The 57,671-nt window shown below is 35.9% G+C and carries 54 protein-coding genes and 3 pseudogenes (1 of these 57 cut by a window edge); 21 read left to right on the top strand and 36 right to left on the bottom strand.

What is annotated here, in order from left to right:
• Nucleotides 1-424 precede the first annotated feature (424 nt).
• The 3 genes from cobT to V4P56_RS05540 form a co-directional block, all read right to left on the bottom strand.
• On the bottom strand, nucleotides 425-2,269 hold the full coding sequence (gene cobT / locus V4P56_RS05550; protein ID WP_455482671.1) for a cobaltochelatase subunit CobT: 1,845 nt from the start codon (nucleotides 2,267-2,269) through the stop codon (nucleotides 425-427).
• A 50-nt stretch (nucleotides 2,270-2,319) separates the two neighbouring features.
• Nucleotides 2,320-3,306 carry a cobaltochelatase subunit CobS gene (cobS, locus tag V4P56_RS05545; RefSeq protein ID WP_455481912.1) on the bottom strand — a complete coding sequence of 329 codons (987 nt, stop codon included), beginning with the start codon at nucleotides 3,304-3,306 and terminating at the stop codon, nucleotides 2,320-2,322.
• 192 nt (nucleotides 3,307-3,498) lie between these two features.
• Nucleotides 3,499-4,116: a DnaJ domain-containing protein gene (locus tag V4P56_RS05540; RefSeq protein WP_455481911.1), complete on the bottom strand. Its 618-nt coding sequence runs from the start codon at nucleotides 4,114-4,116 to the stop codon at nucleotides 3,499-3,501.
• A 121-nt stretch (nucleotides 4,117-4,237) separates the two neighbouring features.
• On the opposite strand from V4P56_RS05540, the gene V4P56_RS05535 reads away from it, so the two are divergent.
• On the top strand, nucleotides 4,238-4,516 hold the full coding sequence (locus tag V4P56_RS05535) for a BolA family protein (protein WP_455481910.1): 279 nt from the start codon (nucleotides 4,238-4,240) through the stop codon (nucleotides 4,514-4,516).
• A gap of 16 nt (nucleotides 4,517-4,532) precedes the next feature.
• Here V4P56_RS05535 and V4P56_RS05530 read toward each other — a convergent pair whose 3' ends face one another.
• Nucleotides 4,533-5,501 carry a tyrosine recombinase XerC gene (locus tag V4P56_RS05530; RefSeq protein WP_455481909.1) on the bottom strand — a complete coding sequence of 323 codons (969 nt, stop codon included), beginning with the start codon at nucleotides 5,499-5,501 and terminating at the stop codon, nucleotides 4,533-4,535.
• 2 nt (nucleotides 5,502-5,503) lie between these two features.
• A complete protein-coding gene (locus V4P56_RS05525; RefSeq protein WP_455481908.1) occupies nucleotides 5,504-6,304 on the bottom strand; it encodes a SapC family protein in 801 nt (266 codons plus the stop codon).
• Nucleotides 6,305-6,447: 143 nt separating this feature from the next.
• On the opposite strand from V4P56_RS05525, the gene rimM reads away from it, so the two are divergent.
• From rimM to V4P56_RS05490, 7 genes are all read left to right on the top strand, one after another.
• Nucleotides 6,448-7,029 carry a ribosome maturation factor RimM gene (rimM, locus tag V4P56_RS05520; protein WP_455481907.1) on the top strand — a complete coding sequence of 194 codons (582 nt, stop codon included), beginning with the start codon at nucleotides 6,448-6,450 and terminating at the stop codon, nucleotides 7,027-7,029.
• 18 nt (nucleotides 7,030-7,047) lie between these two features.
• A complete protein-coding gene (gene trmD / locus V4P56_RS05515; protein ID WP_455481906.1) occupies nucleotides 7,048-7,746 on the top strand; it encodes a tRNA (guanosine(37)-N1)-methyltransferase TrmD in 699 nt (232 codons plus the stop codon).
• Nucleotides 7,747-7,961: 215 nt separating this feature from the next.
• A complete protein-coding gene (gene rplS, locus V4P56_RS05510) occupies nucleotides 7,962-8,402 on the top strand; it encodes a 50S ribosomal protein L19 (RefSeq protein WP_455481905.1) in 441 nt (146 codons plus the stop codon).
• 493 nt (nucleotides 8,403-8,895) lie between these two features.
• A complete protein-coding gene (sdhC, locus tag V4P56_RS05505; RefSeq protein ID WP_455482670.1) occupies nucleotides 8,896-9,297 on the top strand; it encodes a succinate dehydrogenase, cytochrome b556 subunit in 402 nt (133 codons plus the stop codon).
• A gap of 18 nt (nucleotides 9,298-9,315) precedes the next feature.
• Nucleotides 9,316-9,702: a succinate dehydrogenase, hydrophobic membrane anchor protein gene (gene sdhD / locus V4P56_RS05500; protein WP_455481904.1), complete on the top strand. Its 387-nt coding sequence runs from the start codon at nucleotides 9,316-9,318 to the stop codon at nucleotides 9,700-9,702.
• A 5-nt stretch (nucleotides 9,703-9,707) separates the two neighbouring features.
• Nucleotides 9,708-11,552 carry a succinate dehydrogenase flavoprotein subunit gene (gene sdhA / locus V4P56_RS05495; RefSeq protein WP_455481903.1) on the top strand — a complete coding sequence of 615 codons (1,845 nt, stop codon included), beginning with the start codon at nucleotides 9,708-9,710 and terminating at the stop codon, nucleotides 11,550-11,552.
• 14 nt (nucleotides 11,553-11,566) lie between these two features.
• Entirely contained in the window at nucleotides 11,567-12,346 is a 780-nt protein-coding gene (locus V4P56_RS05490; protein ID WP_455481902.1) for a succinate dehydrogenase iron-sulfur subunit, read from the top strand.
• Between the two features lie 1,308 nt (nucleotides 12,347-13,654).
• Here the strand turns inward: V4P56_RS05490 and virB11 are convergent.
• From virB11 to V4P56_RS05365, 25 genes and pseudogenes are all read right to left on the bottom strand, one after another.
• On the bottom strand, nucleotides 13,655-14,716 hold the full coding sequence (gene virB11 / locus V4P56_RS05485) for a P-type DNA transfer ATPase VirB11 (RefSeq protein WP_455481901.1): 1,062 nt from the start codon (nucleotides 14,714-14,716) through the stop codon (nucleotides 13,655-13,657).
• Nucleotides 14,691-15,881, bottom strand: a complete 1,191-nt coding sequence (gene virB10 / locus V4P56_RS05480) for a type IV secretion system protein VirB10 (RefSeq protein ID WP_455481900.1) — start codon at nucleotides 15,879-15,881, stop codon at nucleotides 14,691-14,693. The genes virB11 and virB10 overlap by 26 nt, the downstream gene beginning before the upstream one ends.
• The gene (gene virB9 / locus V4P56_RS05475) at nucleotides 15,881-16,678 is read right to left on the bottom strand and encodes a P-type conjugative transfer protein VirB9 (RefSeq protein ID WP_455481899.1); all 798 of its coding nucleotides are present in this window, start codon (nucleotides 16,676-16,678) and stop codon (nucleotides 15,881-15,883) included. Before virB9 ends, virB10 begins: the two co-directional genes overlap by 1 nt.
• 13 nt (nucleotides 16,679-16,691) lie before the next feature.
• Nucleotides 16,692-17,390: a virB8 family protein gene (locus V4P56_RS05470; RefSeq protein ID WP_455481898.1), complete on the bottom strand. Its 699-nt coding sequence runs from the start codon at nucleotides 17,388-17,390 to the stop codon at nucleotides 16,692-16,694.
• A complete protein-coding gene (locus V4P56_RS05465; RefSeq protein WP_455481897.1) occupies nucleotides 17,387-17,530 on the bottom strand; it encodes a TrwH protein in 144 nt (47 codons plus the stop codon). The genes V4P56_RS05470 and V4P56_RS05465 overlap by 4 nt, the downstream gene beginning before the upstream one ends.
• A 124-nt stretch (nucleotides 17,531-17,654) precedes the next feature.
• Entirely contained in the window at nucleotides 17,655-18,560 is a 906-nt protein-coding gene (locus V4P56_RS05460) for a type IV secretion system protein (protein WP_455481894.1), read from the bottom strand.
• 269 nt (nucleotides 18,561-18,829) lie between these two features.
• The gene (locus V4P56_RS05455) at nucleotides 18,830-19,855 is read right to left on the bottom strand and encodes a type IV secretion system protein (RefSeq protein ID WP_455481896.1); all 1,026 of its coding nucleotides are present in this window, start codon (nucleotides 19,853-19,855) and stop codon (nucleotides 18,830-18,832) included.
• Between the two features lie 78 nt (nucleotides 19,856-19,933).
• Nucleotides 19,934-20,023: pseudogene (locus V4P56_RS05450) on the bottom strand (TrwG protein); the annotation flags it as partial.
• Entirely contained in the window at nucleotides 20,020-20,163 is a 144-nt protein-coding gene (locus V4P56_RS05445) for a TrwH protein (RefSeq protein ID WP_455481895.1), read from the bottom strand. The gene V4P56_RS05445 and the pseudogene V4P56_RS05450, both read right to left, overlap by 4 nt.
• A gap of 124 nt (nucleotides 20,164-20,287) precedes the next feature.
• Nucleotides 20,288-21,193: a type IV secretion system protein gene (locus V4P56_RS05440; protein ID WP_455481894.1), complete on the bottom strand. Its 906-nt coding sequence runs from the start codon at nucleotides 21,191-21,193 to the stop codon at nucleotides 20,288-20,290.
• Between the two features lie 269 nt (nucleotides 21,194-21,462).
• Nucleotides 21,463-22,392: a type IV secretion system protein gene (locus V4P56_RS05435; protein WP_455481893.1), complete on the bottom strand. Its 930-nt coding sequence runs from the start codon at nucleotides 22,390-22,392 to the stop codon at nucleotides 21,463-21,465.
• A gap of 75 nt (nucleotides 22,393-22,467) precedes the next feature.
• Nucleotides 22,468-22,560: pseudogene (locus V4P56_RS05430) on the bottom strand (TrwG protein); the annotation flags it as partial.
• Complete coding sequence (locus V4P56_RS05425; protein WP_455481892.1) at nucleotides 22,557-22,700, bottom strand: TrwH protein; 144 nt, start codon at nucleotides 22,698-22,700, stop codon at nucleotides 22,557-22,559. The gene V4P56_RS05425 and the pseudogene V4P56_RS05430, both read right to left, overlap by 4 nt.
• 413 nt (nucleotides 22,701-23,113) lie before the next feature.
• Entirely contained in the window at nucleotides 23,114-23,884 is a 771-nt protein-coding gene (locus V4P56_RS05420) for a type IV secretion system protein (RefSeq protein WP_455481891.1), read from the bottom strand.
• Entirely contained in the window at nucleotides 23,881-26,352 is a 2,472-nt protein-coding gene (locus V4P56_RS05415; protein ID WP_455481890.1) for a VirB4 family type IV secretion/conjugal transfer ATPase, read from the bottom strand. The genes V4P56_RS05420 and V4P56_RS05415 overlap by 4 nt, the downstream gene beginning before the upstream one ends.
• 2 nt (nucleotides 26,353-26,354) lie before the next feature.
• Nucleotides 26,355-26,663, bottom strand: coding sequence for a type IV secretion system protein VirB3 (locus V4P56_RS05410; protein WP_455481889.1), 309 nt, complete (start codon nucleotides 26,661-26,663; stop codon nucleotides 26,355-26,357).
• A 12-nt stretch (nucleotides 26,664-26,675) separates the two neighbouring features.
• Complete coding sequence (locus V4P56_RS05405) at nucleotides 26,676-26,987, bottom strand: conjugal transfer protein (protein ID WP_455481888.1); 312 nt, start codon at nucleotides 26,985-26,987, stop codon at nucleotides 26,676-26,678.
• Nucleotides 26,988-27,140: 153 nt separating this feature from the next.
• Nucleotides 27,141-27,452: a VirB2 family type IV secretion system major pilin TrwL gene (gene trwL / locus V4P56_RS05400; protein WP_455481887.1), complete on the bottom strand. Its 312-nt coding sequence runs from the start codon at nucleotides 27,450-27,452 to the stop codon at nucleotides 27,141-27,143.
• 124 nt (nucleotides 27,453-27,576) lie between these two features.
• Complete coding sequence (trwL, locus tag V4P56_RS05395) at nucleotides 27,577-27,891, bottom strand: VirB2 family type IV secretion system major pilin TrwL (RefSeq protein ID WP_455481886.1); 315 nt, start codon at nucleotides 27,889-27,891, stop codon at nucleotides 27,577-27,579.
• 121 nt (nucleotides 27,892-28,012) lie between these two features.
• Nucleotides 28,013-28,324 (bottom strand): VirB2 family type IV secretion system major pilin TrwL, encoded by a 312-nt coding sequence (gene trwL, locus V4P56_RS05390; RefSeq protein WP_455481885.1) that lies wholly within the window; start codon nucleotides 28,322-28,324, stop codon nucleotides 28,013-28,015.
• Nucleotides 28,325-28,448: 124 nt separating this feature from the next.
• Nucleotides 28,449-28,763 (bottom strand): VirB2 family type IV secretion system major pilin TrwL, encoded by a 315-nt coding sequence (trwL, locus tag V4P56_RS05385; protein ID WP_455481884.1) that lies wholly within the window; start codon nucleotides 28,761-28,763, stop codon nucleotides 28,449-28,451.
• A 122-nt stretch (nucleotides 28,764-28,885) separates the two neighbouring features.
• Nucleotides 28,886-29,200 carry a VirB2 family type IV secretion system major pilin TrwL gene (gene trwL, locus V4P56_RS05380; protein WP_455481883.1) on the bottom strand — a complete coding sequence of 105 codons (315 nt, stop codon included), beginning with the start codon at nucleotides 29,198-29,200 and terminating at the stop codon, nucleotides 28,886-28,888.
• Between the two features lie 122 nt (nucleotides 29,201-29,322).
• Nucleotides 29,323-29,634, bottom strand: a complete 312-nt coding sequence (gene trwL / locus V4P56_RS05375; RefSeq protein ID WP_455481882.1) for a VirB2 family type IV secretion system major pilin TrwL — start codon at nucleotides 29,632-29,634, stop codon at nucleotides 29,323-29,325.
• Nucleotides 29,600-29,896 carry a KorA family transcriptional regulator gene (korA, locus tag V4P56_RS05370; RefSeq protein ID WP_455481881.1) on the bottom strand — a complete coding sequence of 99 codons (297 nt, stop codon included), beginning with the start codon at nucleotides 29,894-29,896 and terminating at the stop codon, nucleotides 29,600-29,602. The genes trwL (V4P56_RS05375) and korA overlap by 35 nt, the downstream gene beginning before the upstream one ends.
• Before the next feature lie 130 nt (nucleotides 29,897-30,026).
• Complete coding sequence (locus V4P56_RS05365; protein ID WP_455481880.1) at nucleotides 30,027-30,686, bottom strand: lytic transglycosylase domain-containing protein; 660 nt, start codon at nucleotides 30,684-30,686, stop codon at nucleotides 30,027-30,029.
• Between the two features lie 769 nt (nucleotides 30,687-31,455).
• On the opposite strand from V4P56_RS05365, the gene V4P56_RS05360 reads away from it, so the two are divergent.
• Entirely contained in the window at nucleotides 31,456-31,743 is a 288-nt protein-coding gene (locus V4P56_RS05360; protein ID WP_455481879.1) for an H-NS histone family protein, read from the top strand.
• Nucleotides 31,744-33,668: 1,925 nt separating this feature from the next.
• Here the strand turns inward: V4P56_RS05360 and V4P56_RS05355 are convergent.
• Nucleotides 33,669-34,931 (bottom strand): ubiquinone biosynthesis hydroxylase, encoded by a 1,263-nt coding sequence (locus V4P56_RS05355; protein ID WP_455482669.1) that lies wholly within the window; start codon nucleotides 34,929-34,931, stop codon nucleotides 33,669-33,671.
• Nucleotides 34,932-35,125: 194 nt separating this feature from the next.
• Here V4P56_RS05355 and V4P56_RS05350 point away from each other — a divergent pair, with 194 nt between their 5' ends.
• From V4P56_RS05350 to V4P56_RS05325, 6 genes are all read left to right on the top strand, one after another.
• The gene (locus V4P56_RS05350; RefSeq protein ID WP_455481878.1) at nucleotides 35,126-37,564 is read left to right on the top strand and encodes a DNA translocase FtsK 4TM domain-containing protein; all 2,439 of its coding nucleotides are present in this window, start codon (nucleotides 35,126-35,128) and stop codon (nucleotides 37,562-37,564) included.
• Nucleotides 37,565-37,807: 243 nt separating this feature from the next.
• The gene (locus tag V4P56_RS05345; RefSeq protein WP_455481877.1) at nucleotides 37,808-38,473 is read left to right on the top strand and encodes a LolA family protein; all 666 of its coding nucleotides are present in this window, start codon (nucleotides 37,808-37,810) and stop codon (nucleotides 38,471-38,473) included.
• 5 nt (nucleotides 38,474-38,478) lie between these two features.
• A complete protein-coding gene (locus V4P56_RS05340; RefSeq protein WP_455481876.1) occupies nucleotides 38,479-39,288 on the top strand; it encodes an exodeoxyribonuclease III in 810 nt (269 codons plus the stop codon).
• Nucleotides 39,289-39,354: 66 nt separating this feature from the next.
• Complete coding sequence (locus V4P56_RS05335) at nucleotides 39,355-40,836, top strand: efflux transporter outer membrane subunit (RefSeq protein WP_455481875.1); 1,482 nt, start codon at nucleotides 39,355-39,357, stop codon at nucleotides 40,834-40,836.
• The gene (locus V4P56_RS05330) at nucleotides 40,833-42,059 is read left to right on the top strand and encodes an efflux RND transporter periplasmic adaptor subunit (protein ID WP_455481874.1); all 1,227 of its coding nucleotides are present in this window, start codon (nucleotides 40,833-40,835) and stop codon (nucleotides 42,057-42,059) included. Before V4P56_RS05335 ends, V4P56_RS05330 begins: the two co-directional genes overlap by 4 nt.
• 3 nt (nucleotides 42,060-42,062) lie before the next feature.
• Entirely contained in the window at nucleotides 42,063-44,045 is a 1,983-nt protein-coding gene (locus V4P56_RS05325) for a MacB family efflux pump subunit (RefSeq protein WP_455481873.1), read from the top strand.
• Between the two features lie 533 nt (nucleotides 44,046-44,578).
• Here the strand turns inward: V4P56_RS05325 and V4P56_RS05320 are convergent.
• From V4P56_RS05320 to ftsE, 3 genes are read right to left on the bottom strand one after another with little or no spacing between them, the layout of a single operon-like run.
• Nucleotides 44,579-45,244, bottom strand: a complete 666-nt coding sequence (locus V4P56_RS05320) for a YdcF family protein (RefSeq protein ID WP_455481872.1) — start codon at nucleotides 45,242-45,244, stop codon at nucleotides 44,579-44,581.
• A 4-nt stretch (nucleotides 45,245-45,248) separates the two neighbouring features.
• Nucleotides 45,249-46,202 carry a cell division protein FtsX gene (locus V4P56_RS05315; RefSeq protein ID WP_455481871.1) on the bottom strand — a complete coding sequence of 318 codons (954 nt, stop codon included), beginning with the start codon at nucleotides 46,200-46,202 and terminating at the stop codon, nucleotides 45,249-45,251.
• Nucleotides 46,195-46,854: a cell division ATP-binding protein FtsE gene (gene ftsE, locus V4P56_RS05310; RefSeq protein ID WP_455481870.1), complete on the bottom strand. Its 660-nt coding sequence runs from the start codon at nucleotides 46,852-46,854 to the stop codon at nucleotides 46,195-46,197. Before ftsE ends, V4P56_RS05315 begins: the two co-directional genes overlap by 8 nt.
• Before the next feature lie 1,782 nt (nucleotides 46,855-48,636).
• On the opposite strand from ftsE, the gene V4P56_RS05305 reads away from it, so the two are divergent.
• A complete protein-coding gene (locus V4P56_RS05305) occupies nucleotides 48,637-49,242 on the top strand; it encodes an ABC transporter transmembrane domain-containing protein (protein ID WP_455481869.1) in 606 nt (201 codons plus the stop codon).
• On the opposite strand, the gene V4P56_RS05300 is transcribed toward V4P56_RS05305, so the two are convergent.
• Nucleotides 49,219-49,911 carry a YggS family pyridoxal phosphate-dependent enzyme gene (locus tag V4P56_RS05300; RefSeq protein WP_455481868.1) on the bottom strand — a complete coding sequence of 231 codons (693 nt, stop codon included), beginning with the start codon at nucleotides 49,909-49,911 and terminating at the stop codon, nucleotides 49,219-49,221. The two genes, V4P56_RS05305 and V4P56_RS05300, sit on opposite strands and share 24 nt — an antisense overlap.
• Nucleotides 49,912-50,067: 156 nt before the next feature.
• Between V4P56_RS05300 and leuS the strand changes: the two genes are divergently transcribed.
• Together leuS and V4P56_RS05290 are read left to right on the top strand one after the other, a co-directional pair.
• Complete coding sequence (gene leuS / locus V4P56_RS05295) at nucleotides 50,068-52,698, top strand: leucine--tRNA ligase (protein ID WP_455481867.1); 2,631 nt, start codon at nucleotides 50,068-50,070, stop codon at nucleotides 52,696-52,698.
• Between the two features lie 46 nt (nucleotides 52,699-52,744).
• Nucleotides 52,745-53,344: a hypothetical protein gene (locus V4P56_RS05290; protein ID WP_455481866.1), complete on the top strand. Its 600-nt coding sequence runs from the start codon at nucleotides 52,745-52,747 to the stop codon at nucleotides 53,342-53,344.
• 7 nt (nucleotides 53,345-53,351) lie between these two features.
• Here V4P56_RS05290 and fsa read toward each other — a convergent pair whose 3' ends face one another.
• Nucleotides 53,352-54,005, bottom strand: coding sequence for a fructose-6-phosphate aldolase (fsa, locus tag V4P56_RS05285; RefSeq protein WP_455481865.1), 654 nt, complete (start codon nucleotides 54,003-54,005; stop codon nucleotides 53,352-53,354).
• A 386-nt stretch (nucleotides 54,006-54,391) separates the two neighbouring features.
• On the opposite strand from fsa, the pseudogene V4P56_RS05280 reads away from it, so the two are divergent.
• The 3 genes and pseudogenes from V4P56_RS05280 to V4P56_RS05270 form a co-directional block, all read left to right on the top strand.
• Nucleotides 54,392-54,571: pseudogene (locus tag V4P56_RS05280) on the top strand (primosomal protein N' family DNA-binding protein); the annotation flags it as partial.
• Nucleotides 54,572-54,632: 61 nt separating this feature from the next.
• Nucleotides 54,633-56,846, top strand: a complete 2,214-nt coding sequence (locus tag V4P56_RS05275; RefSeq protein WP_455481864.1) for a primosomal protein N' — start codon at nucleotides 54,633-54,635, stop codon at nucleotides 56,844-56,846.
• Between the two features lie 691 nt (nucleotides 56,847-57,537).
• Nucleotides 57,538-57,671: the 5' end (the start) of a F0F1 ATP synthase subunit delta gene (locus tag V4P56_RS05270; protein ID WP_455481863.1), read on the top strand. 451 nt of this gene lie beyond the right edge of the window; the window shows 134 of its 585 coding nt (coding positions 1-134); its start codon is at nucleotides 57,538-57,540; its stop codon lies off the right edge, out of view.

The raw sequence follows: 57,671 nt of genomic DNA, 5'->3' as shown, positions 1-57,671 counted from the left end.
ACTGTTTTTTTATTCTTAAATGTTGATCACATTATGTTTTGTGATTACTTCTAGTTCAGCATTTTATTTTGATAACTTCTTGATATGATCATCTTTATTTAGTTGCGATGTAAAGTATGATAGAGGGCATATTAAATAGTAGCATTGGTCATTTTATTTTTGAATACGACTTTGTTTTTTGTTCCTGCTTTTCTGATTCTTTTACCTTTATCTGGTTATATTCATAGTTCACTTATAGGGAGTATTATTTTCCTTTCGGATTTTTTTGAAAAAGAAATATTTTATATCTAAGGATGTATTTGTGTGTAGCAATATTTTAGAGCCTTTGTTTGTGTGCAAGTGTTGTGAGGGCACAAACATGTTGGTATTAATATGCTTAAGCTTACTGATTTGAGTATTTATATTTTTAAATTCTATGTTTAAGCTAGGCTCTTTTATCACTAAAAAGTGTTGCCAATTGTTCTGTTATGGCGTTAGCTAATTCTTCAGCATTCATAATTGTTACAGCACGTTGATAATAACGTGTGACATCATGACCAATTCCAATGGCAATGAGTTCTATAGGTGAATGTGTTTGGATTTCTTGGATTACGGTACGTAAATGTTTTTCAAGATAATTGCTGCAATTTACGGATAGTGTTGAGTCGTCAACAGGTGCGCCATCAGAAATGACCATGAGAATGCGACGTTGTTCACGCCGTAATAAAAGGCGTTGATGAGCCCAAATAAGTGCTTCACCATCGATATTTTCTTTCAGCAGTCCTTCCTGCATCATTAAACCTAAATTGCGCCGAGCACGACGCCATGGTGTATCAGCATTTTTATAGATAATATGGCACAAATCGTTGAGGCGTCCTGGGTGATGTGGTTTGTTGTGATTTATCCATTCTTCGCGTGCTTTTCCACCTTTCCAAGCTTTGGTAGTAAAGCCTAAAATTTCAACTTTAATTCCACAACGTTCAAGCGTTTGTGCTAAAATATCTGCGCAGCTTGCTGCAACAGTAATTGGCCGCCCTCTCATTGATCCTGAATTATCAATAAGTAATGAAACAATTGTATCACGAAATTGGGTATTGCTTTCCATTTTAAAAGAGAGAGGTTGCATTGGATCAATAATAAGACGTGACAGTCGTGTTGTATCCAGATATCCTTCCTCAAGATCAAAATTCCAAGCACGATTTTGTTGTGCCATGAGGCGGCGTTGTAGGCGATTTGCTAAACGCCCAACAATGCTTTGAAGATGGTTAAGCTGTTGGTCAAGGTTACGACGTAAATGATCTAATTCACTTTCAGTGCAAAAATCGGTTGCTTCTAGAATTTCATCAAATTGACGGGTAAAAATTTTATAATCGCCCAATTCTTCTATTGAGCTTGAAATAGTAAGAAAGCGTTTGGATCTGCTTGGTTTTTCTTGGCAAGGTTTTTTTTGCTTTTTTTCGGTTTTTGCATCATCATTTAATTGAGCAGCTTGCGCTTTTTCTTTTTCTTGCGCATCATTTTTTTGTTCTATGGCTTTTTGTTTTTCACTTTGGGTATGTTTTTTATTTTTGCTTTTTTCTTCTTTTTTATTTTGTACTTTACTTTCATTTACCAATTTTTTTTTATTTATATTGTCGGTATTTTCCTCCAATTTAACTGCCATTTTGAGTGCAAAAAGTATTTGGCGGGTGATACGTGCAAAAGCATATTGGTTGTGAATATGGTGTGTGAGCTGATTAAGTTCTGCTGCAGCTTTTTGCTCGATTGAGTGACGCCATAATTCTAATATAGGTTTAGCTTCTTTTGGAGTGGGACGTTTTGTTATCTTTTCACGCAATAAAAGTGCAATCGCTTCTTGTATGGGGGCTTCACTTTGTGTGCTAATTTTTTGATAATGAGTTTTTTGATATTTATCAGCGAGCATTATATCAAGATTTTGTGCAATTCCTTCCATGGCTAAAATACCGATTGCTTCAACACGTGTTTGTTCAAGAGCATCAAAGACGGCGAGTGCTTCTGATTCTACTGGAGCAAAGTGCTTGTGGATACGATGATCATGCCATGCTTTGTGTAATGCTATAGAATCACCTAATCCACGGATAACAGCTATATCTTTATTCGTTGTGGGTTGTGGTAGTTCTGGTAAACGCACTGAATTTCCATTTAGTGATAGTCTGTTGTGACTAAAGGAGATTTCAAGGTCGTGTGTGCCAGCAATAGCGCGCATACAGGTAGAAATGGCTTTTTTAAAAGATTTAGTATCAAAGGTATTGGTAAGAGAGTTATCCATCAGATTTGGGTTGTTATCGCTGGCTTCTGTAGCTATGATTGACGTATCCTTCAAGGTAAAACACCATGAATGAGCGATTCGGGAAGCTCTTCTCCAAAAACACGTTGATAAAATTCTGTAACAATGGAGCGTTCAAGTTCATCACATTTATTAAGAAAAGTTAGTCGAAAGGCAAAGCCAACATTTTGAAAAATTGTGGTATTTTCTGCCCAAGTAATGACAGTACGTGGGCTCATGACAGTTGAAAGATCTCCATTAGTAAATGATTTGCGTATCATATTAGCAACATGCACCATTTTTGAAATTGTTTTTTTACCTTCAGTTGTTTGAAAGGGTTTGACCTTTGAACAAATGATGTCAACTTCTTTATCATGAGGTAAATAATTTAGTATTGTCACAATAGACCAGCGATCCATTTGAGCTTGGTTGATTTGTTGTGTACCATGATAGAGTCCTGTTGTATCGCCAAGTCCGATAGTATTAGCGGTTGCAAAAAGACGAAATGCTGGATGGGGGGTGATAACACGGCTTTGATCAAGCAAGCTGAGTTGCCCAGAGGCTTCAAGAACGCGTTGAATAACAAACATGACATCAGGTCGACCTGCATCATATTCATCAAAAACAAGGGCAATATTATTTTGATAAGCCCATGGCAAAATTCCCTCTTTAAATTCGGTAATTTGTAGCCCATCTTTCAAAACAATAGCATCTTTTCCAATTAAGTCGATACGGCTGACATGGCTGTCAAGATTAATTCGAATGCAAGGCCAGTTTAGGCGTGCAGCAATTTGTTCAATATGTGTTGATTTACCTGTACCGTGATAACCGGAAACCATAACACGGCGGTTAAATGTGAAGCCTGCTAAAATTGCTAAAGTTGTTTGCTGATCAAAAAGATAATTAGGATCTAAATCAGGAACATGAGGGGTTTTTATACTAAAAGCAGGTACTTTTATGTCTGTATCAATATTAAATAGATCACATGCGCAAAGTGTAATATCGGGTGTATTTTTGGTTATGAGTTTTGTTTTTGCCATTGTTATTCTGGAAGGAAGTGCGCTGTTTATTTTTATTCGTTGAAAAACGATACAAGAGTTAGAGTATTTATGCAATGATATATAAAAAAAGAGTCTTTAGTCTGACAGTGGTACTTTACCACATAATTTCATAGTATTTTACAAAAACGATTATAGTTTAAATAAGAACATTTCGTATAGAATGCACTTCCCTTAGCATAGGCCAGATTTTTTTAGTAAATTATAAGCATACAAAACATCGCGAAAGCGCTCTTCTGAAGATCGGTTACCACCATTGGAATCAGGATGATGTTTTTTGACCAGCTCTTTATATTTCATTTTGATATCTTTAGCAGAAGCATTTGCTTGTAATCCCAATGTATCAAAAGCTTTAGCTTCTAAAGGTTTTAATTTTCGTGAGAAAGTATTTTTTGAACGTTCGGTAAATAAAGTGAATGGTTCACGTATACGGTTTTGATAAGCAGCTGTTCCAGAGCGGATTTTAGCATAGTTTGTAGCTGTTTTTTTCGATATGCTATTACTAAGGTCGGTTGGCCATGTTGGGCGATGTCCCGTAAGGGCATCTTTTTGGAACTTTGCGATATCTTTGTCGCTAAGACCAGAGAAGTAATTAAAATTTTTATTATAAGTACGCACATGATCGATACAAAAATATAGATATTTTCCTTCATGATTTCGGCCTGCTGGTGCTTTATGTGTGCCTGCTTTTTCACAATCTTGCCATTGGCATTGCTGTGTTTGTGATTCGGCTCGTGCTTTTTTACCAGAGCTAATTCGGATTGAGTCAAATAATTTAGATGTTGTTGCCATATCTCTGGTTTATGCAAAATCAATCGATTTGACAAGAATTGACTTTTGAAAAATTTATTTTCATACTCATTTTGCCACAAAAAAGATTTGTTGCACTGTTTATTTTAAGAGGGAATAAAAAATGTCTACTTCTATTCAAACAATGATCAAGACGAGGCTCCAAGAAGCTTTTTGTCCACAAAAGCTTGAAGTAATTAATGAAAGCCACCTTCATGAAGGACATCCTCTTGATGAGCATGCTTTTAATGATAGAGGAGAAACACATTTTCGGGTAAAAATTCTATCTTCTTCCTTTTCAGGTATGACGCGAGTAGAGAGCCATCGGGCAATTTATAAAGCGTTACAGAAAGAGCTAGCAACATGTGTTCATGCTTTAATGCTTGAAGTTGAATCTCTTTAACATATTCTAAAGTTCTTTAGGTACGGGGATGTGCTTTTTGATAGATTGCTAATAAACGGTCTGTATCAACATGGGTGTAAGCTTGTGTAGTAGATAAACAGGCGTGTCCGAGAAGTTCTTGGATAGTGCGTAAATCTCCTCCACGTGATAGAAGATGAGTAGCAAAAGAATGGCGTAATGTATGAGGAGTGGTGGTTTCTGGCAAACCAAGATTAGCACGTAAATTTCGGATAGTGCGTTGAATAATGGCTGGTTGCAAAGTACCACCTCGAGCGCCACGAAACATTGGTTGATTATTTGCTAAGGAATGTGGGCAGCATTTGATATAATTTTGTACTGCTTCATAAACGACTTTGATAAGAGGGATAAGGCGTGTTTTTTTACCTTTTCCAGTTATAAATAAGCTTGTTTTTCCAGGATCAGAAAATTGTTCTGGTGTAAGTGCTAGAGCTTCAGATATCCGCATTCCACAGCCATAAAGGAGCGCTAAGACAGCAGCATCACGGGCAATAATCCAAGCTGCATTTTCCTGTTGGTTTTCTTGTTTGACTATATTAAGTGCTGATTTTACAGTCAAAGGTTTTGGTAGTGATTTTGGATGTTTTGGAGTTCTAACAAGTTTAGCAGCAGGAACATGGACGATTTCTTCACGGGATAAATAATTGAAAAAAGATCGTAAACCTGCCATTCCCCTACTTAAAGAGCGAGTACTTATATTGTTTGTGCGGCGATAAGATAGATAAGCACGAAAGTCAGTCACACGCAAATTGGCAAGATCATCGAAGGTTGGTTTATGTCCGAGATGTGTACAGAGAAAAAATAAAAACTGCCGTGTATCACGTTCATAAGCTTGTGTTGTTTTTATAGCCATGCGACGTGTTCGTATAAGATTATCCAGCCAATTTTTTCTTGCAGTTAAGACAGTGTAGTCTGCTGGAATAAGAAAGATATTTTTATCTTTTCTACTATCATCTTTTTTGGACATTTTTAATTTATGGTCTCTTTCTTTTGAGGTTGCTTTTCATCATTGATTATTTGATCATTAGTTATTTGCTTCTCACTTTTCAAAGAGAGTATTTTTGAAAGATTGTTTATTGACATAAGATGTGCAAAAACCCATCCTAAAAAGCCATTTTTATGCAATTTAGCGAGTTGGTGAGCGGATAGTTTATTTAGTTTTTCTTCATCAACGAGCCAGAAATGTTCTAATTGTGCCGAGAGACCTTTGTCATTTTTGACATTAATTGACTTTTGGCTTAAAAGATCCATATCCACAAGGGCATCAATAAATTCGGCAGTTTTCTCCATAGCAATTTTAAAGCCTTCAAGAAAATGAATACGTTCTTCTGTAAAAGGTGAAATAGATCCATCTGAATTGAAGAGTTCTATTCCTGCAACCTCATTAAACATACCTGATTGCTGATCAAAGCACACAGAAAGTTCTTTCTCATTATGAAGTTGTGCAAAAACAAAAGGATAGCGACGGACAAAAGCAGGAATATAAGTATTCCGTTTCCAATTTTTATCAGAGGTGATGTAATCATTTTCATCGTTAGAAAGACCTACAAGAGCAACAGATGTATAGTGCTTTTTCTTTTGTTCGTCTTCTGCACACATAAATAAAATTGGATAGTCTAGAGCGGCTTGAAAATATTCGCTGCTTGCTAAAGGAACCCAGTGGGTGTCTTTGGCAAAAGACATATCACTTGGAGGAGAGAATTTTAGGTTTTTATGAGTCACTTTGTTAATTGGGGTAATGTCTTTATAAAAGAGCATAATATTTGCCATAGGGCTTCTCCTTTTTTATTAATTTATTTTTTACCAAAAAAATCTTTTCGAAAAATTTATGATATGGCAACAAGATTTAATAGGAAATTATGAGACTTAAGGTTTTTTTTCAAGGGTTTGTTTTTAAAAGGTGATATCTCTACATGGAACATAATAGAAAAAATCTTAAAAATAAAGTCTATCTTGCTATTATTAGTTCAGCTCATGGCATAAAGGGGGATGTTGTGGTTAAGGTTTTAAGTGCCAAACCACAACGTTTAAAGGTTTATGGTATCCTTTATGATGACATGGGGCGTTCTTATGAGATCGTAACTCTTCGTGTGCAAAAGAGTAATGCGATTGTGCATTTTAAAGGGGTTGAAGAGCGCAGTGTTGCAGAGACCTTAAAGGGAACTCGTCTTTATATTACACGTGATCAATTAGTTAATGATTTGGCTGAAGGTGAGTTTTATCAAATAGATTTAATTGGGCTGCGTGTCCAAGATTATGGAGGTAAAATCTTAGGTGAGGTAAGTGGTTTTTTTAATTTTGGTGCTGGTGATTTGCTTGAAATACGTTTAAGCACAAGCAAAACTGCACTCATTCCGTTTAGTAAAGCAGCAGTACCAGAAATTTATGTTACTTCTGGTTTTCTTGTTGTTGATCCCTTGGCAGCAGGTTTAAATCATACGTGCAATGAGGAAAAGAGTGATAAAAGGAGAGAAGAACCTAAACTTAAAAAATGAAAATGAAGGAATGCAAGAATGAGATTTCAAGCACGTGTGTTAACACTTTATCCTGAAATTTTTCCTGGATTTTTGGGATATTCCTTAGCAGGGCAAGCTTTAGAGCGGGGGATATGGTCTTTGGATACAGTACAGATTAGAGATTTCGCTTTAGATAAACATCACAGTGTTGATGATACACCGGCTGGTGGGGGTGCTGGTATGGTAATGCGGGCAGATGTGTTAGCGGCTGCGCTTGATAATTTTCCACATGACTTACCAAGGTTGTTGATGAGCCCGCGAGGGCGACCTTTTAATCAAGCTTATGCACGTTCTTTGGCGTCTGGTTCAGGAGTGACACTGGTTTGTGGGCGTTTTGAAGGGATAGATGAACGGGTAATAGAAGCACGAGAACTAGAAGAAGTATCTATTGGAGATTATATTCTTTCAGGTGGAGAAGCGGCTGCGTTGGTTCTTTTAGATGCTGTTGTGCGTCTTTTACCAGGGGTTATGGGCAATAAGGTTTCTGGGGAGTGTGAAAGTTTTGAGAATAATTTGCTTGAGTATCCTCAGTATACACGTCCTTCTGTTTTTGAGGGGCGTAGTATTCCATCAGTGTTAACATCAGGGCATCACAAAGCTATTGCTGATTGGCGTCAACAGCAAGCTGAATTATTAACACGTCAACGTCGTCCTGATCTTTATGCCCTTTATAATAAAAATCATCGGAAAACTTGATTCATTTAACGAGATGGTGTATCGCATAACACACTTTATTAGAAAATTATTCCTAATATATGAGCTTTCTGTGGATCCAAAATTAAGGAATGGTATATTCGCTCCTGTGTTAAAGCATGGCTTGAAGAACTTCTTTTTTTCTATGTGTGAAAAAGCTTTTTTCGGCAAGAGTTGAGCGCTCTGACTATTTAATAAAAACATAAAGGATAAAAGAAATGAATATTATCGCGCAGCTTGAAGCTGAACAATGCGCAAAAATTGAAGAAAAACGTAAATTACCTGCATTTCAAGCAGGAGATACAGTACGTGTCATGGTACGCGTAACGGAAGGTACACGGACACGTATTCAGGCTTATGAAGGAATTTGTATTGCGCGTTCAGGGGGCAGCGTGAATGAAACTTTTACAGTTCGCAAAATTTCTTATGGTGAAGGTGTTGAACGTGTGTTTCCAGTTTATTCTCCTTTGATCGAAGGTGTTGAGCTTGTACGCCGAGGTAAAGTTCGTCGTGCGAAGCTCTATTATCTTCGTGGTTTAAGGGGTAAAGCTGCACGTATCGCTGAAAAGAGAGATCATCGAAAAAAAGGTGTAAAGATTGCTGAAGGAGTAAAGGTAGCCGCTGTTACAGTAGATGCTGAAGAACAAACCACTGAATGAGTGTTATCGTAGTGAGAGTTTATGAAAAAGCGGCTTTTATGCCGTTTTTTTATGCTGTTAGTGATTCGTATTTGTGGCTAAAGAAGTAATTTTAATATTAAAAAATGTTGAAGTTATTAAGGATGATAGAAACGAATGCGTACTATTTTTTTCGCGATAACTGGCGTGAAAGATATCATGGGGTATGTTGTTGATGTTTGGAAATAGAGCTGAATGTGCTTGAAAAAATGCGTATTTATATTGTAGGAAATGTTGTTAGACCTTTGACGTGAAGATAAAATTGTACTAAATTAGGGCAGATTTTATGACTTATGTCTGTAAAAACAATCGGTTTTTTTTATGCGCGACCTTTAATCCGTTATTTGAGACAACCGACCTGTAATATTAGTATTTTTAAATGCTAGATAAGTAGAAACGGTGATATATTTTGTCGTTTTTTGCGAGTCTTTTTGTTCATAATGCGGTTGCAGTGAAAATCAGGTCAGGATATTTTATGACAGAGACAACTAGGATAAAGGAGCGCCCTCGTTCCCCCCATGTGAGTATTTATCGTTGGTCGATTACTATGGCGATGTCAATCGCACATCGCATTACCGGTATAGCGCTTTATTTCGGAATGGTTTTCTTCGCGATTTGGTTAATTTCAGTTGCTAGTGGAGCTGAGGCATTTAGAACAGTTAATGAGATTTATAGTTCCGTGGTTGGGCTTTGTATTTTGTTTCTTTATACACTTGCTGGGGTTCATCACATGGTTGGTGGTATTCGCCACATTGTTTGGGATATGAAGCCTTGTCTTTTGGCTAAAGAAAAAGCAACATTAACTGCTTGGGCAACAGTTTTTATTTCTCTTACTGTAACTCTTACGATTTGGATTATTGGATATAGCATTGTCTAGCTAAGGGTGGAGAAGACTATGAAAAAAGATTTTCGAACAGAGCTTGGGAAAGTACGTGGGCTTGGATCTGCGCATGAAGGAACAGAGCATTTTTGGTTACAACGTCTGACAGGCTTTATTAATCTGCCACTTTTGGTATTTTTTATCGTTCTTATGCTTTCGCTTGTTGGAAAGGATTATAGTATTGTGCGGGCACGGCTTTCACATCCTGTCGTTACTGTTTTGATGGGATTGCTGATGGTTTCGGTTGTTTATCATATGAAGCTTGGAATGCAGGTTGTTATTGAAGATTATATTCATCATGAGGGAATGCGGATATTGTTTTTAGCATTGAATATTTTGTTTTGCTTTGTTTTGGGTGGTGTAATCATTTTTGCTCTTTTAAAAATTGCATTAGGGGTTTGAATGATATGGTGAGTACAGAATTATCTCTGGGCGCTCGAGTAGGCAACGTACCTTATCGCTATGTAGATCACAAATTTGATGTTGTTGTTGTTGGAGCAGGTGGTGCTGGTTTGCGTGCAACACTTGGTATGGCTGAGCAAGGATTAAGAACAGCGTGTGTTACAAAAGTTTTTCCAACTCGGTCACACACGGTTGCAGCACAAGGTGGTATTGCAGCGTCGCTTTCAAATATGGGACCTGATAATTGGCAGTGGCATTTGTACGATACAGTAAAGGGATCTGATTGGTTGGGTGATACCGATGCAATGGAATATTTAGTGCGTAACGCACCTGCTGCGGTATACGAATTAGAACATTATGGGGTTCCTTTTTCGCGTACACAGGAAGGAAAAATTTATCAACGGCCTTTTGGGGGGCATACAACAGAGTTTGGAGAAGGACCACCAGTTCAACGTACTTGCGCAGCAGCAGATCGTACTGGGCATGCAATTTTGCATACGCTTTATGGACAGAGTTTAAAGCATAATGCACAGTTTTTTATTGAATATTTTGCACTTGATTTGATTATGACTGATGGCGTGTGTACGGGTGTTGTGGCGTGGAATCTAGATGATGGGACGATACACCGTTTTGCTGCCAAGATGGTTGTTCTTGCAACTGGTGGGTATGGACGTGCTTATTTTTCTGCAACATCTGCTCATACATGTACAGGTGATGGTGGTGGAATGATCGGGCGTGTTGGATTACCGCTTCAAGATATGGAATTTGTTCAATTTCATCCTACAGGTATTTATGGTTCTGGTTGCTTAATCACAGAAGGAGCACGTGGTGAAGGAGGTTATTTGGTTAATTCTGAAGGGGAACGCTTTATGGAGCGTTATGCTCCTTCCTTTAAAGATTTGGCTTCGCGTGATCTAGTTTCTCGTTGTATAACGCTTGAAATTCGTGAAGGACGCGGTGTTGGTCCGAGGAAAGATCACATTCATTTGGTTCTCAACCATATTGATCCTGCTATATTGCATGAGCGTTTGCCGGGAATTTCTGAATCAGCAAAGATTTTTGCAGGTGTTGATGTGACAAAAGAACCTATCCCTATCCTACCAACGGTTCATTACAATATGGGTGGTATTCCTACCAATTACTATGGGGAAGTTTTAAATCCAACAGCTGATTCACCTGATCGCGTTCAGCCAGGATTAATGGCAGTAGGTGAGGCAGGATGTGCTTCTGTTCATGGTGCTAATCGTTTGGGTTCAAATTCATTGATTGATCTCGTTGTATTTGGGCGTGCAGCTGCAATTCGGGCAGGCGAAGTGGTTGATCGCGATGCAGAAATTCCATCTATTAATGAGGCAGCTGTTGACGAAATTATGGCACGTTTTGATCGTTTGCGTTTTGCTAAAGGGGAGGTGCCAACGGCTGTATTGCGTGAAAAAATGCAACGTACTATGCAGGAAGATGCTGCTGTATTTCGTACAGCAGATTCTTTACAACAAGGATGTCAGCGGATGAGCAAAATTTGGGGTGAACTTTCTGATCTCAAGGTTACAGATCGTTCGTTGATATGGAATTCTGATTTAGTTGAAACATTAGAGCTTGAAAATTTGATGATTAATGCAGTCATGACTGTTTATTCTGCAGAAGCACGTTTAGAAAGTCGTGGAGCTCATGCACGTGAAGATTATCCAGAACGTGATGATAAAAATTGGCGTCGTCATACGCTTTCATATTTATCAAAAGATGGTAAAGTAACGCTATCGTATAGACCTGTTCATGTCGATCCATTAACGTCTGAAGCAGAAGGTGGTATTGACTTAAAGCGTATTGCACCTAAAAAACGTGTTTATTAAGGGGAGAATGGATTATGGTACAAATTAGGCTTCCCAAAAATTCTCAAGTTAAAGCCGGAAAAATTTGGCCTAAGCCTGAAGGTGCTACACAGCTGACAGAATTTCATATTTATCGTTGGTCACCTGATGATGAAAAAAATCCTCATCTTGATACTTATTATGTAGATCGTTTAGCTTGTGGTCCGATGATTCTTGATGGGCTTTTATTTATCAAGAATCATATTGATCCAACTTTAACATTTCGTAGATCATGCCGTGAAGGTATTTGTGGTTCATGTGCAATGAATATTGATGGAACCAATACGCTGGCTTGTACCAAGGGTATGGATGAGGTGGATCATCCAATTAAAGTGTATCCTCTTCCTTCTATGCCGGTTGTAAAAGATTTAGTTCCTGATTTAAAACACTTTTATGCACAGCATCGTGTAATTGAACCTTGGTTACAAACCGTTTCACCTGAGCCTGCAAAAGAGTGGTTACAAAGTTATTCTGACCGTAAGAAAATTGATGGGCTTTATGAGTGTATTTTGTGTGCATGTTGTCAAACATCATGTCCGAGTTATTGGTGGAATGGTGATCGTTATTTGGGACCGGCTATTTTACTTCAGGCTTATCGTTGGATTGCTGATTCACGCGATGAAATGTGTGGTGAGCGGCTTGATAATTTAGAGGATCCTTTTCGGCTTTATCGGTGCCATACGATTATGAATTGTGCGCAAACTTGTCCAAAGGGTTTAAATCCAGCTAAGGCAATTGCTGAAATTAAGAAACTTATGGTTGAACGCCGCCTTTAAAAATTCATTGGTTAAACAAGGATAAAGTAAGGGGAGTATAAGCTATGTGTGCGTGTTTTCAGGGGCGATTAATGAAAGCCTATTGATTTCCTATAAAGATTTAAAAATTGCTGTTATCGTGAAAAAAAGGTTTTATTATAGGGGAGAAGATAAAAAAGGAAATGGAAATTATAGAACAGTTAGAGTAACCAACATAGATAAATAGAAGAACCTGCATAAATCATTTCATTGTTTTAAAATAAACTATTTTAAGTACAAATGAGTGAGAGAATATGTCTTGAGTATAGATAAGACGTTGCAACGGAATGGTTTTATCTGAAAGATAAACATATACTCTTGATGAAATTTTGTGAATCCTAATTCTTATTTTTTGTGAATAAAAAAATAAGAATTTCTGCTGTGATTGGTTGTAGTTTTAGTTATTTTATTAAGTTTATCTGCTGATAATCTTTATTCAAGGCGGTATGGTTTGCTTATGATTTTCTGATCAAGAGCTTACGTAAGAAATTGTTCCTATGGTTTGAAAATGATCTGAAACTATGTAAGGTTATACTGAAAAAAAACGATAAAATAGGATAACTATGCAAAGGAGTAATAAATAGGTTTTAAAATATCCTTGCAAGCGGGTTTTATGGTTTACTATGACGCTACAGTATAAAAGAAGGTTTCAATAATAATCATTTTATACGCTTGCTAAGTATGAATTAACACAGTAGCTAGATATATCGTACTCCTGTACTGTCAATTATCAGGTTGGAATTGATCTCTTTGTGTGAAGTAAAATTTATTGTGCATTAAGCTATCCATATTAGTGGACTGCATAAAGGTTATTTTATCAAAGATCATAAGATGATCGTTAATAAATTGAACGTGGATTTTTGATCGACAAGCTATTGCTTTTAGAGTGATTATTTGATTGCTAGGTGACTGTTATCTTGATTTATGTGCGAGGCGAGAAATACTTCTGTTACTAGAAATATTTATTTTTAGCAATTTTTCACTTCCAGTATAAAATACATATTTTCTTTCAAAAAAGTGCTCTAAGAAATTACTGTCAGTGATCGAGATACAAGAGAAATAGGAGATTTACATATTAATTTGATTTTCCCGAAGGCTAGTGTATCGTCTACCTTTTTACTTTTTCATCTTTTTTGTGTTGTAAATTTATATTGTAAAATACTAAAGGCCTATTAGAGAGGAAAGTGGGATAGGGTGATTGTTTCTAAAAGGTTGTATTAAATGAAAAAGCCGTAATAAATTGTTACGGCTTTTGTTAATTTTGCGATATTGTTGAAAGAAAAATTTGGCTTAAACCATCTTCGATTTAGAAAAGATTGGATCGTAAAAAATTTCAGAAAGTTTTCTATCCTTGAAGAATAACACAACATCGACTGTAGTGTAGAGTACCATTTTTATTACTTGCAGGTCAAGTTGACGACCAATCTCTGATCTCTTGATAAGTGTAGCACATCGCTCGAATGTCTGTAAAGCACTGTTAGCGTGTGTTGTCGTAATTGATCCAGGATGGCCAGTGTTTAACGAGTTGAGATATTCCCACGCCTCATTGCCACGTAGCTCAGCAAGGAAGATACGATCAGGTGATTGACGCATACATGCATCTAGACATTCATCAGCTGAAACACGACCTGCACTATCACCATAAAGCATATGTACGTGATTAGGATGATTCGGTAGAAAAAGTTCATGAACATCTTCAATTGTAATAATACGTTCTTCTGTGGGCACTTTTTCGATCAAAGAGCGGGCAAATGTAGTTTTACCTGATCCTGTTTTACCTGCGATAATAATGTTTCGTTTATGAAGTACGCATTTTTCTAAAAATTCAATAATTAATCTATCACGTTTGAATTCCAGCAATTGAATTTCAAAAGGCTCTAATCGTGTGAAATCCTGCTTTAATAATAAATCGTTTGCTTCTTTTTCTGAAGGTTTATTAAAGCTTACATCAGTGAAGTCATTGAATACACCTTCATCATTGAGCTCTTCTAGCGTTTTAACCATAAGAGAATGTTTGCGAATCATAAAAGAGATTGCACCATCAATAATAGCCGGTGCTTGTATAATTGTACCGCGTTGCCCTCCTGGTAATAGCACATAATTGATGCTTTTAGGCGCCATACCATTATAAACAATAATAGCTGTAATAAGCGTTTGTAAAAAAGAGGGTGTTAACTCTGGTATACTATGCACCTGCCAACCCTCAAAGCTTTTTGTCCACACTTCATGGGGGCGGCAAATTGACAATTCAGTGATTTTGGGATCTTCTAAGAAATGATCAAGTGGTTGCAGCAGTTGTGCAACTGCTTGATCTTTCTGTATCCGATTAGCGTGCAACGAGGCTGTAGACATTGCTAAAATCCAGATCGCGAGCAACAAAGATATTTACCCGTTCGCCTTGGTTTTTGTAAAGTGTTGGTACAATGTTGATTGAATTTTGGAGGGTTTCCATAACTATTGATTCGGCATTTTGTGCATTTGAAGGTTGTGGACTATCTTTGGCTGTATTGATCATTTTACTCTTTAACCATTCTCCAAAATCACTAACTATACTAATCATGATTGCACCACTAAAGCGTTCCCAAAAATGTCTATCAACCCAACCACCGATACCGGCTTCTCCAAGTGAACCAGTGCTAGGTGAGTCAAGATTGATAATAACACCAGAAGGTGTTTCAACACGTGACCATTGGACAAAAACACGTGCTTGTCCTTGTTGTAAACCGCTTTGATAAAAACCAACAACTTTAGAGCCACGATCTAATAAAACAACTCGGCCGCTTGTAGAATAAACATCACGTGTTAAATGACATGTCGTCATTCCTGGTTGTGTTGTGATAATCTTTGTTTCTAATGTACAATCTATTTGCGTTCCTTGCGTGATCAATAGATCACGATTACGAAGTTGAGTTGCATACGATTGACCTAATCGTACAGGCTGCAGTTTATTGAATAATATACCACTATTTGTATCATCGCTAGATACGTCATTTCTGGGATAATTTTCGGAACTTTCGCTGCTACCACTATGGTTAAAGCCTGAGTTTAACATACGTTTACGAGCCAGTTCTTCAGAATCTTTGACCAAGTGTGAAGGAATCGTTGTTTGAAGAAGTTCAGTCCAAGATGGTGGAGTATCTTGTATTTGTTCTTCTGCTTGGGGTGGTTGTTTTACTTCCTCTAAAACTTTCGGTTCTTCATAAATTTTAGGGGTATAGCTGGGTATAACTTGCTGCACTATCTGTTGAGGTTTTTCTTCGTTAACGTCTACAGTATTGCGCATTTTTAAAGCTTTCCAAGAAAGTGCAACCGGTATTGCTACTATGGCAACGAGTCCTACAATTAATAATGCACGCGCACCGGGAATTGTTTGCCGGCGTTCTGAGCCTAATTCAGAGATACCATAAGCATTTTCAATATGTTGTTCTTCAGCGCAATCACCGTCAATATATTGTTTTTCAGCATAGTCCAATTTTACGCCTGTATCGATTTCATCTCCTTTCTTATTGTCAAACATTATTTGCCTCCTTTATTAATACGATGAACCACTGAGGATACTGTTTTGGTTGTGTTTGGTATACCATTAGGGTCATAGGCTTCATTGAAGATAGCTAAAGCACGTTTGCCTAGCCGTACGAGCCACTTGGGGTTAACCTTATGAACAGCAATAATATCATTAGAATCACCCACAACAGTACGAGGTATTAAGCTTTCGTTACCTTCTGCATCCACTACGTAAATTGATGGCATATCCATATTAGCAGAAAACTTGAAGTAAGTAATACGCCCGTTATCCCAAGCATTTATTGGAGCAATATCTTGGTTACCACTCATGGTATACTTGAGGTTATAACCGCTCACTCCTTGATGAAAACCATGTTCAATAGCAGCGTGTTGATTAGCTTCTTGTAATTTTTGAGTTTCTGTATCAGGATAATCAAAAGCTAATTCATAGGTAGCGCCGGCTCGATCATTACGAAACTGTAGTCGAAATTTATAGCTACGCTTATCGGTAATAACAATAAGGTTGGTATTGGCAAGATCTGCTTTGGGTTTAATAAAGATATGCCGTCCTTTATGAGCAAAGGCATAAGCATCAGAATCACCAAAAGCATGGGTGACATACTGCTCACCTTCTTCAAGGATTATATGTGTTGCTACACCGAGAACAGTTTCAATCTGAACTACATCAGCTACATTATAGGTTACGTAACGAATACGATGATCATACTCTGAACTAGATGGAGTTCTGAGTGCTTGCGCAGGAATCGTATAAAGTGAGGAAAGTAAGGCAATGAATGCAAGTTTCTTCATAATCATCAATTCCTCAATTATTCAATAGTATTTCTGGGTCAGCACGATAGCTTGTAACCTGGAAACCGAGAGGGTTAAGTAATCGATCAGATGATTTCATTGGCACACTAACATAGGTGTATCCAATCGTTGCAATCTGATGTTGTTTTGGTTCAATTGTGCCATTGCTGTTGTGTTGTTGTGTTGTGAAACGTACAGTTGCGCTACCCAATCCATTTGGTTGAATTGAGCGTACTTTGACTACGATTCGTGCTCTGTTGGAAAGTATTTGATCACGAGCATTCTCACCTTCATAGATCTTATAAAATTCCTGTTGAACTGTTGGTGCACTTAAAAGTGCGGCAGTATCATAGTTTAACTGAATAGTGTCATAGTCATAGGTTTCGCGGTTGAGTACGTATTGATTAAGCCAGTATTTATCTACAACTTCGCCATAGCTGGTTTCATGTTCACGCATTACTGAAACAACATCGACCGCCCCAGTCGTGTTATCAACGCGCAATACCAAAGGAGCAGGAATTGGTTGGGAAAATCCAACTACCCCACACATTATACCAAGAAACCCTAAAACACCGACGGCGCCTGCTACCCGCCATGCTGTCCTGCGTGATTTTATAAATTCGTTAATGAGTTCACGTTCTAAGCCTCTACTTTCTTCGTAATAACTATTGAGTCGTTCGGCATTCACTGGTTTAGCTTCTTTTTTTCTCATATTGCTCCTCGCTGAATTTCGGCAGGGATTGTTTTGTTAATAGGCACTCGGTTCCAATTGTTTGGTTGTTTTAACTTTGGGTCTGACACACAAGCTGATAAAAGACCTGTAATTAAAATTGCGAAAATCATAGATTTCATTTTGTCATTTCTCTATTTTTATTATTAAATTCAAGTCTAGCACTTTTTTATCACTATTTCAATTTTGATTAGAAAATATATGGACCTCAATTGTCTTTATTTTCTTTATTTAATTTTATGGTTGCTATGATCGTCCACTACGGGAGGAATGACTTCCTACAGCACCTGTTTTCCATAGATGCCCAAATGTAACGCCTTTTGCTAAGGCATGTGCGACGCTTGATAGTTTTAACAGGAATATAATAGAGATAATGGCCAGGATAAGAGAACCACCAAGCGCATAACTAACATTATGTTCGCCATCAAAAATCTGCATCATATCGCTCATGTAATTTGCAAAGATATTCATCATAAGACTAAATACGATGGAGACGAGTAAAATGAGAATTATATAACTCAAGAGTTGAGCTATCCATTGCTCGAAGAAGCGATAAGTTGGTTGCCAGAGTAAAGCGACAATGAAGAATGGTCCGATTCCGACAAGAAGCACAAGTATGATTTTTGCCAATAGAATGAATGCACCACCAATAGCTACTAAGAAACTTGTTGCAAGCAAGATAAGGATACCAAATAATCCATAAAGGAGTCCTTCAGAATTTAAGAAGGCAGCTTCTTCAAAAGCTAAACTTGCACATCCGAATCCTTTTTCAGCTACTTTATCAATTAAATTATGCAACTTAACACCTGTTTGTGAATTGCTTGTCAGTGCTTGTGATTGTCCTGTTAATGCACTTAGCAAATCATCAGGTATTGACATTATCAAATTTGTAATTTCTGTCTGATAAAGGCCCGTAGTCATTGCCATTGAAGTAATGATACTCATTCGCAGACAGCGATTTATGAATCCAGACATTGGCATATCTATTGCGCCACGAATGATGAGCCACGCATAAATGATTAAAGCGATGGTTAGACCGGTTGATACAATAGGTGTAATTGCAGTGATCAAATTTGATGAAATATCCGTGACATATGTCTTTGTTATCCTATCAATTTCATTAAAAAGTTGTGTGAATACTTCGAAATTCATAGCATTCCTCTCTAACGCATTTTTACTTTTCTGTCATTTGGGATGACATTGGTGCATGTTGTGCACTTATTTGCACAGATGTAATTTTTTAGATGTTTTTACGTCGAATATTTTCATCAAGAATATTTTTATTGGCATTGTTTTGAGGCAGATTAAAATTTTGTGCGTCCCTTCAAATTGTTGGGACGACACAGGATATTATAATATTGCTTCTATTTTTATGAGTAGAGAGAACAAATAGAATCAATAAATTACCAAGAAACATTTCATTATGATATTGTATACCGTATATCTGGTATTTTCAGTTTTCCTTTTTTGGATGGGTCGTTATTGTTAGATCTAAAAATGAGCTTACTGCGTTGACGTTGTAGCCGGTCGATAAGTTCCTGTTCTGCATTACGTAGATGTGCGATTGTTTGTAATTTTATGGTTTCATTTTGAATCATGGCTAATTGAGCTTGAATACGTGCTTGTATTTCAACAATATCTTTCAGATCTGATGCTTGATTGATTTCGTTTAATAGCTCTGAAAGTTTGTTAGAATGATCTCCTGCTTCTTTCAAAATAGACAAGCTTACGGCTTTATCGATAGTTGCTGCATATTGGCGGCGTTGATCAATAGCTTGGCGTAAAAAGGATGCAGATTTTCCACTAAATTTCTCTTCACTGAGTTTAGCTTTTTTAAAAAAATCAGGAACTGATTCTGCAATTTCTGCTTGTTTATCTTGATAATTTGTAGGTGCACCATCATTGTTGATATCATAATCATAGATGGATTGTGGAGTTTTGATAAAAAAACCCTTTTGTGGTGCCTTTGGTGCTTTTGATGCCTTTCCAGATGGTTGCTTACCTGCTATAGATTTATATATTTCTTCGATTTGTTTTTCCATTTTCGAAGTAATAAGATCACTTTGTGTTTGGCCTTGTGCGTTCTGTTTTGCTAATGTTCGCGAAGGTAAGATATTTGAATCTATGCTGTTTGAGGAACTTATACTGTTTGAGGAACTTATACTGTTTGAGGAACTTATACTGTTTGAACTGTCTGAGACTGGTCGTATGCTGGTGCCTGTGTATGGATTTCTCAGGTGCGAGAATGGGCTTCTGTAGTCTTGAGAGCTAGATTTGCCACTGTATCTGTCTGTTAGTGCACCACTTGCCCATGCTGATGATCGCATAAGTTGCTTAGTATCCACACTAGGCCTTGATTTTAGATGATTGCCAGATGAATTTGCCAGAGCTAAATTTGGTATTCCTAAAACTGCAATTATTACTGCTGTACTAATAAACTTTCTCATAATATTCTCCTGTTGGTTTTCATATATGCAGAAGGATTGATAATTATACTGCTGAATTATGATCGATTTTACTCATCTGTTAATGAGTTCACGTTCTAAGCCTCTACTTTCTTCGTAATAACTATTGAGTCGTTCGGCATTCACTGGTTTAGCTTCTTTTTTTCTCATATTGTTCCTCGCCGAATTTCGGCAGGGATTGTTTTGTTAATAGGCACTCGGTTCCAATTGTTTGGTTGTTTTAACTTTGGGTCTGACACACAAGCTGATAAAAGACCTGTAATTAAAATTGCGAAAATCATAGATTTCATTTTGTCATTTCTCTATTTTTATTATTAAATTCAAGTCTAGCACTTTTTTATCACTATTTCAATTTTGATTAGAAAATATATGGACCTCAATTGTCTTTATTTTCTTTATTTAATTTTATGGTTGCTATGATCGTCCACTACGGGAGGAATGACTTCCTACAGCACCTGTTTTCCATAGATGCCCAAATGTAACGCCTTTTGCTAAGGCATGTGCGACGCTTGATAGTTTTAACAGGAATATAATAGAGATAATGGCCAGGATAAGAGAACCACCAAGCGCATAACTAACATTATGTTCGCCATCAAAAATCTGCATCATATCGCTCATGTAATTTGCAAAGATATTCATCATAAGACTAAATACGATGGAGACGAGTAAAATGAGAATTATATAACTCAAGAGTTGAGCTATCCATTGCTCGAAGAAGCGATAAGTTGGTTGCCAGAGTAAAGCGACAATGAAGAATGGTCCGATTCCGACAAGAAGCACAAGTATGATTTTTGCCAATAGAATGAATGCACCACCAATAGCTACTAAGAAACTTGTTGCAAGCAAGATAAGGATACCAAATAATCCATAAAGGAGTCCTTCAGAATTTAAGAAGGCAGCTTCTTCAAAAGCTAAACTTGCACATCCGAATCCTTTTTCAGCTACTTTATCAATTAAATTATGCAACTTAACACCTGTTTGTGAATTGCTTGTCAGTGCTTGTGATTGTCCTGTTAATGCACTTAGCAAATCATCAGGTATTGACATTATCAAATTTGTAATTTCTGTCTGATAAAGGCCCGTAGTCATTGCCATTGAAGTAATGATACTCATTCGCAGACAGCGATTTATGAATCCAGACATTGGCATATCTATTGCGCCACGAATGATGAGCCACGCATAAATGATTAAAGCGATGGTTAGACCGGTTGATACAATAGGTGTAATTGCAGTGATCAAATTTGATGAAATATCCGTGACATATGTCTTTGTTATCCTATCAATTTCATTAAAAAGTTGTGTGAATACTTCGAAATTCATAGCATTCCTCTCTAACGCATTTTTACTTTTCTGTCATTTGGGATGACATTGGTGCATGTTGTGCACTTATTTGCACAGATGTAATTTTTTAGATGTTTTTACGTCGAATATTTTCATCAAGAATATTTTTATTGGCATTGTTTTGAGGCAGATTAAAATTTTGTGCGTCCCTTCAAATTGTTGGGACGACACAGGATATTATAATATTGCTTCTATTTTTATGAGTAGAGAGAACAAATAGAATCAATAAATTACCAAGAAACATTTCATTATGATATTGTATACCGTATATCTGGTATTTTCAGTTTTCCTTTTTTGGATGGGTCGTTATTGTTAGATCTAAAAATGAGCTTACTGCGTTGACGTTGTAGCCGGTCGATAAGTTCCTGTTCTGCATTACGTAGATGTGCGATTGTTTGTAATTTTATGGTTTCATTTTGAATCATGGCTAATTGAGCTTGAATACGTGCTTGTATTTCAACAATATCTTTCAGATCTGATGCTTGATTGATTTCGTTTAATAGCTCTGAAAGTTTGTTAGAATGATCTCCTGCTTCTTTCAAAACAGACAAGCTTACGGCTTTATCGATAGTTGCTGCATATTGGCGGCGTTGATCAATAGCTTGGCGTAAAAAGGATGCAGATTTTCCACTAAATTTCTCTTCACTGAGTTTAGCTTTTTTAAAAAAATCAGGAACTGATTCTGCAATTTCTGCTTGTTTATCTTGATAATTTGTAGGTGCACCATCATTGTTGATATCATAATCATAGATGGATTGTGGAGTTTTGATAAAAAAAACCTTTTGTAGTGCCTTTGGTGCCTTTGGTGCCTTTGGTGCTTTTGATGCCTTTCCAGATGGTTGCTTACCTGCTATAGATTTATATATTTCTTCGATTTGTTTTTCCATTTTCGAAGTAATAAGATCACTTTGTGTTTGGCCTTGTGCGTTCTGTTTTGCTAATGTTTGCGAAGGTAAGATATTTGAATCTATGCTGTTTGAGACTGGCGACCTTCTGAAGTATTGAGGACCGCTACCATATCTGTGTGATAGTAAATCCATTCCCCATTGTGGTTGCTTAGGTTTCCTAAAATTCGTCTTATACTTTGATTTTAGATGATTGTCAGATAAATTTGCCAAAGCTAAATTTGGTATTCCTAAAACTGCAATTATTACTGCTGTACTAATAAACTTTCTCATAATATTCTCCTATTGGTTTTCATATATGCAGAAGGATTAGTAATTATATTGCTGAATTATGATTGATTTTACTCATTCGTTAATGAGTTCACGTTCTAAGCCTCTACTTTCTTCGTAATAACTATTGAGTCGTTCGGCATTCACTGGTTTAGCTTCTTTTTTTCTCATATTGTTCCTCGCTGAATTTCGGCAGGGATTGTTTTGTTAATAGGCACTCGGTTCCAATTGTTTGGTTGTTTTAACTTTGGGTCCGACACACAAGCTGATAAAAGACCTGTAATTAAAATTGCGAAAATCATAGATTTCATTTTGTCATTTCTCTATTTTTATTATTAAATTCAAGTCTAGCACTTTTTTATCACTATTTCAATTTTGATTAGAAAATATATGGACCTCAATTGTCTTTGTTATCCTATCAATTTCATTAAAAAGTTGTGTGAATACTTCGAAATTCATAGCATTCCTCTCTAACGCATTTTTACTTTTCTGTCATTTGGGATGACATTGGTGCATGTTGTGCACTTATTTGCACAGATGTAATTTTTTAGATGTTTTTACGTCGAATATTTTCATCAAGAATATTTTTATTGGCATTGTTTTGAGGCAGATTAAAATTTTGTGCGTCCCTTCAAATTGTTGGGACGACACAGGATATTATAATATTGCTTCTATTTTTATGAGTAGAGAGAACAAATAGAATCAATAAACCACTAAAAATATTTTATCGTATAGACCGTATAGTTGGTATTTTTGTATTTTTATTATTAAGAATTTTCATATTACGTTTGTGTTTTTGCTGGCTGATAAGTGTATGTTCCGCATTACGTAAATGTGCAACCATTTGCAATTTTGTAGCTTCATTCTGAATCATAGCTAATTTGCCTTTGATATGTGCTTGCAATTCAGCAATGCCTTTCAGATCTTGCGTTTTTTTGATTTCATTTAACAATTTTGTAATTTGGCTAAAACGATTTTCTGTTTCTTGAAGAGTTTGCAAGCTTATGGCTTTATCAACAATCGCTGTATGTTGGCTGCGTTGATTTATAGTGTCACGCGCATCCCTTGTTGAATCGGAAATTTCTTCCTCTTGTTGAATATTTCTAAACCATGTGGATATATCGGAATTGTTATTTGAGCTATAAATCGATTGTGGATTTTTTAGAAAAAAACTAGCGTGGTCTGTTTGTATAGTACCAAATTTTCGATTTTTTGTTATGGAACTGTATATTTTTTCATCTTGCTCGAATTGTTTTTTCTTCATTTCAAGCTGTTGTTTCATTAAACTGAGAATCTGTTCATAGTTCTGTGATGAAGTAGGCTTTTTAGGGGATGATGGTTTTGCTTGTTTAGTAGGTTTTCCAAAAAACCAATCAGAAGGCACAACTGATTTATTTAAATCAGTTGCACCAGCTCCAAAAAAAGATATCGCTGCTGCTGGGTTTGATGCCCCCAAAATCACTGCTATCATTACTGAGATAATTTGCTTTTTCATGTCATTCTCCTTTCAGTTTTTACATTCTGTAAAAAAACTGGTAACCATACGGCTGGATCGTCACCGACTTCAGCAATAATGGTTTCGACCAACTCCGCATTATCGGGTGTGCCCGATAACACTAAAAGTTCATCACTAAAGTCTCGCACGACAGTTTTTCCATCGATTGTTACCTGAAATTTGCCTAAATTTAACTCTGCAAGCGCAGATTGATCCCCCTGTTTTATGAGGAATTGGCGGCTAAATTCACCTAGTCCTTTGACAAGTTCGAATTCAGCATCTGTTAGTTTAAAGCCTTCTGTATAGTCTTCATAATTTGCTTTAGGATTGGCTAAAAAAATGTAAGTTGCACATTGCTGGATTAGTGTCTTAGCAATATTACTTTCCAATGCATCACTAGGTTCTTGTGTAGCGTAAACAAAAATACCATTCTGTTTACGAATAGTCTTTTGTTTATTTTTAGCTAGATCCTCAAAATATGGATCTTGCAAAGATTTCCAAAACTCATCAAAAATATACATAAATCGCTGCCCACTGATCATTCCTTCAGTACGGTAAAGTAAGTACATCATCACTGGGGTACGAGTTTCTGGATTATCCAAGAAATCAGTAATATCAAAGCCGTAAATCTGATGTGTTGATAGATCAAGTGCATCAGTGACGTTATCAAATAACCACCCATAATCACCACCTTCACACCACTTTACTAAGCGGGCATGAACAGTTGGATGTGAATCATAATCACTAAAACGTGGATTTGGTAAGAATTGTACCAGAAAAGATAAACGGCGGAGTGATCTATCAATGTTATCACTCATAATCGCTGTGACGGCTTGATTAATTTCTTCTTCGTCACGGTGTGTAATTTCACCACTTGCTTCTGCTAATTTTTTCACAAATTGTTTGAGAAAAATCAAATTTTCTTGTGTAGGTGGGAGTTGGAATGGATTAAAACCACTTGGTTTGCCAGTTTTAAATGGTAGATATCGGCCACCCATTGCCCGAATAGCAATCTCCATACCACGATCTTTATCAAAAACAATAGTTGTCGGTTTGAATTTTTGTGCTTGTGCTAACAAGAATCCAAGCAGAACAGTTTTACCAGAACCAGACTGCCCGATGAGTGCAGTATTACCGAGTAATCTTTTGTTCGTTGCATCTTCTTCAAGTTTAGAGGCATGAAAATTGAAATAAAGCGGTGTTTTACTTGTAGTTTTTAAAATTGTAACTGCTGGCCCCCATGGGTTTCCAGTTGGTTTACCTGACATAAAATTATGAAAGGATGAGAATGATAAAAAATTGAGTGATGTAATTGGTGCAGGGCGCGGCCGCCATTTCCAATTTCCAGGCAATTGCGCCCAATATCCAGCTTCTATAGCTAGATCTACAGGTCTTGGTAATACTCCGACATCTAGTATAGCTGCGCTTGCTTTGGACATATAATCACGAACTTGTTGAATTGTATTGCCATAAACAGTCAGCGTACAGTGATGCTCACCCATGACAAAATGTCCACTTATAAGCTGATTTAACGCTTCGTCAATTTGCTCAATCTGGCTTGTTGCGACATCACGAGCGTCAATAAGATTACGCTGATGCCGTTGCAAATAATCTTTGGCAGCATGTCGTGAAAGTACAGAAAAACTCTGTGTTAGTACGAACTCAAAATCGCTTTCCAATAAAACATTAAGTTGACCTGGTCTAGTGGTAGAGTCGTATTCTTTAATTTCCATCATACCAAATCGGCGAACTCCAGTAGTTGTACGCAGTTCGCCAATAGAACCCCATTTTGAAAAAAAAGGACGATTGATAGACATATAATCGGCAAAACGATCTTGACAAATCGGCATAGGCCGGTATTCACCATTTACAAGCATTCCAAGAAATTCAAGGGCAGAAGAATAAGCATAGCCATTTTTTTCATAAGCACCAAGTAATTCTGCACCATAACGTTTAAGCGACTGACCTAAGGTACGATTGACGTCATTGAGAGTTTTGATACATGATTCTTGTCGCATCTTTTTTTGATCAAGAGTCTCTCGTTCATGCTGAGAAAAAAATGACATAATTTTGTCAGCTACTGGTTGAAAAACAATCGTTAGATACAGATCATTAACCATCAAATTGTAACCAGTAAAACTTTGTCTATATTTTTCATCAAGCTTATAGCAAAATATTTTATCAAATGTTGAATCGGGATATTCATAAACACGACGGCGTACGATATGTGTCCACAGCGATAAATTAGCTGACGCAATACCGCGTAGGGTATTATTTAGCTCCTTAGTCCACTGGAAAATATCCTCTTCTGAAGCGCTTTGATGTGAGCGTCCATCAAGCTTCCAAACTGACAAGTACTCCGCATTTTTAGTCGAGATAATTGTGTCTGTAACGTGATGTGAATAAGGTAGAAACAGACTTACTGGCGTCTCTGATGCGAGCAGTTTGCTGCTTTCAACAGCCTTCATACTTATCTCCTTTTGCGATAATTAGAGGGGCTGTAGCTTGATGCACCCCAAAATTTTTTATTACGATTACGAAACTTAGTATCGATCCATAATCCCCAGATACGAAATGCTTTATCATCATTCTTGGTAATTTGTACCATAATAAACCACAGTGGCGGTGCGATAAGCCACAAAAAGATATTTATTGTCATGGCAATAACAGCTACGATTATAACCATAATTATAAATGCCATCATTGGTACACCAAAAATTGTTGGAACGCGGGTTGCTCCTTTAAATAAAGGAAATTCTTCATGTTTTTGTGGTTTCATGAGTGAATCCAATTAGATGATGTAGAATAATACATGGCTAATGTAAAATGCTACACCAGCAATGATAACACTGAATGCCAACCGCACGAATGTAGCTCTTGCGATGAGGCGAAATATATAAATGACCAATAGAAATAAAAAAATAACAGCAGCAACAAGAGGAATAATCATACTGAGCCCGTATTGCATACCTATTAAAATATCTATGTTTCTTATTATTGTTTGTGCACACACAGATTGAGTTGCTAAAAACATAATTATAATTGCAAAAGCAGCACCAATCTTGCTACCAGCTTTTGCTTGCAAAGCATTTAATTGTTTCATGTTTTTCATCCTCATTATAATAGAATTTTCCATAAACAATATTCTCTTCTTGCAGCATAAATGAAATTATCGCGAATACATTTAAGACTGCTGAACAAGAGTCTCTTTTTTGAATATAAAGAATACTTTGTGCTATGCAGTTTATGATTTGTTTCAAGTACCACTGAATAGTAGATTACTTAGTGCAGTTGCTGATCCAGCGATGATGACACCGATTGACCATCGTATAAACGTACTTCTTTCGATAAATCGACCTGCATAGCCGGTTGCTAAGAGCACAAGTATGACGGCAGCAGCAAGGGGAATCAGTACTGTTAATTCGGTTTGCACTGTTTCTAGAGCTGTTTTAGCATGCTTCAATTTTAGGTTAGCATATACTGGGTGTGTCATAAAAAATGCAGTTACAGTTGCGGTGGCTGTAATGACCTTATTATTAATGTTTAATTGGCAATTACTTTTCTTCATTTTTATTATCCTGATTAATATTAAAAATATTTTAAATAGTATTTTTATATCTGTAGAATTACCGAAGATAGATTTTACTTTTGAATAGCAAGAATATTTTATGCTATGCAGTTTATGATTTGTTTCAAGCACCTTTGAATAATAGATTACTTAGTGCAGTTGCTGATCCAGCGATAATGACACCGATTGACCACCGTATAAACGTACTTCTTTCGATAAAGCGACCTGCATAGCCAGTTGCTAAGAGTACAAGTATGACGGCAGCAGCAAGAGGAATCAGTACTGTTAATTCTTTTTGTACTTCATCCATAGCTTTCTTAGCATTATTCAATTTTGTAACATTAGCATATACTGGGCATGTCATAAAAAATGCAGTTACAGTTGCGGTGGCTGTAATGACCTTATTATTAATGTTTAATTGGCGATTACTTTTTTTCATTTTTATTATCCTGATTAATATTAAAATATTTTAAATAGTATTTTTATATCTGTAGAATTACCGAAGATAGATTTTACTTTTGAATAGCAAGAATTTTATGCTATGCAGTTTATGATTTACTTCATTTCCCACTAAACAATAGAGTACTTAGTGCAGTTGCTGATCCAGCGATGATGACACCGATTGACCATCGTATAAACGTACTTCTTTCGATAAAGCGACCTGCATAGCCAGTTGCTAAGAGTACAAGTATAACGGCAGCAGCAAGGGGAATCAATGTTTCTAAGTCCTCTTTTATTTTATCTAAAGCTGTCTTAGCATGTTCCAATTTTGTAACAGCATATACTGGGTGTGTCATAAAAAATGCAGTTACAGTTGCGGTGGCTGTAATGACCTTATTATTAATGTTTAATTGGCGATTACTTTTTTTCATTTTTATTATCCTGATTAATATTAAAAATATTTTAAATAGTATTTTTATATCTGTAGAATTACCGAAGATAGATTTTACTTTTGAATAGCAAGAATATTTTATGCTATGCAGTTTATGATTTGTTTCAAGCACCTTTGAATAATAGATTACTTAGTGCAGTTGCTGATCCAGCGATAATGACACCGATTGACCACCGTATAAACGTACTTCTTTCGATAAAGCGACCTGCATAGCCAGTTGCTAAGAGTACAAGTATAACGGCAGCAGCAAGGGGAATCAGTACTGTTAATTCTTTTTGTACTTCATCTAAAGCTGTCTTAGCATGCTGCAATTTTGTAACATTAGCATATACTGGGCATGTCATAAAAAATGCAGTTACAGTTGCGGTGGCTGTAATGACCTTATTATTAATGTTTAATTGGCGATTACTTTTTTTCATTTTTATTATCCTGATTAATATTAAAAATATTTTAAATAGTATTTTTATATCTGTAGAATTACCGAAGATAGATTTTACTTTTGAATAGCAAGAATTTTATGCTATGCAGTTTATGATTTACTTCATTTTCCACTAAACAATAGAGTACTTAGTGCAGTTGCTGATCCAGCGATGATGACACCGATTGACCATCGTATAAACGTACTTCTTTCGATAAAGCGACCTGCATAGCCAGTTGCTAAGAGTACAAGTATAACGGCAGCAGCGAGGGGAATCAGTGTTTTTAATTCGTCTCGTATTGTTTCTAGAGCTGAATTAGCATTACTCAATTTCGTAACAGCAGCATATACTGGATGTGTCATAAAAAATGCAGTTACAGTTGCGGTGGCTGTAATGACCTTATTATTAATGTTTAATTGGCGATTATTTTTTTTCATTTTTATTATCCTGATTAATATTAAAAATATTTTAAATAGTATTTTTATATCTGTAGAATTACCGAAGATAGATTTTACTTTTGAATAGCAAGAATTTTATGCTATGCAGTTTATGATTTGTTTCAAGCACCTTTGAATAATAGATTACTTAGTGCAGTTGCTGATCCAGCGATAATGACACCGATTGACCACCGTATAAACGTACTTCTTTCGATAAAGCGACCTGCATAGCCAGTTGCTAAGAGTACAAGTATAACGGCAGCAGCAAGGGGAATCAGTACTGTTAATTCTTTTTGTACTTCACTTAAAGCTTTCTCAGCATGCTGCAATTTCGTAACAGCAGCATATACTGGGTGTGTTATAAAAAATGTAGCTACAGTTGCGATGACCGCTATGATTTTATTTTTTTTCTGAATAATATTTGATCTTTTCATATTGTTTTTCCTTGTTAAGATTAAAGCTGCCACAAACAACCCCTCGCTCGTGAAGAAATTTAAAGAGATATTTCGGATCTGCCCAAGTTCTCAGTTTTCCTCTTTGTGTAAGAAGTGTATATTTATTTGGTTTGCCAGTTACCGGATTATCCGCCACAAATGTAAAGTACCACTCTCTTTCTGAGCGCATGATAACTGTAACTTCACGTGCTGCCTTTTGACTAAAGGCCATATCAACACTACCTTGTTCTATCATTTTCATTATTTTCGACCCTCAATTAAAATAGATTTTGTCTAATCTACTAATTAGAGCCTTAATATTTTCTTATCTACCTATTCATAATAGTATCCTATCAAAATTGTAGGTTTAATTTATAAGCATAATAACTATTTTACTCTTGTAATTTTTCAGATAAAGAGGGATCCTTTTTTGTAAATGCATCCTGTACACCGCTTGTTTTATGGGTAAATGCATCTGCTAATTCTTCTTGAGTGGTAATAGATTTCACCTTGACTGTTTTTTCTTGCATTTTAGTGTTTTGTTTTACAAATTTTTGTAATTCGTTATCTACAGAAGTAAGTGCAGGGACCTTCACTCCAACATTTGCAGCAATTTTTTGTACATAAGCACTGGTAAAGCCATTTTTGAAATCTCTTGTGTTATAACAATTCAATGCGGCTTTTAATGCAGTTTGTTCAAAATTATACATAGATTTTGCACGTTCATAGCAATGGGTTAAGATAATTTGAACCGCTTTGAGATTTTTGCAGGGATCAAATAAATCAGAGAGAGACATACCAAGCCACCCAAGATTTTTGACATTGATTTGCCCCAAACCTATGTCAAAATTATGGCCATCATTCTTAAGCCGTTCAGCTATTGTGATCGCTTCTTCAAATGTAGATGGCTGATGTGATAGTTTTTGATTACCGTCAATGCTTATTGCATAGGCATTACCTTGCGATTCTTGCATAACAACAGATGAAAGCGTTGTAGGGTGAATAGTTGGTGCGCACGTAGCAGCAAGCATCATGAAATCTGGAATAGTCATTGATAATGTACCCGATAATGAAAAATCTTGCTAATGCAAAAACTGATTCTTTGTAGATTCTTTGAGAGCTGCCATATATTATTAGAGATTCGTAGAATGGGGTTATTCAATTTAAGATTTTTTCTTTTGTAGCTATGGATTTTGTTGCTTCTAAGAATACTTGTAACATATGTTAACAGGTGCTCAATTATATAAATATATGATATAAAATTGAATACATCACGTGAACTGATATTACAGCTCCACCTGATGCTATGAATATTAAAGTTACAAAAAGAAAGATTTTTTATAAGCAATGGCCATTTTTCTTGGCCAGTTGAGATGGATTGCACAATACGACTTTTTGTCAGTTTTACTTTTCCTGAGTATAACTGATACAAATCAGATATTGATTGTCGGCTAGAGTACTTCTTATGGCTAAAATGTACTACTCTATTGTTATATGTAGAGGGCTTGTCCTTTATTAAGTATTGCCATAGTTTATAGACTGGCGGTCTATATGCATTTTTGGTCGCTGGTCCATGAAAGTTAGAAAGGTATAATGAAGATTTCACAACCCAATTACCAATCTCAGTGATCAAATTGAAAAAGGATACGGTAGTGATACCTGAGATACAAATAAAAAATTTCTTGTAGTTCAAAGTATATCTCCATGAGAGTGATATATTCATTGTATTTCTAATTTTGATAACAAATGGGCGAAAGTTGTCTATAATTATGTTTAAAATATGACAAAACATAATTCTTTTTTGCAAGGGGAGTAATTAAGGTGAGTAATCTCAAAAACATGAATCTTGATGAATTGCAAGAGATGCGTACTCAAATCGATGTAGAATTAAAAAAACGGCAAGCAAAGGAGAAGCAGAATGCACGGCGGAAAATTCTTGAAATTGCTAGTGCACATGGAATTGATATTGCTGATCTTGTAAGAAAAGAGCGCCATTATAGAAATCCCAATAACCAATGGGAATTATGGAATGGGCGTGGGCGTAAACCTAAGTGGGTGAAAGAATGGTTGGAGAGTGGTTATGCACTTGAAGAATTAGAAGTAACATAGAATATTCGCAAAGCATGAGAATATCAATTAAATTTACGCAATATATATTTTATATAGTAAAATACTAAATTAATTTATTAAGCTGATTATTGTATAAGATATTGATTATTATCAGAATTTATATTAATTATATTTTTAGAAAAATTATTGCTGAATATCTTTTATGAATTTATGAGAGAGCTCTTATTTTTTTAATTTTTATTGAGAGAGAGACTATTTTGAGGATAGCAATTTTAGCAAAAAGCTTTCTCACTTGATTAAAGAGATTTTCATTATAAAAATTACCCTTTTATAGAGTCTTTGATACTATATATTAGTTAAAAAAAGAAATGCTAAAGATTAAGCCATAAAATTAGGCAATTTTATGGCTTTTATTTGTTTTCTTGATTGTACGATAAATTAAAGAATCCCATAAAATAATATAGTGATGATTGATCGTGGACAATTTAATGTATCATAATAAATTTTGTTCAAATTTTAGAGGTTTATAATGAAGTAAATGAGATGATTTCTTATTTTTTAAAGGTGCTAAAAGTTGTTTTTCTAATTTTCATTTAAGCTGGGTAGATGGTTAAGTTTGCAGATATTGTGTGTATGTGCTCGAGGGGAAGCTAAGATCACATATCCTAAAATCTTCTCACTTTAAAATAATTGATATTGTTTTTAAGCTTGCTTTTATCTTTGAAGTTGTAGAATAAATTAGTTAAGGGAGGTTACCAATAGAGATAAGCATAAAAACATTTCAAAAACCTATTCTATTATTATTTATATCTTATGAATTATGAAATTCACGTTTGCCTTTTTAGAAAGATATAGATAATTTTATCGAGCAACATTCATATCTTATATCGCAATTACTACACTATTATTGATAATTTTCTCTTAAGCTTATTTTAAAAGAATTTTTCCTTATTTTATAAATAAAGAGTTGTTTTTGATATACATACAAAAAATTGCTGATAGTATATTTTGTGAAAAGGGGAAATGAAAAAATTAAAATATCTGTATACCCTTTGTTACACAATAAAAAGATTAGCCTTAGGCATCTTATAGATTGCCTTTATTTTGTATACTATCAGTATCATTTGCACGAAGCTCATGCTTTATTTCATCGATAAAAAACGCAAAATATTCACTTTCTTCTTTTCATATAATAAAGACTTTTTATATGGATATTGGAGTGATTGATAGTCATATTTTCTTAAATTTTTGCAGTATTTAATATAAAGAATAATATATGTAAATTATTGATTTAATTATATATTTAATTTTTAATATCCACTTTAAATAGTTAAGAATAAATAAAAATATAAAGCAATAAATTACTTTATATAGTATAATTAAAATTAATAAGTACTATATATAGATTTTAGAACTGAATATACTCTATATTAATAGTATTATTATGTAGCCATGAAGATGATATTTCATTTTTCTAAATGAAGAGGTATGATTATTATCATCATTACGTTCATAAATTGCTGTTACGTAATCTGTGGTTTGTTTTTGGTTTATGATTAAGTATGTTACAATGTTGTTAGGTTGTCATTCATATTTTGTAAAAAGAAAAACATCACAAAGTGGGTATAAGTAATCTTTCTGTTTAAGCATTAAGTATGGAAACGTAAGTGGAATAGGTTTGCTTAAAATCTTCTGTGTTATGCGCAAAGCGGATACGATGGTTGTGGTTGAATCTGTTAAGTATTAAGTGATTTAATAACAAAATTTTTTAGAAGAATATCAAAAAGAGGATTATTCGGTTTAGAGATTGGGAAAAGATAAGAAAATTTTAATCACGATAAAATGGTTAATAAGAATTTTGTGAAAAAGATTTAAAATGTGGCAGTTGTTTTTTTCAATAAATTTATGTTGAGAGAAGAAGAGTTTAATAAATTACAAAAGTGTAAAGGTACTCATTTTAGAGCTTAAAGCGGTAGCCCTCGTAGAAGGCGTGGAGCATTAGGAGTAAGTCCAGCAGCTTCCTGAATGAAATATTGTTTCATTTTTGGCATTTGATTAACAATTCCAAGTCCAATATCACGAAGTATTCGCAACAAAAGATTATCATTAGAAAAGAGTTGATTAAGCCAATCATTGCTCAAAGCCATCCGTACGATTTCAAAACGTCTCCAGCTTTGGTAGCGTTCAAGAGCGATGAGTGAACCAATATCAAGACCCAACCGTGCTGTTTCGATAATAACTTCGGCTAGAGCAGCGCTATCGCGTAATCCTAAATTGAGACCTTGTCCAGCAATAGGGTGAATGGTGTGTGCAGAATCACCAACAAGGGCAAAACGGGGTTTGATGAATTGGCGTGTTAAAGAAAGAGCTAAAGGAAAAGCTTGACGTTCGCCATTCCAAGAGAGTTTTCCAAATCGGTGACCGATACGTTTTTCGATTTCTGTTTCAAAAATAAAAGCATCAGCTTTGAGATAATATTGAGCAGTTTTATGGTGTTCATTCCATACAACAGCTGATCTATTTCCTTTAAGAGGGAGAAGAGCAAAAGGTCCAGCAGGTAAAAAATGTTGAATTGCTTGACCGTAATGGGGAGTTTCATGTTCAATTGTACATATGATTGCTGTTTGCTTATAAGAATGAGAAAAATTTCTAAGGCCTGCTTTTGTACGTAATTTGGAGTGCACTCCGTCGGCTGCGATCAGCAACCTTGTTTGCCAGATTTCTTCATTGCTTAAGGTGACAGTTGTATGTTGGTCTTTTGGACAAAAATCAACGACACGCGTATTTTCAATGAAGGTAATATTGAGATCTTTTACACGCTTTTTTAAAGCATTAATAAGATTTTTATATTCAACTACAGTGGCAAAAGGTTCATTGGGAGTAATATCTCCCTCAAAGGTTAAAAAAATTGGTTTGAAAGGGTCATTTTCACATGCATCCGTGATTATCATTGAATGAATGGGTTGGGCATGAGGTTTTATATGTTCCCAGCATTGTAATTGTTTAAACATGCGGATAGAAGCAGCAGCGAGAGCAAGTGCTCGTATGTTTGAGGTAGAGATATTTTCTTTAGGAGTTGCATCAATGATATTGATTTTCATATCAGGTGCAGCTTGCTTGAGTGCCACTGCAAGTGTTAAACCAACAACTGCACCACCCGCAATGAGAAGATCACAGTATTTTTCCTCTGTATGAGGTTTTATACCTTTATTAAGATCAAAATACACAATGCTTCTTTCCATTTTTATACAGTTTATGAACTATTAAACAAAATAGATACTTTCTTCCAATACCATTTTTTGCGCAATATTAAAGGAAATTATTATGGTTATGATAGTTAAAACTGTGTTAATATCTTTAGATTACAATTTTGTATCTTTTTGTGTTAAAGTATGAAGAGTTTTTTGTTTAGGATTGATGAATGAACCAAAGTTCTTCTCCGTATGATTTGTTAAAAACGCCAAATTCTCAAGGTTTTCGGCTTATTGAAGTGTTTTTGCGCCAGATTGGTGTTTTCGTTGGGCTTGGACTTTTTGGTTTTATTATTTTTTGTGTTTTTTCTTTGGCAACTTGGAATGTTGCAGATCCATCATTAACACATGCAAATATAAATAAGATTACAAATTTTATGGGGTGGTCAGGTGCTGTTTTTTCAGATTTTGCTATACAATTTTTTGGTTTAGCAAGTCTTGGTATTTTGTTACCACCATTGTTTTGGTCATTCCTTTTGTTGGCACAAAAAGATATCCATAATTTTATTTTTCGCCTTTTTTTATGGGTGGTGTCAACAATTTGTTTTTTAGTTTCTTTTTCTCTTATGACGCCTATTGCTTCTTTTACGTATTGGCCATTACCCATTGGTTTGGGAGGCGTTTTAGGTGATAAAATTTTAAATGCTGCTTATTTTATTTTTCCTGTTTTGCTTTCTCCTGTTCAGAGTGTGTTGTTGGGCGTGGCTCTTACATTTTTAAGTCTTTTGATAGCCGCTTTTGCTGGCAATGTGGTGTGGCGACGCCAGTGTCGGACAAATGAAAGAAAAGTAAGAAATACCCGGAAAGTCGAAATTGTAGATCCAGTCTTTGATATGTCAGAAGATGCAGAAAATTTTGCAGATGAAGTGCAGCATGGTTTTTTTGTCACGGCTTTTGGGGCTATTTTACATTTTCTTTATTTTTTACAGGCACGGTTTTTTCGTTTTTTTTCACCCAGAAGACAGCTTAAGAAACAAGGACAGTCGTTTGATCGGATTGAACCAGTTTTCTTTGATGAAAAAATAAAATACGAAGAACATCAAAATAAGGTACCTATTTCTCCTGTTAAAAATCATATTTTAAAGCCAACAACAGCTTCAACAGGTGGTTTTCTCCTTCCACTTTTGGATTATCTTTCGGTTTCTCCACCGGTAGCGAGAGATACAAAACTTTCTCCTACTGCCTTAAGAGTAAATTCTCATGAACTTGAGAATGTTTTGTTGGATTTTGGGGTTAAGGGAAAAATTATTGATGCACGTCCTGGTCCAGTGGTGACTTTATATGAATTTGAGCCAGCTGCAGGTATTAAATCTTCTCGCATTATTGGTTTAGCAGATGATATTGCACGTTCTATGCGTGCAATTTCAGCACGTGTTGCTGTAATTCCAGGGCGTAATGTGATTGGAATAGAATTGCCCAATGCAACGCGTGAAATGGTTTATTTACGGGAAATTTTGCAGGCAAAAGAATTTGTGAATAGCAAAGCCAAACTAGGGCTTGCTTTGGGTAAAACAATAGGTGGTGAAACAGTGATCGCGGATTTAGCAACAATGCCGCATCTTTTAGTTGCAGGTACAACAGGGTCAGGGAAATCCGTTGCTATTAATACTATGATTTTGTCGCTTCTTTATCGGATGACACCTGAGCAATGTCGTTTAATCATGGTTGATCCCAAAATGCTTGAACTTTCGGTTTATGATGGCATTCCACATTTGTTAACACCAGTGGTGACAGATCCTAAAAAAGCAGTAGTTGTGCTTAAGTGGGCTGTTCGTGAAATGGAAGAGCGCTACAGCAAAATGTCAAAAGTTGGTGTTCGCAATGTTGATGGATTTAATGCACGCCTAAAGGAAGCAGAAAATAAGGGGGAAACGATAACACGTACAGTTCAAGTTGGATTTGATCATGAAACTGGCAAACCTCTTTACGAAACCGAAACACTTAATTTAAGCCTCATGCCCTATATCGTTGTTATTATTGATGAGATGGCAGATTTGATGATGGTTGCTGGTAAAGAGATAGAGGGAGCGGTGCAACGCTTAGCACAAATGGCGCGTGCTGCCGGCATCCATGTTATTATGGCTACACAGCGTCCTTCAGTGGATGTGATCACGGGAACAATTAAAGCCAATTTTCCTACACGTATTTCTTTTTCTGTCAGTTCAAAAATTGATAGCAGAACAATTCTTGGTGAGCAGGGAGCTGAGCAATTATTAGGTCAGGGAGATATGCTTTTCATGATGGGAGGAGGTCGTATCCAGCGTGTTCATGGGCCTTTTGTTGTTGATAATGAAGTTGAGCAGGTTGTGGCACATCTCAAAGCGCAGGCACAGCCTGAATATTTGGAAACTATTACACAAGAAACTGCAGATAGTGGTGTTGATGTTTCTTTGAATTCTCCTTCTGCAGATGACCCCTATAGTCAAGCTGTTGCTGTGGTTCTTAGTGATCGTAGGGTTTCAACTTCTTATATTCAACGCCGTTTAGGTATTGGCTATAACCGTGCTGCTTCGTTGATTGAGCGTATGGAAGAAGAAGGTATTATTAGTTCAGCTAATCATGTGGGTAAACGGGAAATTTTGATACCAGCTGAAGAAGAATCTTTTTAAAATAAAAGCTTTTTTATGGGTTTTTCAAACAATATCCTTATCTAAAAGGTATTTATCCGCTGTTGATTGCTTATATTTAAGGTGAATATGTACTGCTTAAGAGCATTTTATGAAAACGTCTTTTTTTTTACTACAAAGAAGAATACTTTTATTACAAATATTACAAAGAAAATATTGTGATTTTCTGGATTCATTATTTTTTTTGCCTGGCTTTCCCTATTTTTTTGCGTTATGACCACTTAAATGAAAACATCTTTTTTTTTACTACAAAGAAGAATACCTTTATTACAAACATTACAAAAAAAAGTGTTGGTTTTTTTTGGATTCATTGTCTTTTTGTGTTTCGCTTTCCCTGTTTTTTCACAATCACCCAATCAAGTAGTACAAGCGCAGAATGTTGCTAATCACTTTGCAGCGATTAAAACGATGACAGGTGATTTTATCCAGTTTAGCCCAAAGGGAAAAATGACTGAGGGAACATTTTATTTGGAACGTCCGGGAAAGATTCGTTTTATTTACAAAAAAATACCTTTACAAATTATAGCAGATGGTGAATTTGTTGGAGTTAATAATCGTGCTTTAAATACTTGGAGTTATTCACAGCTCTTGCATACGCCGATGAAATTTTTGTTGGATGATAAAATTGATTTATCATCAGGGCGTTTATTAGCTTTTCATAAAAATCCAGGAGCAGTGATGATGGTTTTGCAGGATCAAAGTATTGGTAAGGGACGAATAAAGATGATTTTTGATTCAAAAAGCTATGCTTTGCGGCAGTGGACGATTGTTGATCAACAAAATTTGGAAACTACTGTTCAAATCATGAATATACGAACCGGTGTTCGGTTTGCTGATAGGATGTTTACACTGCCTAATAAAAAAATTACAGCGTCACGTGATCGGTCTTAAAATAAATGTTTTTTCGTATTGCTACTTGGAATATTAACTCTATTCGTTTGCGTCTTGCACAGGTTTTTCAGTATTTAGATAGATTTTCTTTAGATGTTTTGTGTTTGCAAGAGACAAAGTGTCCAGATGATTTATTCCCATATGAGGCTTTTGAAGAGGCAGGTTATAAGCATATCGCGCTGAGTGGGCAAAAATCTTACAATGGTGTGGCGATTATTTCACGTTTACCTTTTAAGAGTGTTGAAAAAGTTTTTTTTTGTCAAAAAGAGGATTGCCGTTACATTTCAGTAATTATTGAAGTCTATGGCAAAGAAATGCGGATTCATAATTTTTATGTGCCTGCTGGGGGTGATGTGCCTGATGTTGTTGTAAATGAAAAATTTCGTCATAAACTTGATTTTTTAGAGGAAATGTCGTCTATCCGAGCCGATCAGGGAGATGGTTTATCTTCTCTTTTAGTTGGTGATTTGAATATTGCTCCTTTGGCAGATGATGTTTGGTCTCATCAGAAATTGTTGAAGGTTGTAAGCCACACGCCAATTGAAACTGAGCGTTTACAGTCTGTATGCTTTCAAGGTGGTTGGGTTGATCTGATGCGTGTACATTTTCCTGCTCCTATTAAGCTTTATACATGGTGGAGTTACCGTGCACGCGATTGGGCACTTTCTGATCGTGGTCGGCGGCTTGATCATATTTGGTCTTCTCCAGATTTGGTTCCTTTTGTTGAGGATCTTTCTATTTTTCGTGATGCACGAGAGTGGGATCACCCTTCAGATCATGTTCCAGTAAAAACTGTATTTGATTTTTCAAGATAATTTTGGAATAAAAACTTCGTAAATAAAATATTAATGGATTGATTCTGCAAATATACGAGAAATTGAATGCAAATCAAAAATCTCAAGTGGATTACTTCGAAGAGCTTATTTTATAGTGCTGTTTTGTGTTTTCCTGTGCTTTCAGGATGTATGGTTGGTCCCAATTATCAAAAAACATCTTTTGATGTTCCGCCAGTTTGGGGGCAACAGTCTGAGCAAGTTTCTAAGCATCAAGTTGTGCTTGCAGGATGGTGGCGGAGTTTTAATGATCCTATTTTGAATACGTTAATAGATTACGCGATTACTGGAAATAATAATGTTGCTGTTGCTAAAGCACGAGTTCGTGAAGCACGTGCTGGTTTAGGACAAGTCGTGGGATATTTGTCACCAAGTGTATCGAGCTCAATTTCAGGAATCCGCAGTTCTGGGCAAGCTGATCGCTCTTTAAGCCAATATCGTAGCAGTTTTGATGCTAGTTGGGAGCTTGATTTTTTTGGCGGGCATAAACGAGCGGTTGAAGCAGCACGTTATGGTCTTGAAGCATCTGTCGAAGACATGCATGCTACAATGGTAATATTATTAGGAGATGTAGCAACAAATTATGTTCAAATGCGTGGTTGGCAACAAAAATTGTTGATTGCGCAGCAAATTGCTTTATCACAGCGTAAAACGTTTGAATTAATGCGTGCTAAATTAACAGCTGGGGGTGCTTCAGCTCTTGATGTTTCAAATGCACAAGCGCAAATGGCGGATACAGAAGCGAATATATCACAGATAGAAGCTAATTTAGCAATGAGCATTCATCGCCTTTCTGTCTTAACTGGTCGTGTACCTACAGCTTTGAAAGATCTTTTGCAAAAGAGCGCTAAGAAAGCGAAAATCCCGCAACCACAATGGCCAATACCAGCAGGAATTCCGGCTGATATTTTACTAACACGTCCAGATTTGCGAAGAGCAGAGCGTCAATATGCGCAAGCTACAGCACGGATTGGTCAACGTGAAGCAGATCGTTATCCAGCACTTACTTTAACCGGGAATATTTCAACAACAGCAATATCGATTGGTCAGTTATGGAAAAATTCAACAATTGGATGGTCTTTTGGACCTGGTATTCGTTTTCCTTTTTTTAATGGGGGGCAGGTTATGGCATCTGTTATGGTAGCTCGTGCGCAGCGCGATCAAGCTTTTATTGCTTACCGTACTGCTGTGTTGGAAGCTCTCGAAGATGTAGAAAATGCACTTGTGAGATTAACTAAAGAACACCAGCATTTAGAAAAGCTTATCGTTGCAGATGCAGCTTATCTGCATTCATTGAAACTTTCACGAAGTCTTTTTGAAAATGGAAATACTAGTTTTCTTGAATTATTAAATGCTGATCGCTCCTATTATTCTTCACAAATGGCGCTTAAAAACAGCCGTATTTCTTTAGCTACTCAATATATTGCACTAATGAAAGCATTGGGCGGTGGTTGGGATGGTGTGGTTGATGCATCACGTTCGGAAGTAGTTGATGGTATTATCCATCCACATACGAAGGTAGGGAAATGAAAAAAAGTTTGATCAAAAATTCTATTATGAAACGCAAAAAGCTTTTCCTATTTTTAACTGGTACACTCCTTATCATTTTACTGTTATGGCTGCGTTCTCTTTTTTTTGGAACATCTATGCCAACTTATATGACAGCGGTTGTGAAGCGTGGTGATATCGAGGAAAGTGTTTTAGCTTATGGTGTTGTACGTCCTTATCGGTTGGTTGCTGTGGGGGCACGTACGACAGGGCGTGTGATATCAATGCCTGTTTTTCCTGGTAGTATTGTAAAAGAGGGGGATCTGTTGGCAGAAATTGATCCTACAGATCAGGAAAATGATCTGAAAAGAAAAAAAGCAGCATTATCCCACTATTATGCTTGTTTGGTAGAACAAGAGACTTATCTTGCTCTTGCAAAAAAAAATTTAGAGCGTCATAAAAAAATGATCGAAGAACGTGCTGTTTCACAGGCTAACCTTGATGATTCCATGACACAAGTAAAAATACGTGAAGCGCAAATTATCCAGCTTAGAGAACAAATTGCACAGGCACAAATTGATGTGGAAAGCGCAGAGGATAATTTAGGTTATACACGTATAACTGCGCCTTCAGCGGGAACAGTTTTAGCAACAGTTGTGGAAGAAGGACAAAATGTGAATGCGGTTCAGTCAGCACCAACAATTGTTATTTTAGGTGATTTGTCAAAAATGACCATCAAAGCACAAATTTCGGAGGCTGATATTCTTAAAGTTCATCCTGGACAATCTCTTTATTTTACAGTTTTAGGCAATTCACAGCGCCGTTATGAAGGAACTTTAGAAAGGATTGAGCCGGCACCTGAATCGATTCGTTCTGATGTGAATATTAATCCTGGTATGATAGGAAATTCTAGTTCTTTAATGTCATCAGCTATCTATTATAATGGGATTGTGCATGTTGATAATAAGGATAATTTTTTACGTACTTATATGACTGCTCAAATTCATATCATATTAGGTCGCGCTCAAAATGTTTTATTGGTTCCAAGTAATGCTTTACGTGATGAGACAAAAGAGCGTAAAGCATGGGTTTCTGTTTTGGATAAGCGAAATAAGGTAACTGAAAAAGAGGTAACTGTTGGGCTTAATAATAAGGTTATGGCAGAGATTGTTTCAGGGCTTAATGAAGGTGACGTGATTATTACTGGGGTACATGACAAAGTGATACCAGAGCCTTTTGATATCGAAAGTGAAGATGAGATCTAAATCATGGAAACAGAGCAAGCAGATGCTGTCCTCGTTTTGAAAAATATTGTACGAAAATTTCGTGCAGGTGAGACATTTTTTACTGTCTTGAAAAACATCAATCTTACTATTAAACGTGGTGAAATGGTAGCGATTGTGGGAGCTTCCGGTTCAGGAAAATCCACATTGATGAATATCTTAGGGTGCCTTGATCGACCAAATTCTGGTCACTATTGGATTGCAGGTAAAGAGACAGCTACTCTTTCTGCTGATGAGTTATCGGCTTTGCGGCGTAATCACTTTGGATTTATTTTTCAACGCTATCATTTATTGAATGAATTAACAGCTCTTGGGAATGTTGAAATTCCAGCTATTTACGCAGGGTGTGCAGCGTCAACAAGAAAAAAACGTGCACAAGATCTTTTAACACGCCTCGGTATGGGTGATCGGATGAATCATCATCCAAATCAGCTTTCAGGTGGTCAGCAGCAACGTGTGTCTATTGCTCGTGCTTTAATGAACAATGCTGAAGTTATTCTTGCAGATGAACCAACTGGTGCATTAGATAAACAGAGCGGCCAAGAAGTGTTGTGTATTTTGGAGGAGCTTCATAAAGAAGGGCATACCATTATCATTGTAACCCATGATATGCATGTAGCTGAGAGAGCTGATCGCATTATCGAAATCAGTGATGGAAAAATTATTGCCGACAATGTGTCAAAGGTTACAAAAATCAGAGCTGATAGACAGCCTTTTTATAAAAAACAAAATCTAGGAGATCAGCAAATAGTTGATTCTCTGCGTTCTTTTACTGAGCGTTTTCGTGAAGCATTTGTTATGGCTTTGTTGGCAATGAATGCACATCGAATGCGGACTTTTTTAACAATGCTTGGAGTAATTATTGGTATTGGTGCAATTATTGCGATGGTCGCTTTAGGCAATGGTACACGAGAAAAAATCTTAGAAAATTTTAAGAGTTTGGGCTCTAATACATTGACAATTTTTCCTGGAAAAAGTTTTTCTGATCCACAGTCAGAGAAAATAACCAGTTTGGTTGAAGCTGATGCAGAAGCCCTTTCTAAATTGCCCTATATTTCCGGTGTAACACCTCAGGTTTCAGCAAGCTCAAAGGTACGTTTTGGTGCAGTTGAAGCTAATGCTGTGATTATGGGAGTGGGAGAACAATTTTTTCAGACGCAGGGGCTTAACATTATTGAAGGGCAATTATTTGATCAGAAAAGTGTGCATGATCGGGCGGTTGATTTAGTGATTGAAAAAGAAGCACTTTCTGTTCTTTTTCCTCATAGCCGTGAGAGCCCTATTGGTAAAGTGGTACATGTGGGTAAAGTACCAGCGCGTATTGTTGGTGTTATAGCTCCACAAAATAATGGAGATATGTCAAATACGTTGCAGATTTATTTACCCTACACAACATTGCAAACACGTTTTCTTGGAACAACACAAGTTCGTGCAATTACAGTTAAGATTGCTGATAATATCGACTCACAATTAGCAGAGACTATGGTACAGCGTTTTTTAATTATGCGGCATGGTGAAAAAGATTTTTTCATTAGAAGTTCAAAATTTTTTCGTGATCGTATCATGGAGAGCACAAATATTTTAACACTTTTAGTATCTTCAATTGCAGCTATTTCATTAATTGTGGGAGGTATTGGGGTAATGAACATCATGTTGGTTACTGTTTCTGAGCGGATTAATGAAATTGGTGTGCGTATGGCAGTTGGTGCACGCCAAGGTGATATTTTGCAGCAATTTTTAATTGAAGCGATTTTGGTTTGTATTATTGGTGGTGGTTTGGGGATCTTGTTTGGGTTTTCTATTGGTGGTCTATTTTTGTTATTTAATGCGCCTATCTACTTGATTTACACTATTGATTCGATCATTATGTCCCTTGTCTTTTCGACCATAATTGGTGTGTGTTTTGGTTTTTCGCCAGCACGTCAGGCTTCACAGCTTGATCCTGTTGTCGCTCTCGCAAGCGATTAAGTATCATAAACTGCAGGGAAAGGTTGTGGTTGTCATGATACATTAATATCGAATATTGGGTAAAATATTAGCGAAAAGAGTATTAGCTGAGAAGGTGATACTCTTTCGAGTGATGTGTTGTATCGTATTTGCATTGTCACTTTTTTAAACAAGATATTCAACAAAATCTACGTTAGATAATTAAGTATTCGGGTTTATATAAAAAGTGTCATATGGACTGCTTGCTTCAGCAAAATAATCAGTTGGTAAAGTGGGTAAAATAGATATTTTTTATGGCTTGATAAGCAGTATATTATCAAAATTTATATTAAGAACAGCATTTTTGTCTCGGGTAATAGCTTCATTTTATACGAAATAATTGATATCAAAGTAAAGAGATTAAAATCATAGTAAATTACTATTAAAAAAGTAAAATATTAAGTAGTTATTATTGTACAAGAGTTAACATGTTTATGGCTTGAAATAGCCTATAAATGTGATTAGTGCATTAAAAAGTTAGTTATAAAATGTACTAGGAACTAGGTGTACAAAGGTCAGAAGATAGTTCTGATATGTACTTTGATAGTTTTGATATATTCAAATGCGAGAATACGTATTTGGTTAATTTGTTGTATTGTACTTTCATTGCCACTCTTTTTGATGGGATAGGCAATGAAATTTATGTCAGGCATGAGGTATTTAAGCTCACGTAAAGAGCGCCACATATGGTAATCATGGGTAACGATATAAATTGTTTTATAATGATGTTTTTTTATCCAAGCAGCGCTTTCTTCGGCATTTCCCTTTGTGTTAATTGCTTTATGTCCGATGTCAACACAACAGGTAAATAGCTGTGGATTAATATGTGTGATGTGTGTGAATCTGCTGATATTGGTTGTTGTATTCACTCCACTGATTAAGAGTCGTGAACCAAGCTTTTGCTGTAAGAGATTTAGTCCTGTTTCTACTCGATTTTCGCCACCTGTGAGAACGATAATTGCATCTGCTTTCAGTAAAGGATGCGGTGGTTTTAGTTGCTCAGTTTTTTCAGAAAAAATAATAAAACTAACACAAAAAAAGAGGATTATGATTAAAAGAAAAAGTGCTGTTGGGGGTAAATAACGAAACAAACACTGAGGATACCATCTAGTATGCTGTGGCAGGGAATGTTCTAAACTATTGTGTATTGATGATTTGAGATCATATGAATTGTGGGTCATAAAATTAAAATAAACCGTTTTCGTTTTGATCAATTTTTTTAAGTTGTGCCAAAATAGTAATTCGATTTGTAAACATGGTAAGAAAAGAAACAAAAAGAATAAGGCTTATAATTTTACCATAAGGGATAAAGTTTACAGAAAAATGCCCAAATAAAGCAGTAATCTGGCTGACTTCTATTTTGCCTAAGTTATAGTTTGTCCAAAAAGAAAAAATACTAAACAGGAATGTACTTGTGATACTACCATATAATGCACCACGTAGCGCAGTTTTAAAAAAATGCCAGTCAAATTGTCGAGCAATGAAAAAGGTTTCTGTACCAAGGAAATATAGTACATTGATAATATGAGTGTTCTCTGCTAGTGCGTTGCGGGTAGCAAAAATAATTGTGAATATAAGCGAACCTAAAACAAGTATTAAAATTAAATAGCCAATAAAAACAGTTGTTTGTGCCATTGTTGCAAAACGGTTTACCCAAATATGGTGATCATCAAATTGACCTCCTGGAATTTGTGTTTTTATAGCCTGCTTAATTGCATCAAAGTTGATCTTTTCATTTTCTTTCAATGTCACAACTATAAGTCGGGGCAGTGGTAATCCACTTAAGTTTAAACCTGTTCCAAGCCATGGTTCAAGTAATTTTTCAGTGGCTTTTTTGTCAACAATTGTAGCATCTTTTATACCATGAAATGTTTTGACCAATTTAACTGCATCTTGAAGGGTCTTTTCAATATCAATATTTTCAATGGGGCGTATTTGAATTGTTGCTTCATAACTAATTTGATTGCTCCAATTATTGGCAGCACGTTGTACTAAATCAACACCAATCAGTGTTAAGCTTGAGAGAAATGTCATAATAGCAATTACTACAACTAATGCTTGTCCAGAAATATTACCACTGGGAATAATTGCAGTTGTAGTTTTTTTATCATTTGTAAAAATTGGGAAAGACTTATTCATGAATCGTCATCCGTCCATTATGGAGAATCATACGCCTTGCTACGACTTGTTCCATTAGTGTGATATCATGGGTAGCAATAACAACAGCTGTTCCAAAACGGTTTAATTCAATAAACAAGCGCAGTAAGCGCTTTGCCAAAAGTGGATCAACATTTCCTGTTGGCTCGTCGGCTAAAAGGATTTCAGGTTGATCAATGAGAGCTCGTGCAATCGCTACTCTTTGTTTTTCACCGCCGGAAAGAACTGGTGGTAAAACATGGATATGATTTCCAAGACCAACCCAACGTAAAAGGTCTTCCACTTCACTGCGATAAGTTGCTTCTTCTTGTCCCTTAATACGTAAAGGTAAAGAGACATTTTCATAAGTAGTCATATGATCAAGTAAACGAAAATCTTGAAAGACAACACCGATACGTTGACGTAGTGCAGGGAGCTCTTGTTGTTTAAGCAATGCTGTATCAGTTCCAAATAAATCAATATGGCCACGGGTTGGTTTGAGCGCTAAGAACATAAGACGCATCAACGATGTCTTACCTGCTCCAGAAGCACCAGTTAGAAACTGAAATGATCCAGAAGGAATATGAAAGCTAATATCACGTAAAACTTCAGGCCCCATACCATAACGTAGCCCGACATTTTCAAAATGAATCACTTTTAGTTACCACTTCTGCTTCTATATTGAATCGTTGTAGGGTACTTTGCTCTCATTGTTTCACATTTTTGCCACTATCTACACTTAACAGATATACAGGCTTTATTCTTCAACTATTCTTTATTTATGTCCAGAAACATTATCTGTTTTTAAAGATATGTTGAGGGTATCATAAATCATTATGCTTTTCTCTATTTAATTTCATCAATAATTTTAGCAAGAATATTGAGGTAAATCTAGCAGAGGTGATAAAGTTATCATTAATAATTTGCATTGAGTTATGGTTCATCTATTTTAGTGATTAGCAATAAGATCATCGATGAGTTATGGTTCAACGGGATTTTAAAAACGGGGGTTAAAATATCTTTTAAATTATAAAAATTGTTTTTGACGATTTTTTGTAAAATATGTCTTATAATTTTTACATCATGTTTTTTGGTAGCTTAGAGACAAACTAAACTCTATCTAATGCAGCAATAGAAATGCAGCAATAGATCTGATTTCTTTTTTGATATGTTGAATAAGGTTCTTCTACAATTCTTCATTTTAGGTTTTTCTTGCTATTAGAGTTATAAAGTTAGAGCTTTTTGTTTCTTAATAGAATGTGGATATTCCACAACAGTTATTTTTGAGGCAGCAGGATGTAAAATGAGCGCTGGTTCAATTTCAGATGTTTCAAATCTTTGTTCTAAAATATTAATAATATTGTAAATTTATTCTATAATCCAATAATAGCTATCGGTATCGTATTTACAGCCATTGATTGTAAAATATTTTTCTTGATTTAATGGATATCGGTAGCACACCTTGAATCTATTACAAAGATTTGTAGCAAATCTTATCCCATAAGACATTATGTCAGAAATTGTTAGCTTCAGTGCTAAAAGAATACCTTAAAATCTTATATTCAACTACTATTTTAGCCATAAATTTAAGCACGATTAAATTTGTTGATAGAGATGTAATAAAAATCTCTTTTCAAAGAAATTTATTGAATTTTCTATGCAAAATTTTTCTTAGTTACATAAAAAAATTAAATTTGTTAAGATATAAATAATACTTATATAAGCATTAGTAATAATAAATATATTAAGGTAAAAATTTATAATAATAAAGTAAAATACTTACTGATGATGTTCTTTTTACATCATATTTTCTAAATTTTTTTAAAAAAATAAAGTATAAATAGCAAAAAGAAATTGCTAGAATCAAAAGCTCTAAAATCTTACAAAAAATAAATATCCCTGAAGTTCATTTTAATTATAATTATAAACATATGATTTTAAATATTTTTTCAATGATTTTTATACTATTGTCGTCTTCAGAGATATCTTATTAGATATTTTCTATAAATTAATTATAACAATTTTAAAAGTTTAGGAAGTAGGTACAGCCACAATTATCTTGGAAGGAGAGAATGCTGCCTGAGTTGCTATTACCATATCCACCACATCCATTTGAGTGTGGTTTCCAGCTATCACAGGAATACAGATTCCAGAAATTAAAACATGTATAATCTTTCATAATATAAACTCCATCGTAATATAATAAAAAACGTATCACAATGATACACTACAAGCGTAGTATCATCTTATTCAAATAAATGTCAAATATAATTTGGAAAATTATCAATAAAATTATGTATTAATAATATGCACATAACGTATATATTATTAATACATAAATAAATACTTTAAATAAATTAATAATTTTATTTACAATAGAATTAAAATATGAAAAATAAGCTTCTCTTTACTTTTATCAAAAATAAAATCAAAGCAAATGAACAGTTCATCAGAAAAATTGGTATCCTTCTCTTGGTTTACAAAGACAACAAAAAAATACATTTACTATGTCATTGAGCTTAGCATTATTGCTATTGTTTTGCGCTTACTTGGCTTGGTTAACCCATTTATTTTTCAGGCAATTATTGACCGTGTCTTGCCTTTTCAACGTGCAGAAAGCTTATATGTGATCGTTATCTTTATGATTGCTATTATGTTGTTTAACATAGCTCTTAGTGTTTTATCAGGCTATTTAGGAAATTACTTAGCCAATCGAGTGACATTAGAATTGGGATGTCGCCTTTATAACCATGTTTTAAGCCTCTCCTTGCCTATTCTACGTCATTGGCAGGTAGGAGAACTATTTACACGAATTGGAGAAGTTGACACAATTCGAAATTTCTTAACAGGAACTATCGCAACAACCGTATTAAATGTGATCTTTGCGATCATTTATATTGCAGCACTCTTTTCCATTAGTCCGCAACTAACTCTTATTGTCCTCATTATTCTACCTTTGCAAATAGGATCTTTGGCTTTGGTTGGCCCCTTTTTGTGGTATATCTCAAGAATTATTAGATCAGATAGGACGTTTTCCGAATAAAGCTGAGCCAATACGAAGAACATTAGAGCCAAATTGAAGAGCAATTTTGAAATCATTGGACATTCCCATAGAAAGTTTTGGGAGGCCAGTCTTTTTGGCAAGCTTTGCTAAAAGTGCAAAATAGGGGCCAGGATTCTCTTGCACTGGTGGGATTGCCATAAGTCCAATAATATCAAGTCCATAGTTATTTTTACATTGATCAACAAAAGATGTCACTTCTTGTGGTAAAATGCCGCTTTTTTGAGGCTCTAATCCAATATTGACTTGAATATAGCAGGGAAGATATTTTTTTTGTTTTTGCATTTCTCTGGATAAGTTTTTAGCTATTTTTTCGCGATCGACAGTTTGAATAACATCAAAAATTTTGACAGCTTCTGCTGTTTTATTAGATTGTAAAGAGCCAATAAGATGCAGTTCAATGGTATTAAACTGTTGGCGCAAGTGAGTCCATTTTTCAGCAGCTTCTTGCACGCGGTTTTCTGCAAAAAGAGACTGACCTTCTTGTAAAAGGGGGATAATATCATCCCTAGAAACAGTTTTTGAAACAGCGATAAGTTGAATTTCTTCCACGAAACGATGTGTCTCTTGACATATTTCAGCAATGTCTTTTTTAAGGTTTTTCCACATTTCAATGGAAGAAAAAGAATTTGTGGTGTCAAGTGTACTCATATTTTCGTGCTTTCTGTTTTTGTGCGAAGATTATACAGTTGTTTATAAAAGTTTTGTAAGGTACTTAATAACGTATTGATTGAAGATGTTGACGATGGGGGTAATCTATGGTGAAGCATAAAACAAGTTTTTTGATTCAGTTTTATAAAGAGTATAATGGGAATGATAATCGAACGCTATAATCCACGCGCCCAAGAACAAAAATGGCAAGCAATTTGGGATGAAAAAAAAATTTTTCAAACTGCTCAGGGGGATCAATGTAAAAAATATTATGTTTTGGAGATGTTTCCTTATCCTTCTGGTCGCATTCATATGGGGCATGTGCGCAATTATACGATGGGAGATGTTGTTGCTCGCTATAAGCGTGCAAAGGGGTTTAATGTACTCCACCCCATGGGGTGGGATGCTTTTGGTATGCCGGCTGAAAATGCTGCTATGCAAAATAAAATACATCCTAAAATTTGGACATATAAAAATATTGCAGTAATGCGTGGGCAGTTAAAGAAATTAGGACTTTCTTTAGATTGGTCGCGTGAATTTGCTACTTGCGATGTAGATTATTACCATCGCCAACAAAGGCTATTTCTTGATTTATACCAGAAGGGATTGGTTACACGCAAAGCTGCTAAGGTGAATTGGGATCCTGTTGATCACACGGTTTTGGCAAATGAGCAGGTTATTGATGGTCGGGGATGGCGTTCTGGTGTATTGGTGGAACAGCGTGAATTAATTCAGTGGTTTTTTAAAATTAGTGATTTTAGCGAAGACTTATTAGTAGGCCTTGAAAAGCTTGATGAATGGCCGAAAAAAGTCCGTATTATGCAAAAAAATTGGATTGGAAAATCACAAGGTCTCTTCATTCGTTGGGCTTTGAATAAAACAAATATTACTGATGATTTTTACGATAAATTTGATGAAATTGTCTGTTATTCTACTCGTCCTGATACTCTTTTTGGAGCTTCTTTTTTAGCACTGTCTGTGGATCATCCAATTACACAAACTTTAGCTCAAAAAGATAAAATGCTTGCTGCATTTATCAAAAATTGTCAGGTTGGTAGTACAACAACTGCAGCACTTGAAACAATCGAAAAAAAAGGATTTTGTCTTCCATTTATGGCTGTTCATCCTTTTGATCCAACGGTTCATATTCCCATTTATGTCGCTAATTTTGTATTCATGGATTATGGAACCGGAGCTATTTTTGGTTGTCCTGCCCATGATCAGCGAGATTTAGATTTTGCACGAAAATATGACCTTCCTGTACGTCCGGTGGTTTTGCCAAAAGGAATTGATGCCAAGGATTTTATGATCACTGAAACGGCTTATACTGGTGATGGAATGATGATTAATTCAGGCTTTTTAGATGGTCTGACATCACAAGCAGCTTTTGAGGTAGTCGCTAAACGGCTTGAAGAGCAGTTGCTGAATGGTAAACCACAGGGGCAAAAAACAGTACAATTTCGGTTACGTGATTGGGGTATTTCGCGCCAACGTTATTGGGGATGTCCAATCCCTATGATTCATTGTGTAGTTTGTGGGGTGGTTCCTGTACCACACGCTGATTTACCTGTTATATTGCCTGATGATGTGACTTTTGATCAGCCTGGAAATCCTCTTATTCATCATGAAACATGGCAAACGGTGACTTGTCCTTCTTGTGGTCAGACAGCTAAACGTGAAACTGATACAATGGACACATTTGTTGATTCTTCTTGGTATTATGCACATTTTACTGCACCTTGGGCACAAGAGCCAGTAGATAAGCATGCAACGACTGAATGGTTGCCTGTACAGCAATATATTGGTGGAATTGAACATGCGATTTTACATCTTCTTTATGCGCGATTTTTTATGCGGGCTATGAAGTTGATCGGACATGTAACTGTTGATGAGCCTTTTAAAGGGCTTTTTACTCAAGGTATGGTTGTCCATGAAACTTATCGAGATGATAAAGGGTGGGTTTCTCCAGCGGAGATTTCCATTGTTGAAAAAGATGGAAAGCGCCGAGCTTACAAGTTGACTGATCAAAGTGAGGTAATGATTGGTTCGATTGAAAAAATGTCAAAATCAAAAAAGAATGTTGTTGATCCTGATGATATTATCATATCTTATGGAGCAGATACAGTTCGTTGGTTTGTGTTATCAGATTCTCCTCCTGATCGAGAAGTTATCTGGACAGAATCTGGCGTTGAAGGAGCGCATCGTTTTGTACAGCGTGTTTGGCGTTGTGTGGCTTTGAGTGCTCCAATTTTAAAAGAAGTGATACCGTATGCTGGGCGTCAAGGTGCAGCTTTGGAACTTTCAAAAGTGGCACATCGTACGCTTTGTGATGTAGAAGATGATTTGGAAAAATTTGCGTTTAATCGAGCAATTGCACGTCTTTATGAATTTTTGAATATAATGGCACCATTATTAAATAAAGTAGCAAGTATTGAGGATGAAATGAAATCTGCTATACGTCAGGCTATGGATTTTTTTCTTGCAATGATTGCTCCTATGATGCCTCATTTGGCTGAAGAATGTTATGCTGCTTTTGGTGGGAAAGCACTAATATCTGAGGCAGCATGGCCTGCTTATGACCCTGAATTGACTATTGAAGAATGTGTGACCCTACCGGTGCAGATTAATGGTAAAAAGCGTGGCGATGTGACTGTTGCTGCGATGGCTGATAAAGAGGCTGTTGAGCAAGCAGTTTTAGCTCTCGATTTTGTTAAAGCACAGTTAGTAGGAAAGTCTGTCAAGAAAATGATTATTGTTCCACAGAGGATTGTCAATGTTGTTATTTAGAAGATCTTTGCTTTTAATTTTTTCTTGTTTATTTCTATGTGGTTGCATGGTTGAGCCGCTTTATTATCAGCAGCCACAGTTGTCAATGATGGATTCAACTGTTCATGAAAAATATGTAGAAAAAATTTCTGTACAGCGTTCAGAAAAATTTGTGAAGATTTTTGTTGAAGAACCTTCAGATAACTTTGGTCAAGAAGTACGCAATCATTTACTGTTTCTTATGTATGGGCATGGAGGGAAACCTTCAGCTCCTATTTATAAATTATCTTTGAATGCATCGATAATTAAGCAGATATTGGGGCAGCCATTTGAGGAGAAATTTAATCATCCATCTGGATTGAAAGAATTTGAGCAATGGTCAAAGAATCCTCAAAGTTTTTTTCCTAAAACACCGACACGTTTGGGGTATTATGGAACAGTAATGGGTGTGGGTTCATATATTTTAAAAGATATAAAAAATGGTGTTGCTGTTAAAGATAAGAATGGCCTTATTATTCAAGGTAAAGGATCCGTTAGTACATCTTTTAATAAGCCTAACCAATTATATGCAGGGGTAGAAGCTGAAAAAAATGCAGAAAAACGGGTAGCTGAAGAATTAGCGGAAAAGATATTTATGTTGCTTTCTATCGATCTTAGAGGGCTTTAGGTTATTTTTACACGATATTTTGTCCAGTTTTTTCCCAATCAGCTGAGAATATTTGTAAACCTTGGTCGGTTAAAGGATGTTTGATTAAAGCTTTTAAGATTGTTGGTGGAATGGTTGCGACATCTGAACCGTTTAATGCTGCTTCTTTAACGTGATTGATATTGCGGATAGAAGCAGCCAAAATTTGTGTTGTGAAATTATATTGGTTGTAAATGGTGCGAATTTCATGAAGTAATTTACTTCCATTCATTCCATAATCTTCTATTCTTCCAATAAAAGGGGAAACAAATGTTGCTCCTGCTTTTGCTGCTAACAAGGCTTGATTAGCAGAAAAACATAAGGTTAAATTTGTTTTCAATCCTTGTGCGTTAAGTGCTTTACATGCTTTAAGTCCGTCAAATGTTAAGGGGAGTTTAATACAAATATTGTCAGCAATTTTTGCTAAAACAGCTGCTTCTTTCATGATTTTTTCAAATTCTGTTGCTGTGACTTCAGCAGAGACAGGACCTTTGACAAGAGAACAAATTTCTTTTGTAACCTCAAGAATATTACGCCCTGATTTTAGGATAAGTGAGGGGTTTGTGGTGACGCCATCAACCAAGCCTAAATTGTGCAATTCTTTGATGTCTTCAATATGAGCGCTATCCACGAAAAATTTCATTTTAAACCTTTGCGTTTTTTAAAGTTATTTAGTTAAAAACTCTTATATTTCACCCTATTTTTATTATGTGTTTTATTTATTGCAAAAGCAATAGATAAGAGGATCGTGTCAGTATAGTAAATTTGCAAGATTAATGAGACATAAGTTGAGAAAAAGGGATAAATTAGGTGTTGAGAAAAGGATAAAATATGGAAGGGTTTGTTTATGATGTTAGCATGTATAGTGCCAATATTGTATACAAATCGCAAATAATTGTTGTTAGCAGAGAACTGTTGATAAGATTAGAATGATAGGTTACACCCAAAAATTCTGCACAATAGGTAATTTATTACAAGGATAATCTGCAACGATGATATTAGTATAAAAATATTTTTAAAAAAGTTGATATAAAAAATGTAACAGAGGGAGAAATTGTTTCAGTTTTAGTGCCTCTTCCTGTTACTTATGATTATAGTTATAGAGTTCCTTCTTCCATGAAAGTTGAAGTTGGTTCCTTTGTTCGCGTTCCGGTGATGGGGCGTGACGTTTGTGGTTTTGTCGTGGATATTGGAGAGCAAACAGTGCGATCTTAACAAAAGGCTGTGCCTATTAATGTGCAAAAATTACATTTGAGAATTGGTATAAAAGATGAAAATGAATGTAACAGAGGGAGAAATTGTTTCAGTTTTAGTGCCTCTTCCTGTTACTCATGCTTATAGTTATAGAGTTCCTTCTTCCATGAAAGTTGAAGTTGGTTCCTTTGTTCGCGTTCCGGTGATGGGGCGTGACGTTTGTGGTTTTGTCGTGGATATTGGAGAGCAGACCACAACGAAAATTAAGAAAAAGATTGCGTCTGTAGAGCGTAAAAAATTGCATTCTGTCCTTCATGTTTTTGATTGCCCACCGTTAAAAGCTGAGATAATTGCTTTTTTACGTTTTGTCAGTCGATATACGATGGCTCCTTTTGGTCTTGTTGCACGATTAGTTTTATGTGTTCCAGCGGCTTTAGAGCCGGAAGCACAGATGCCAGGATTGCGATATTGTGGAAAAAATGTGATACGTTTAACGCCCGCGCGATTACGGGTTTTAGAGTTGGCACGTGATGGTATGATTTGGACACGTTCTGGTCTTGCTCATGCGGCAGGAACTTCTGTTTCTGTTGTTGAGGGGTTAAAATCTCTTGGAGTTTTTGAAGATGTTATGATACCTACGCCTGCCCTTGTAGCGGTACCTAATCCTGATTTTTGTCTCCCTGTGTTGGAAGGAACGCAGAGTAAAGCAGCGACACTGTTACGGGAAGGCATTTTATCTTCTCGGTTTCAAGTTTTTTTGCTTGATGGTGTCACGGGATCAGGAAAGACAGAAGTTTATTTTGAAGCAGTTGCCCAAGCATTGATATGTGGTAAGCAGGTCTTGATTCTGTTGCCAGAAATTGCTTTGACACAGCAATTTTTAGATCGTTTTTATGCGCGCTTTGGGGCACCAGCGGTAGAATGGCATTCAGATTTGGCGCCACGTCGTCGGGAACGTGTTTGGCGGCAAGTTGCAGAAGGGCGAGTGCGGGTTGTTGCTGGAGCACGTTCAGCACTTTTTTTACCTTTTCAAGATCTTGGGTTAATTGTTGTTGATGAAGAACATGATGGTGCTTATAAACAAGAGGAGCGTATTTTTTATCATGCACGTGATATGGCAGTTGCACGAGGTTCTTTCGGGAATTTTCCTGTTATTTTATCTTCGGCTACACCGTCGATTGAAAGTCAAGTCAATGTTTTGTGGAAACGTTATCGACGGGTAAGTTTACCATCACGTTTCAATGCGGCAGCTTTACCACATTTGCAGGTGGTGGATATGCGTCAAGGAGTTGTGCAAAGGGGACGTTTTATTTCCTCTACTCTTGAGCATGCTTTAATAAAAACCATTGAAAAAGAGGAACAGGCACTCCTTTTTCTTAATCGACGTGGTTATGCACCTTTAACTTTGTGTCGAGTTTGTGGATATCGTTTTCATTGTACAGATTGCTCTAGTTGGCTGGTTGAACATCGTTCTCAAGGTCAGCTTAAATGCCATCATTGTGGTTATCATCAGCCACTTCTAGAAGCGTGCCCTGAATGTGGAACTTTAGATCATCTTGTGGCTTGCGGACCAGGCGTAGAAAGAATTGCTGAAGAAATACGGGAGCTTTTCCCACAAGCTCGGTTATTGGTTTTGTCAACAGATTTAAAAGGCGGGATTGGTCAATTACGACGGGAATTAGAATCGGTTGCAAACGGCGATGTTAACATTATTATTGGGACACAGTTAGTTGCTAAAGGACACCATTTCCCTAAATTGTCCTTAGTAGGGGTAATTGATGCGGATCTTGGTCTTGCTAATGGTGATTTACGTGCTGCTGAACGTACCTTTCAGCTTTTGTCTCAGGTTACGGGAAGGGCAGGGCGTATGGGATTGAAAAGTTTAGGATTATTGCAAACTTATCAGCCGAATCATCCAGTAATACAAGCTTTACTTTCGCAGAAACATGAGGATTTTTATACGCATGAGATCGCCATGCGTCAGCATTATCATCTTCCACCTTATGGACGGCTTGCCTCTTTAATTATATCTTCAGAAAAACGTCAAGCAGCAGAACATTATGCGCGTGCGTTACGTCAAGCTGCACCACAGGAGAAAAATGTTTCACTTATGGGGCCTGCAGAGGCGCAGTTAGCTCTTGTGCGGGGACGTTATCGTTTTCGGCTTTTGCTACAGGGACGGCGTTCTTTTGATATGCAGAAATTTATTCGTATGATGATAGAAAATGCACCAAAAATACCTAGTTCGGTTCGGATTCAAATTGATATTGATCCATATAATTTTCTCTGAAAACCAATAGATAGAATATAGATTCATTTTCCTTAAAAAGCGTGTTAAAAAGAAACATATTCTTTAAAGGGAGTAATTTTAAACAAGAGGATTGGTTTTCTATTTTTTTAATAACATAATTTAAAAAATAGCTCTACTTTATGCAGTATTTTTTATTATTTAATGCATCAAAAAATTACTTGCACAAAATACTATTTTGCAACATTCAGTTTTTTTAATTTATATGTCTTATAAGGTTGTATACGTCATTTGTTAATGATGTATATATTTAAAAACGATACCATCTTTTGATGCAATGGAGAAGGTTTCTTTTATAGGATAGATCAGCATTTTAAGTTGAATATATCAATTTTAAGGCGAAGAGAAAGTTTTGTTTTTTGTTTCAAATTGTTTCTATAAAAAGAGAAGGTACTTGAAAAATTTATTCAAAGATGCCAAAAGAGAGAATAGAAAAAACTGTGGTTTTGAGCTGTATTCTTAAAAAATTATTTTCATAAATATTTTTGAGTGTTTTATTTAAATTTTTTTAGAAAGCGTCGGTTTGTGATGTTGCGAGTCGGTGGTGTCTATGCTAGAAACCAAAAAGTTTCTGTTCTAAATTTTAAGGAGAAGATTCTTAAGATTTAGGATGTCTGATCCATTTTATCTGATAATTATCAGAGAATTATTCAAGGGAAAGAGGCGGTATTTCGTGTCGGATTCATTTTCTCTTATGCCGCTGCCATTAGTAGATCAACGCTATGCGCAAGCACTTTTTGATTTTGTTCAAGAAGCAGGATTTATCGAAGATGTTGAAAAAGTGGTGGCGTCTTTTTTGCTTATCTT

The sequence above is a fragment of the Bartonella sp. B35(2025) genome (genome assembly GCF_053794465.1).
Note: the sequence above shows the minus strand (reverse complement) of the source record. Positions and strands in the feature narration are given on the sequence as shown.

Excerpts from the sequence above, each read along its gene's own strand:
- virB10 (WP_455481900.1), bottom strand. The coding sequence starts at position 15,881 with ATGTTTGACAATAAGAAAGGAGATGAAATCGATACAGGCGTAAAATTG.
- trwL (WP_455481885.1), bottom strand. The coding sequence starts at position 28,324 with ATGAAAAAAAGTAATCGCCAATTAAACATTAATAATAAGGTCATTACA.
- V4P56_RS05420 (WP_455481891.1), bottom strand. The coding sequence starts at position 23,884 with ATGAAAAAGCAAATTATCTCAGTAATGATAGCAGTGATTTTGGGGGCA.
- rimM (WP_455481907.1), top strand. The coding sequence starts at position 6,448 with ATGGAACATAATAGAAAAAATCTTAAAAATAAAGTCTATCTTGCTATT.
- sdhA (WP_455481903.1), top strand. The coding sequence starts at position 9,708 with ATGGTGAGTACAGAATTATCTCTGGGCGCTCGAGTAGGCAACGTACCT.
- V4P56_RS05350 (WP_455481878.1), top strand. The coding sequence starts at position 35,126 with ATGAACCAAAGTTCTTCTCCGTATGATTTGTTAAAAACGCCAAATTCT.
- V4P56_RS05470 (WP_455481898.1), bottom strand. The coding sequence starts at position 17,390 with ATGAGAAAAAAAGAAGCTAAACCAGTGAATGCCGAACGACTCAATAGT.
- V4P56_RS05540 (WP_455481911.1), bottom strand. The coding sequence starts at position 4,116 with ATGGCAACAACATCTAAATTATTTGACTCAATCCGAATTAGCTCTGGT.
- V4P56_RS05340 (WP_455481876.1), top strand. The coding sequence starts at position 38,479 with ATGTTTTTTCGTATTGCTACTTGGAATATTAACTCTATTCGTTTGCGT.
- V4P56_RS05320 (WP_455481872.1), bottom strand. The coding sequence starts at position 45,244 with ATGACCCACAATTCATATGATCTCAAATCATCAATACACAATAGTTTA.
- trwL (WP_455481886.1), bottom strand. The coding sequence starts at position 27,891 with ATGAAAAAAAGTAATCGCCAATTAAACATTAATAATAAGGTCATTACA.
- korA (WP_455481881.1), bottom strand. The coding sequence starts at position 29,896 with ATGAAAATGATAGAACAAGGTAGTGTTGATATGGCCTTTAGTCAAAAG.
- V4P56_RS05415 (WP_455481890.1), bottom strand. The coding sequence starts at position 26,352 with ATGAAGGCTGTTGAAAGCAGCAAACTGCTCGCATCAGAGACGCCAGTA.
- V4P56_RS05290 (WP_455481866.1), top strand. The coding sequence starts at position 52,745 with ATGGTTGAGCCGCTTTATTATCAGCAGCCACAGTTGTCAATGATGGAT.
- leuS (WP_455481867.1), top strand. The coding sequence starts at position 50,068 with ATGGGAATGATAATCGAACGCTATAATCCACGCGCCCAAGAACAAAAA.
- V4P56_RS05465 (WP_455481897.1), bottom strand. The coding sequence starts at position 17,530 with ATGAAATCTATGATTTTCGCAATTTTAATTACAGGTCTTTTATCAGCT.
- V4P56_RS05530 (WP_455481909.1), bottom strand. The coding sequence starts at position 5,501 with ATGTCCAAAAAAGATGATAGTAGAAAAGATAAAAATATCTTTCTTATT.
- V4P56_RS05315 (WP_455481871.1), bottom strand. The coding sequence starts at position 46,202 with ATGAATAAGTCTTTCCCAATTTTTACAAATGATAAAAAAACTACAACT.
- V4P56_RS05440 (WP_455481894.1), bottom strand. The coding sequence starts at position 21,193 with ATGAATTTCGAAGTATTCACACAACTTTTTAATGAAATTGATAGGATA.
- trwL (WP_455481884.1), bottom strand. The coding sequence starts at position 28,763 with ATGAAAAAAAGTAATCGCCAATTAAACATTAATAATAAGGTCATTACA.
- V4P56_RS05300 (WP_455481868.1), bottom strand. The coding sequence starts at position 49,911 with ATGAGTACACTTGACACCACAAATTCTTTTTCTTCCATTGAAATGTGG.
- trmD (WP_455481906.1), top strand. The coding sequence starts at position 7,048 with ATGAGATTTCAAGCACGTGTGTTAACACTTTATCCTGAAATTTTTCCT.
- trwL (WP_455481882.1), bottom strand. The coding sequence starts at position 29,634 with ATGAAAAGATCAAATATTATTCAGAAAAAAAATAAAATCATAGCGGTC.
- V4P56_RS05330 (WP_455481874.1), top strand. The coding sequence starts at position 40,833 with ATGAAAAAAAGTTTGATCAAAAATTCTATTATGAAACGCAAAAAGCTT.
- V4P56_RS05460 (WP_455481894.1), bottom strand. The coding sequence starts at position 18,560 with ATGAATTTCGAAGTATTCACACAACTTTTTAATGAAATTGATAGGATA.
- V4P56_RS05365 (WP_455481880.1), bottom strand. The coding sequence starts at position 30,686 with ATGACTATTCCAGATTTCATGATGCTTGCTGCTACGTGCGCACCAACT.
- V4P56_RS05410 (WP_455481889.1), bottom strand. The coding sequence starts at position 26,663 with ATGAAACCACAAAAACATGAAGAATTTCCTTTATTTAAAGGAGCAACC.
- V4P56_RS05305 (WP_455481869.1), top strand. The coding sequence starts at position 48,637 with ATGAACAGTTCATCAGAAAAATTGGTATCCTTCTCTTGGTTTACAAAG.
- sdhD (WP_455481904.1), top strand. The coding sequence starts at position 9,316 with ATGAAAAAAGATTTTCGAACAGAGCTTGGGAAAGTACGTGGGCTTGGA.
- V4P56_RS05275 (WP_455481864.1), top strand. The coding sequence starts at position 54,633 with ATGAAAATGAATGTAACAGAGGGAGAAATTGTTTCAGTTTTAGTGCCT.
- V4P56_RS05445 (WP_455481895.1), bottom strand. The coding sequence starts at position 20,163 with ATGAAATCTATGATTTTCGCAATTTTAATTACAGGTCTTTTATCAGCT.
- virB9 (WP_455481899.1), bottom strand. The coding sequence starts at position 16,678 with ATGAAGAAACTTGCATTCATTGCCTTACTTTCCTCACTTTATACGATT.
- V4P56_RS05405 (WP_455481888.1), bottom strand. The coding sequence starts at position 26,987 with ATGAAACAATTAAATGCTTTGCAAGCAAAAGCTGGTAGCAAGATTGGT.
- fsa (WP_455481865.1), bottom strand. The coding sequence starts at position 54,005 with ATGAAATTTTTCGTGGATAGCGCTCATATTGAAGACATCAAAGAATTG.
- V4P56_RS05325 (WP_455481873.1), top strand. The coding sequence starts at position 42,063 with ATGGAAACAGAGCAAGCAGATGCTGTCCTCGTTTTGAAAAATATTGTA.
- V4P56_RS05525 (WP_455481908.1), bottom strand. The coding sequence starts at position 6,304 with ATGGCAAATATTATGCTCTTTTATAAAGACATTACCCCAATTAACAAA.
- V4P56_RS05435 (WP_455481893.1), bottom strand. The coding sequence starts at position 22,392 with ATGAGAAAGTTTATTAGTACAGCAGTAATAATTGCAGTTTTAGGAATA.
- V4P56_RS05455 (WP_455481896.1), bottom strand. The coding sequence starts at position 19,855 with ATGAGAAAGTTTATTAGTACAGCAGTAATAATTGCAGTTTTAGGAATA.
- V4P56_RS05335 (WP_455481875.1), top strand. The coding sequence starts at position 39,355 with ATGCAAATCAAAAATCTCAAGTGGATTACTTCGAAGAGCTTATTTTAT.
- virB11 (WP_455481901.1), bottom strand. The coding sequence starts at position 14,716 with ATGTCTACAGCCTCGTTGCACGCTAATCGGATACAGAAAGATCAAGCA.
- cobT (WP_455482671.1), bottom strand. The coding sequence starts at position 2,269 with ATGGATAACTCTCTTACCAATACCTTTGATACTAAATCTTTTAAAAAA.
- trwL (WP_455481887.1), bottom strand. The coding sequence starts at position 27,452 with ATGAAGAAAAGTAATTGCCAATTAAACATTAATAATAAGGTCATTACA.
- rplS (WP_455481905.1), top strand. The coding sequence starts at position 7,962 with ATGAATATTATCGCGCAGCTTGAAGCTGAACAATGCGCAAAAATTGAA.
- trwL (WP_455481883.1), bottom strand. The coding sequence starts at position 29,200 with ATGAAAAAAAATAATCGCCAATTAAACATTAATAATAAGGTCATTACA.
- V4P56_RS05535 (WP_455481910.1), top strand. The coding sequence starts at position 4,238 with ATGTCTACTTCTATTCAAACAATGATCAAGACGAGGCTCCAAGAAGCT.
- V4P56_RS05345 (WP_455481877.1), top strand. The coding sequence starts at position 37,808 with ATGAAAACATCTTTTTTTTTACTACAAAGAAGAATACCTTTATTACAA.
- V4P56_RS05425 (WP_455481892.1), bottom strand. The coding sequence starts at position 22,700 with ATGAAATCTATGATTTTCGCAATTTTAATTACAGGTCTTTTATCAGCT.
- V4P56_RS05490 (WP_455481902.1), top strand. The coding sequence starts at position 11,567 with ATGGTACAAATTAGGCTTCCCAAAAATTCTCAAGTTAAAGCCGGAAAA.
- sdhC (WP_455482670.1), top strand. The coding sequence starts at position 8,896 with ATGACAGAGACAACTAGGATAAAGGAGCGCCCTCGTTCCCCCCATGTG.
- cobS (WP_455481912.1), bottom strand. The coding sequence starts at position 3,306 with ATGGCAAAAACAAAACTCATAACCAAAAATACACCCGATATTACACTT.